A 57,397-nucleotide genomic window follows, 5' to 3' on the forward strand; every position below is an offset into this window, starting at 1 on the left:
GAACGCCCGGGGTTGGCGAAGCGAACTCGACGAACTCGAAGCCCATCAGGCCCATGGGATTGTCAAACAGGTCTGCCATTGTCTCTTCCTTTTATTCGTCCTACGTTGACGGTCATTCCGCGAACACGTCGGCCAGCAAACCGCGCAACCACACATTGCCCGGATCCTGGTTGAAGCGGCGGTGCCAAAAAATATTCGTTTGCAGCGGCGGCAAGTCCAGCGGCGGCGTTGCCCATTCGAGTGCGAACGGCAGGCCGGCCCGTTCGGCCAGTTTTTGCGGCACCGTCACCACCAGGTCGCTCGAACTGACGATGTACGGCACCGCCGTGAAATGCGGTACCCGAAAGCGCGTCGACGGCGCAATCCCGGACCTGGCCAGCACCGCGTTGACCCGGTCATACGGGCTGTCGGCCGCGTCCACCAGCAAGTGCTCGGCCGCGGCGAAGCGCGCCAGCGCCAGTTCACCCTTGCCCAGTGGATGGCCCTTGCGGAACATCGTCACGAACGGCTGGCGAAACAGGTGCCGCTGGTACAGCGCATCGGACACATCCTCGAACGGGCCCACCGCCAGGTCGACCCGCCCGCCTTCCATTTCTTCCTTCAGCGTCGCCGGGCCCACGCGCACCGAGCTGAGCTCCACGTGCGGCGCAAGCTGCCGGCAGCGCTCGATCAGCGTCGGCATGAAGTAGACCTCGCCGACATCGGTCATCGCCAGCACGAAGCGGCGGCTGCTGGTGCCCGGCTCGAACCGGCTGCGCTGGTTCAGCGCCAGCGCCACCTGCGCCATCGCCGCCCCGATCGGTTCAGCCATCTGCGTCGCCAGCGGCGTGGGCTGCATCCCGCTCGCGGTGCGCACAAACAGCTCGTCCCCGAACGCGCGCCGCAGCCGCGCCAGCGCATTGCTCACCGCCGACTGGCTCAGGCCAAGACGGCGGGCGGCGCTGGAAATCTGGCGCTCCCGGTAGACTTCCTGGAACACGGACAGCAAATTCAGGTCGATGGTGCGCGGTTCGATCATGGCGTTCAGTGTCGCTGGCGCATTGTCCACGCGCGATGGCGCTGGAAGCCAGCAGTATTCATGGAATCAATAGTCTACATTTTTCTATTCATCTCGTAAAACTGGGCGGATTATTCTAGAGTGGCGCCATCCACATGCAATCGCACGCCTATATCAGTTTCAGGAGACACAGCATGACCCACCCGTCCGGTTACCTGTCCGGCTTCGGCAACGAATTTGCCACCGAAGCGCTACCCGGCGCCCTGCCTCAGCACCGCAATTCGCCGCAGCAAGTGGCTTACGGGCTGTATGCGGAGCAAATTTCGGGCACCGCGTTCACCGCCCCGCGCAGCCACAACCGGCGCTCGTGGCTGTACCGGATCCGCCCGGCAGCCGTGCATGGCAGCTTCGTGCCGCTGGACGCGCCGCGCCTGGTCAGCCGCTTCGACAATGCCGCGCCGCCGAACCAGTTGCGCTGGAATCCGCTGCCAATGCCGACGGTACCGACCGACTTCATCGATGGCTGGGTGACGATGGCGGGCAATGGCTCGGCCGAGGCGATGACGGGTTGCGCCGTGCACCTGTACGCTGCCAACCAGTCGATGGACGGCCGCTACTTCTACAATGCCGACGCCGAACTGCTGATCGTGCCGCAACTGGGGCGCCTGCGCATCGCCACCGAACTGGGCGTGCTGAACGTCGAGCCGCAGGAAATCGCCGTGATTCCACGCGGCGTGCGCTTCCAGGTGACGCTGCCGGATGGAGAGGCGCGCGGCTATCTGTGCGAGAACTTCGGCGCCCTGCTGCAATTGCCCGACATGGGGCCGATCGGCTCGAACGGCCTGGCCAATCCGCGCGACTTCCTCACGCCGGTGGCGCAGTACCAAGATCTCGAGGGCGATTTCGAGCTGGTCACCAAATTCGGCGGACGGCTCTGGCGCGCACCGATCGGCCATTCGCCGCTGGACGTGGTCGCGTGGCACGGCAACTATGCGCCGTACAAATACGACCTGCGCCATTTCAATGCCATCGGGTCGATCAGCTACGACCATCCCGATCCGTCGATCTTCCTCGTGCTGCAAGCGCCGTCAGACACGCCGGGCGTCGATACGCTCGACTTCGTGATCTTCCCGCCGCGCTGGCTGGTGGCCGAGGACACATTCCGGCCGCCCTGGTTCCACCGCAACGTGGCCAGCGAGTTCATGGGCCTGATTCATGGCGCCTACGATGCCAAGGCGGACGGCTTCGTGCCGGGTGGTTCGAGCGTGCACAACTGCATGAGCGGACACGGGCCGGATGCGGCAACGTTCGACAAGGCCAGCAGCGCGGACACGCGCCAGCCGCACAAGGTGAGCGACACGATGGCGTTCATGTTCGAGACGCGCAATGTGCTGGTGCCCACCGAGCAGGCGCTGGCGTCACCGCAATTGCAGGGCGATTATCAGGCGTGCTGGGCCGGCATCGCCAAGCGCTTTCGCACGACGCCTTGACAAGCGCCCTTGCGCCTGTCAGGGAATGGTCCAGTCCAGGCCGAGCTTACGGACCAGTAACAGCGTCAGGTAGCCCAGCACCGCGAGCAGGACCACGAAGATGAGGACGACCTTGGCCACGCCGATCACCAGCGTGCGGCGGTCCATGCCGTTCTTTTTCTTGCCCTGGTCGTAGTGCCACTTGATGGCGAAGAACATGCCCGTGCCGAGCACGAGCGCTTTGAACGTAAAGAAGACGATCGGGAACCATTCCATTGTTGTGCGTATTTCCAGGCTGTTGCCGGACACGATCGAAGAAATAACGACAGCGCCGGCGGGGAGAGTTTTCAAGCATACTACTTGAAAGCAATTTCCATACATCGAGACAAAATGTCCCAGGCAAGGCCCGTACCAGACCAGGAGGTTCCCGTCTGGTCGCCCCGGTTGACCGCGAATGGCGGCCCCCGTTTTCTGCAGATTGCGGATGCGCTGCAAGCGGCCATCGTGGCAGGAGCGCTGGCGCCGGGTGACCGTCTGCCGCCGCAGCGCCAGTTGGCAGTACAACTGGACATCGACCTCACCACCGTCACGCGCGCCTACGATGAAGCCAGGCGCCGCAACCTGCTGGAGGGGCGTGGCGCGCGCGGCACCTACGTCGCGGCCCCGAAAGTCGCATTGTCGGCGGTGATCGACCTGAGCATGAACACACCGCCGCCGCCCGCGGGGGTGGACGTTGACGACATGCTGAAACAGGGCCTGTCCCAGGTGCTGCTGAGCGCAGACAGTCAACTGTTGATGACCTACCATCTGGGCGGGGGCAGCGACGCCGATCGCCAGGCCGGCGCCACCTGGCTCGAGCCGGTCTGCGGACGGTTGGATCCCGCGCACATCGTGGTCTGCCCGGGCGCGCAGGCCGCCATCGCCGCCGCCATCCTTGCCATGACGGCGCCAGGCGACACGATTCTGGTTGAGCCGATGAGCTACCCCGGCCTGCGCGACGCTGCGACCCATCTGGGCCGGCGCCTCGTTACCGTAGAAGCCGACGAACACGGGATGGTCCCCGAGCGGCTCGAAGAAGCCTGCCGCCGCGACAAGCCCGCGCTCATCTATCTGAATCCCACCCTGCAGAACCCGACTGCCGTCACGATGCCCGAGCGCCGGCGCCTGGCGCTTGCCGGCATCGTGCAGCGCTACGATGTGCGTATTCTCGAAGACGATCCCTACTGGCTGCTGGCGGACGCCCCGCCGCCGCCAATGATGACGCTCGCCCCAAACCACGTGCTGTACGTCTCGACCTTTTCGAAATGCCTGGCGCCCGGTTTGCGTGTCGCGTTCGTGGTCCTGCCCGACGCGGACCAGCGCGCCCGCTTCCTTGCCGCGCTGCGCTCGCTTGCACTGATGGCCACGCCACTGTCGGTCGCGCTTGCCACCCAGTGGATCGTCGACGGGTCGGCCGCCAGGCTTATGCAAGGCATACGCGACGAAGCGCGCCTGCGCCAGCAGATGGCGCGCTCTGCCCTGGCCGGGCAGTACAGCGGCCCTGGCGATGGCCTGCATGGTTGGCTGACGTTGCCGGCCTGCTGGAATGCCGCGCAGTTGGCGGCCGCTGCGGCGACCGAAGGCATCGTGGTCACGCCGGCGGATGCATTCGCCGCAGGGAGCGAGTCAGTCAATGCGATCCGGCTCTCTCTGGGCAACATCAAGGACCGTCAACAGTTACAGGCCGGGCTTCAACGGCTGTCCGATCTGATCGCCCGGCGACCCGCTTCGTTGGGCGCCGGTCTAACTCGCTAGCACTGTTCCCAGGCGAGCTCCGGTTTTGATGCCGGTGCGCGTCTGGAGGTCTGTGCGCGAGCCGCCGACACGGCAGCGTTCGAAACCTGCTTTTGGGGTCGATCCGGTACGCGCGGTGCAGCGCTTGCGGCATCTGTGTCTGCGAGCTGGAAGATGCTGACAACCCGGGCCAATTGCGCAGCCTGCTCCTGCAGTGAGGTGCTCGCAGCCGCCGCCTGCTCGACCAGCGCAGCGTTCTGTTGCGTGACCGCGTCCATTTCGGTGACCGCCTGGTTGATCTGCTCGATGCCGGCATCCTGCTCCTGTCCGGCAGCCGCGATATCGCCCATGATCGTGGTGACGCGCTCGATGCTGCCGACCACTTGCGTCATGGTTGCACCCGCCTTGGACACAAGCTCGTTGCCGATATTGACTTTGTCCAGCGAGTCGCTGATCAGGAGTTTGATTTCCTTGGCCGCTGCAGCCGAACGTTGGGCCAGGTTACGCACTTCGGACGCCACCACGGCAAATCCGCGCCCCTGTTCGCCCGCGCGCGCCGCTTCCACGGCCGCATTCAATGCCAGGATATTGGTCTGGAAGGCGATGCCGTCGATGACGCCGATAATGTCGACGATCTTGTTTGACGTGGCGCTGATCACGCCCATCGTCGTGACGACTTCAGCGACCACCGCGCCGCCCTCGCGGGCAATCTCCGACGCCGATCGTGCCAGCGCATTGGCCTGATGCACATTCTCGCTGTTTTGTTTGACGGTCGAGTTCAACTCTTCCATCGACGATGCGGTTTCCTCCAGCGCGCTGGCCTGCTGTTCCGTCCGCGCAGACAAGTCGTTGTTTCCGACCGAAATTTCCTTGCTGGCCGTGGCAATCTCGTTGGCGCCTGAACGGACCTGACCGACGATGTCCAGCAGATTCGCATTCATGTTCCTCAACGCCGTCAGCAGCGTGCCGATTTCATCGGTACTGGTTTCGTCGATTCGTTGACGCAGGTCGCCGCTGGCCACTGCCTGTGCGAGGGTGAGCGCGCGATTGACAGGCACGGTGATCGAGCGGGTTATCAGCACGGCGACGATCGTCGCAGCAATCAGCGCGCCGGTGGTGAGCGCAACGGCGATCCAGACTGCCGATTGCGTGTCGGCCCGCACCTTCGCGCCTTCGGTTTCCATCAGCGACGCCTGGAAGGCCGACATGGCATCCAGGGCGGCCGAGAATTCTGCCTGTGGTGCCGTGACTTCCTTCAGCAAATACGCACCCGCTTCGGTGGTGTTCCCTTCTCGCAGCAATGCCATCGTCGCTGTCCGTGTCACACCGTATTTCGCACGCGCCTGGCTCAGCGATTCGAACAGGGCCTCGCCTTTCGGCGTATTGATCATGCTTTTCAGTTTGGTCATGAATCCGTCGGTCCTCTGCACGGACTCGGCGATCCTGTCGATGATCGCCGCGATCTGCGCTTTTTCGCCCGCGCCGAGGATGATGGCATTGCGCAAGTCGCGCGCCTGCACATTGATCTCGGTTTCGATGGACTGGGTCAGCACGACCTTGACGTAACGGTCTTCCAGGATGAAGCCGATAGCCTGATTCGACGCGTTGATGCGCGTAATCGTCACCGCGGCCAGTATGATCAGGAAGACCATCAGCAGGCCAAATCCCATCCTCAAACGCGTGGCCAGTTTCCAGTTAGTCAGTCTCACAATATTCCTTCCAAATGAGTTGAGCGATCGTCCGGCGAGTTCGGGCGTGCATGAGGCGACGAGGTTGAACCTGCGTTCTCCAACGGATCAAATTTAATCGCAGTATTTGTTTAAATCAATATTTTTGGAGCAATATTCGTTCGAAGTGATTATTTGTTGTTTTTTCTTTTTATTTGATTGTCAACGTTCGGGCTGGCATTGTTGAGACACCGCGTCGGCGCGCTGCGGCGACATGCGGCAGCCAAGCGGTATTCCACGTTTTTGTCATTTATGCCATGATTCCGCCGTGCGCCATGGTGGCGTACCCGGCCACGGCCCGGTATGCCCGGCCATAGGCCTTCTGCTTGTCATGTCAGATATATTGATCATCCTCGTTCTGATCCTCTTGAACGGGGTGTTCGCGATGAGCGAACTGGCGCTCGTCTCCGCAAAACGCATGCGCCTCGAACGGCGCGCGCAGGAAGGCAGCCGTGGCGCCCGCAGCGCCATCGCACTGGCCGACAACCCGAGTCACTTCCTGTCGACCGTCCAGGTCGGCATCACGCTGATCGGCATCTTTACCGGTGCTTTCGGTGAAGCTTCGCTCGTCACACGCCTGCAGCCGCAGATCGAAATGGTGGGCTTCCTGGCGCCGTACGCCTACGAAATCGCGCTCTTCATCGTGGTGCTGGCCATCACATTCGTGTCGATCGTGCTGGGCGAACTGGTCCCGAAACGCATCGCGATGCGCCATCCCGAGACGATGGCGACGCTGATTGCCCCGCCGCTGTCAGCCCTGTCGCTGATCATGTCGCCGTTCGTCAAGGTGTTGTCGCTGACGACCGAGGCGATCGTGCGCCTGTTCGGCATCCATGACGCCAAGGAAGAAGCGCCGACCGAAGAAGACATCGCCGGCATGTTCAAGGAAGGCACCGACGCCGGTCTGTTCGAAAAGACCGAGTACGACATCGTCTCGCGCGCGCTGCGCCTGGACGACCGGCACCTTAAAGCGTTGATGACGCCGCGCGTCGACCTGATCATGATCGACCTGGATGCCGAACGGCGCGACACGCTCGAACTGATCGCCTGCCACACCTACAGCCGCTTCCCGGTCTACCGTGGCGACCGCGCCCAGATCCTGGGCTTCGTGAAGGTGCGCGACCTGCTGGCCCAGTCGGTACGCCATGGCTCGCTCGAGGCGGTCAATATCGAGCATGCCGTGCAGGACGTACTGTTCGTGCCCGAGACCGTGGGCGCGATGGTGCTGCTCGAGCTGTTCAAGAAAAACCGGGCCGAGCTGGCGCTGATCGTCGACGAATACGGCGACATCCAGGGCATGGTCACGTTGTCGGATGTCATGAGCGCACTGGTGGGCGACGTCACCGTGAACGGCGAAGAGACCGATCCCGACGCCGTGCAGCGCCAAGATGGCAGCTGGCTGCTCGATGGCGGCGTGGATCTCGACCGCTTCCGCGACGTCTTCAACACCACCGAACGGTTCCCGGACGAAGAACTGGGTGCGTACCACACGCTGGCCGGCTTCGTGCTGTACCAGTTCGGGTATATCCCGAAAGCGTCCGAGTCGTTCGACTGGAATGGCTACCGCATCGAAGTGGTCGACATGGACGGCAACCGGATCGACAAGCTGCTGATCGAACAGCTCGCGCTACCAGACCCGGCGCCGGCCGAAGAATGAGCCGGGCGCGCTGAAGCCAATGGATGCCATCCGGCTCGGCCCGCTGTACCTGCCGATCGCTGTCGCTCTGTCATTGGCGGCCGTGCTGGCAGCCACGCTGGTCGCTGAATGGTTCCGGCGCCGGCGCGGCATCGATCCGGGCGGCGCGCTGTGGAACATGATCGTGGCGGGCTTCGTCTCGGCCCGTCTGGTGTTCGTCCTGAAGCACCATGCGATCTACCTGGCCGCGCCGCCCAGCGTGTTCGACATCCGTGATGGCGGCTTTGAATCGGTCGCCGGCCTGATCGCGGCCTGCGTGGTCGGGGCCGAGCTGACGCGCCGCCAGGCAGCGCTGCGGCGGCCCGTGCTGGCCTGCATGCTGGCCGGCTGCGCCGTCTGGTTCGGCGGCACGCTGCTGAACCAGGCATTCACGCCGCCCCATACCCCGCTGCCGGCCGTGATGGTGCGCCAGCTCGACGGCCGGGAAGTCGCGCTGCGCAGCTTCGCCAATCGTCCTGTCGTGCTGAACCTGTGGGCCACCTGGTGCCCGCCCTGCCGGCGCGAAATGCCGGCCTTGCTGGCGGCGCAGGCGCAGCATCCCGACATTGCGTTTGTGCTGGTCAACCAGGGCCAATCCGCTGACACCGTTGCCGCTTACGTCGAGCGCGAGCGTCTGCGCTTGCCAGTACAGTCAGCGACGATCGTGCTGGATCCGGGCAGCCAGGTCGCCGCGCGGCTTGGTGCGGCCGGCATGCCGACGACGCTGTTCTACGATGCGGCAGGCCGTCTGCGCACGCGCCATGTCGGTGAACTCTCGCCGGCGACACTGGCCGACAAGCTGGCCGCGATCCGGCCCTGAGCCACGTATGTGGTACAACATGGGCGCTACCGAGGAACCCATCATGCAACTGAACCCGATCCAGCTGTTCGACGCCGAGTCGTCCACCTTCACGTATATCCTGGCCGCGCCCGGCGCCTTTGACGCGGCGATTATCGACCCGGTCGACCGCCACTTCGACCGCGATCTGGCGCACCTCGAGCGGCTTGGCCTGCGCCTGACACACGTGTTCGAAACGCACGCGCACGCCGATCACGTCACGTCCGCCGGGCGCCTGCGCGCGCACACGGGCGCCAAGGCGTGCGCGCCGGGCGGCTGCGGCATCGCGCCGGCCGAAATCCAGCTGCAGGACGGCGACCGCATCGGGTTCGCTGACGGCGAAGAACTTGCCGTGATCCACACGCCGGGCCACACGGCCGGCAGCATGTGCTACCTGTGGCGCGGCAATCTGTTCAGTGGCGACACGCTGCTGATCGGCGGATGCGGCCGCACCGATTTCCAGGGCGGCAGCGCGGGCGACCTGTACGATAGCGTCACCGGCAAATTGTTCACGCTCGACGGGGCGACGCGGGTCTGGCCCGGCCATGACTACAAGGGCCAGTCGGTTTCGACCATCGGTTGGGAACGCGCGCACAATGCCCGCCTCGCCGGCCGCGAGCGCGCTGACTTCATCGCGCTGATGGCGGCGCTCGACCTGCCACTGCCCGGCCTGATGGATGTTGCCGTGCCGGCCAACCGCAATCTGGGACTGGCGCACGGCGTGTAATTGCCACCAGCGAAAAAAAAGCGCGGCCGAAGCCGCGCTGTTCCAACCGTCACCCGATGAGTGACAGTTCTTGGTTCGGTACTCAGTAACGCCAGGTCTTCTTTTGGGCGACCGGGCGCTTCATGACCTTGGTCTGAAATTGTTTCCACAGCAGGCCCGCCAGGGCCATCATGATCATCTTGCGCATGCTTGTCTCCAGTGAGTGTCGGCGAATTGCCATCACCACCAGCATAGCGTGACAAGCGAAACCGTGGCGCGAGTTTGCCGCGCCCCGCCAATGCAGTAGAATCCCTGTCTTTATAGCAAGATCAAGAAACCGACGATGGACGACGGGCATCACCAACTCAAGCGCGGGCTCAAGAACCGCCACATCCAGCTGATCGCCCTGGGCGGCGCCATCGGCACCGGCCTGTTCCTCGGCATCGCCTCGACCATCCAGATGGCTGGCCCCTCGGTGCTGCTCGGGTATGCAATTGCCGGCGCGGTCGCCTTCCTGATCATGCGCCAGCTGGGCGAGATGATCGTCGATGAACCGGTGGCCGGCTCGTTCAGCCACTTCGCCGACAAGTATTGCGGGCGCCGCGCCGGCTTCGTCTCGGGCTGGAATTACTGGGTCATGTACATCCTCGTCAGCCTCGCGGAACTGACGGCGCTCGGTATCTATATGCAGTACTGGTTTCCGGAGCTGCCAACGTGGGTCTCGGCGCTCGGCTTCTTCGTGCTCGTCAACCTGCTCAGCCTGTTGAACGTGAAGGCCTTTGGCGAACTGGAATTCTGGTTTGCCGTCATCAAGGTGGCGGCCGTGGTCGGCATGATCGTGTTCGGCCTGTACCTGTTGATCGGTGGTGGCGCCGGCCCCGAGGCGGGCGTGTCCAATCTGTGGCGCCATGGCGGCTTTTTCCCCAACGGCGTGGGCGGTCTGGCCATGGCCATGGCGGTGATCATGTTTTCGTTCGGCGGGCTGGAGCTGATCGGCATCACCGCCGCCGAAGCGGACGACCCGTCGCGCACAATTCCGCGCGCGACCAATAACGCGCTGTACCGCATCCTGATCTTCTACATCGGCGCGCTGGCCGTGCTCCTGATGCTGTTCCCGTGGCAGAAAGTCGTCACCGGCGGCAGCCCGTTCGTGCTGATCTTCGCCGCGCTCGACAACGGCTGGGTCGCCAACGTCCTGAACCTGGTCGTGCTGACCGCCGCCCTGTCGGTCTACAACGGCTGCGTGTATGCCAACAGCCGCATGCTGTTCGGCCTGGCCGCGCAAGGCAACGCACCGCGCGCGCTGATGCGTACCAATGCGCGCGGCGTGCCGCTCAATGCACTGGCCGTGTCGGCCGTGGCCACCGGTTCGGCCATCCTGATCAATTACTTTCTGCCGGAAGAGGCGCTGGGCATGGTGATGAGCCTGGCCGTCGCCGCGCTCGTGATCAACTGGGCGATGATTTCGTGGAGCCACCTGCGCTTCCGGCGCAGCAAGGACCACGCGGGCGAAGCCACGCTGTTCCGCAGCCCGTGGTTCCCGCTGTCGAATTACGTGTGCCTGGCGTTCGTTGCCATCCTTCTCGTGATCATGGCGATCACACCAGGGCTGCGCATCTCGGTCGTCCTCATCCCGATCTGGCTGGCGCTGCTGGCCTTCGGGTTCTGGCTGCGCGAGCGGCGCGCCGCTGTGCAGTAAGCAGGGTTTTGCTGTGCTCTCATAGGTGCAGCACGCTTGTTGTGCGGGCGCAGTACGCGTTTCGGATGTCCGGGTCTGTGGCGAAAGCGGTATTTACAGCGCGCAGAAAAACGGTACAGTGATTGGCTGTTCTACTCTGTAGTTCCATTGCCAAAGGACTGCCATGAACCAGCCTTTCAAGACGCGCTACGTCACGTTTCTCGCCGCAGTTTTGCTGCTCGCTTCGTTGGCAGCCGCCGCCCAGGACGAGGCAGGCTTCTACGCCAGCGCTCACGGGGGCGTCCCCGTCGCGCCATCCACAAGCTTCTCAGAGTTTCGCCCTGTCGGTCCTGGTGTAGGGGGCACCGCCAAATTTGGTGGCGGTCTTGGCTTCGGTGCTGCCGTGGGCCGTCGCTTCGGCAACGGTTGGGCCGTCGAGCTGGCGTGGGACGAGCGCGGCAACTACCTCAGGCGCGTCGGTGGCGTCTCAGTCGATGGCAATATCTTTTCCGAACTCGTCCTGTTGAACGGCTATTACCGGTTCCCGGCCAGAGGCGCGCTATGTCCATTCATCGGCGCTGGCCTGGGCTACGTGGTCGGCCTGGATATTGACGTTGACCGCAACGGGTCGGAGCAGGAGTATTCGCGCAAAGGCGGCGTGGCGGTACAAGCCATCGTGGGCGCCGAGTACATCCTCGCGCCCCGCTGGCGCCTGAGCGGCGATGCGCGCTGGACGAGCGTCGACAGTGGCACGTTCAAGGCCTCTGATGCTGGCAATGTGTTAATCGGCAAGCCGAAATATCGACCTGCGTCGCTCAATGTCGGCGTCACCTATCTGTTCTAAGCGACCCGAGGCAAGTCCAGCCGCGTTTCAGCGGCCTTGCTGTATAGCATTCAAGCACCTCCTTCCCACGTCAGCAGGTGGGCGCACCAGGGCCTGGGGTTCTGGCTGCGGCAGCGTCACGCCGGTGGCCGGTCCCCGATAAGCACCAGCAGGTCGGTCACGCCGATGTCGGCGCCGGCCTGCGTCAGCAAGGTGCTGGCCTGGCCACGGTGATGGGTCTGGTGATTGAAGAAGTGCAGCAGCAAGCTGCCGAATGGCTTGCAGAACGAAGCGCCACGCGTGTTGCGGTAAGCCAGCACGTGGGCCAGATCGGCTGCCATTACCTCGGCCGCCAGCGCCATGATGATCCCGTCGATCAGCTCGCGCTGCACGCGCAGCAGCGGCAGGCTGTCCCCGTACGACTGGCGCAAGTCGACCGGGATCGCCGCGCCGCGCAGCGTCGCGAGCGCGCGAAAGATCGTCGCATGGCCAGCAAAGCGTGACAGCCAGATGCTGTCGGCGGCGACCAGGTGGTTCAGCGTTCCCAGCAATGATCCAAAGAACGCGCGCCGGTCGGCAACGATTGCCTCATGCGGCAGGGTCGCGGCCGCGTCGTACAGCTGGCGGTTCATCGTCGCGTTGTAGCGTGCCAGCAGAAGGATGTCGTCACAGGTCGGCATGATGCCTCCGGTCATGGGGGAAGCTCGATTCTCTCACCCGCGCATCTTTCCTTCGAAAATTAAATTGCTGCATCGCGTTGCCCGCGCTGTCTGGCCGCAAACACAGCATGACGCTGCACAAGCTCGCCGATTCGTCTGCGCATGCCGCTCCCGTATGGTGCATAGCAATATGAAAATAGTTCGCTGCAGTTGACGTAAACGTCAACCAGCACGCTATGATCTTCGTGCTGCACACCACCTCACAAGGGAAAGCACATATATGAGCCAGAGCAATCCTCTGTCGCTGCACGTACCGGAGCCTACCGGCCGTCCGGGCTGCAAGACCGATTTCACGTACCTCCAGTTGACCCCAGCCGGCGCTGTCCGGCGCCCGCCTATCGATGTGGCCCCGCTCGAGACGAGCGACATGGCCCAGCAACTCATCCGCGTGCTCGACGAGCACGGCAACGCCGTCGGCCCGTGGGCCGAAGCGCCCGACCGCGACCTGCTGCGCTTTGGCCTGCGCACGATGATGAAGACCCGAATTTTCGATGCACGCATGGTCATCGCCCAGCGCCAGAAGAAAATGTCGTTCTACATGATCAGCCTTGGCGAAGAAGCGATCGGCACCGCGCACGCGCTCGCGTTGCAGGACGGCGACATGAATTTCCCGACCTACCGCCAGCAAAGCCTGTTGATGGCGCGTGAAGTGCCGCTGGTCGACATGATCTGCCAGCTGCTGTCGAACGAGCGAGATCCCCTCAAGGGCCGCCAGTTGCCGGTGATGTATTCGGTGCGCAGCGCCGGCTTCTTCACGATCTCGGGCAACCTCGCGACGCAGTACCCGCAAGCGGTCGGCTGGGCCATGGCCTCGGCGATCAAGGGCGACACCAAGATCGCGTCGGCCTGGATCGGCGACGGCGCCACTGCCGAATCCGACTTCTCCACCGCCCTCACCTTTGCCCATGTGTACCGCGCGCCGGTCATCCTCAACGTCGTCAACAACCAGTGGGCGATCTCGAGTTTCCAGGCGATTGCCGGTGGCGAGAGCGTGACCTTCGCCACGCGTGGCGTGGGCAGTGGCATCGCGTCGCTGCGCGTCGATGGCAATGATTTTCTGGCCGTGCTGGCCGCCTCGCGCTGGGCCGCCGAACGCGCGCGCAGCAACCTGGGCCCGACGCTGATCGAATGGGTCACCTACCGCGCCGGCCCGCACTCGACGTCGGACGATCCGGCACGTTACCGCCCGGCTGACGATTACGCCCGCTTCCCGCTGGGCGACCCGATTGCCCGCCTGCGCCAGTACCTGACCAACCTGGGCTGGTGGTCGGACGAAGAGCACGACGCGACGCACACGGCGCTCGAAGCCGAGATTCTGGCCGCGCAAAAAGAAGCGGAAAGTTTCGGCATCCTGGGCGACGAGCGCGCACCGAGCGCCGCGACGATGTTCGAGGACGTTTATAAAGACATGCCGGAGCACTTGCGCCGTCAGCGTCAACAGCTGGGGGTATGAGCATGGCACGCGACGATTTACCAAAAGATGCGGCCACCGTGCCGATGACCATGATCCAGGCGCTGCGCTCGGCCATGGACGTGATGATGGAACGCGACGACAACGTCGTGGTGTATGGCCAGGACGTCGGCTACTTCGGCGGCGTGTTCCGTGTTACCGATGGCTTGCAGGCCAAATACGGCAAATCGCGCGCGTTCGACGCGCCGATTTCCGAAGGCGGCATCGTCGGCACCGCGGTCGGCATGGCCGCCTACGGCCTGCGCCCCGTGGTCGAGATCCAGTTTGCCGATTATTTCTATCCGGCGACCGACCAGATCGTGTCCGAAGCGGCGCGCCTGCGCTACCGCTCGGCCGGCGAATTCACGGCCTCGATGGTGATCCGCATGCCTTGCGGCGGCGGCATCTATGGCGGCCAGACCCACAGCCAGAGCCCGGAAGCATTCTTCACCCACGTCTGCGGCCTGCGCACCGTGATGCCGTCGAATCCGTACGACGCCAAGGGCCTGCTCATTGCGTCGATCGAGAACGACGATCCGGTGATCTTCCTGGAACCCAAGCGCCTGTACAACGGCCCGTTCGACGGCCACCACGACCGGCCGGTCGTGCCATGGTCGGGCCACCCGAAAGGCGACGTTCCGACCGGCTACTACACGGTGGAGCTGGACAAGGCGGCCATCGTCCGCCCTGGCAACGACGTCACCGTCATCGCCTACGGCACCATGGTCTGGGTGGCTGAAGCGGCGGCGCGTGAATCGGGCGTCGATGCCGAAGTGATCGACCTGCGCAGCATCTGGCCGCTGGACCTGGACACGCTCGTCAAGTCGGTGCAAAAGACAGGCCGCTGCGTCATCGTGCACGAGGCCACGCAGACGAGCGGCTTCGGCGCCGAACTGGCCGCGCTCATTCAGGAGCACTGTTTCTACCAGCTGGAAGCGCCGATCGGGCGCGTGGCCGGCTGGGACACCCCGTATCCGCATGCGCAGGAATGGGCTTACTTTCCAGGGCCCGACCGTGTCGGCGCGGCCCTGAAACGCGTGATGGAGGGTTGATCATGGGGATTCATGTCATCAAGATGCCGGACCTGGGCGAAGGCATCGCCGAAGTGGAAGTCGTCGCCTGGCACGTGCAGCCGGGCGACACGGTGCGCGAAGACCAGGTGCTGGCCGACGTCATGACCGACAAGGCGACGGTGGAGATCCCATCGCCTGTTGCGGGCACGATCACGAGCCTGGGCGGCGCGATCGGCCAGTCACTGGCCGTGGGCGCGGAACTGATTCGCCTCGAAGTTGCCGGCGCCGGCAACATCAGCGCCGACAAGGCACGCAAGGAACCGGTGCAATCGGGCGCCGCGACGGCGCCAGCCGAAGAAGTCGCTGAGCCGCAGCTCGAGGCCGTGGCGGCGCATGCCGCAGAAACATCAGCGCCGGCCGCTGCACCAGCCAAGCCGGCACCCGCTCCGGCAGCCAAGCCTGCGCCAGCCAGGGCCGGGTCCGGGTCCGGAGCCGGTGCACCATTGCGCGCCGATGGCGAAAAACCGCTGGCCCCGCCGGCCGTGCGCCAGCGCGCGTGGGACCTCGGCGTCGAGCTGCAGTTCGTGCTCGGCAGCGGGCCTGCGGGCCGAATCACGCACGCCGACCTCGATGCGCACGTGGCCGGACGCCGCGGCGCCGCGGCCAATGGCGCGATGGACGAGCGCTATGCCGAGCAGCACGGCGAGCACGCCACGCAGATCATCGGTCTGCGCCGCAAGATCGCCGAGAAGATGCAGGAAGCCAAGCGCAACATCCCGCACTTCACCTACGTCGAAGAAGTCGACGTGACCGAACTCGAAGCGCTGCGCCTGCAACTCAATGCCCGTTACGGGCAAGAGCGCGGCAAGCTCACGCTGCTGCCGCTCCTGATGCGCGCCGTCGTGCTGGCGCTGCGCAGCTATCCGATGATGAGCGCGCGCTACGACGACGAGGCCAACACCCTGACGACCTACGACGCGGCCCACATCGGCATCGCGGCGCAGACCGAATCGGGCCTGATGGTGCCGGTCGTGCGTCACGCCGAGTCGCGCGACCCATGGTCGAGCGCCGCCGAGATCGCGCGCCTGGCCGAAGCCGCGCGCAGCGGCAAGGCCACGCGTGACGAGCTGACCGGCTCGACGATCACGATCACGAGCCTGGGCGCGCTGGGCGGCATCGTCACGACGCCTGTCATCAACCGGCCCGAAGTCGCCATCGTCGGCGTGAACCGCATCGTCGACCGTCCCGTCATCCGTGACGGCGCGATGGTGGCGCGCAAGATGATGAACCTGTCATCGTCGTTCGACCACCGCGTCATCGACGGTATGGTGGCCGCCCAGTTCGTGCAGTCGATCCGGGGCTACCTCGAATTTCCTGCCACCCTGTTCGTGGAGTAAGCGATGGAGACAATCAACACGACACTCCTGATCATCGGCGGCGGTCCGGCCGGCTATGTGGCGGGCATCCGCGCCGGCCAGCTGGGCATCCCCACCGTCCTCGTCGAAGGCGCGCAGCCGGGCGGCACCTGCCTGAACATCGGCTGCATTCCATCGAAGGCGCTGATCCACGCGGCCGACGAGTACGCCAAGACCGTGCATTACGCGGCGCAAACCTCGCCACTCGGGATCAGGGTCGACGCGCCCAGCATCGATCTCGAAAAAACGGTGGCCTGGAAGGACGGCATTGTCAAACGCCTGACCGGCGGCGTCGGCGCCCTGCTCAAGAAACAGGGCGTACGCGTGGTCCGCGGCTGGGCCCGCGTCCTCGACGGCAAGACCGTCGAAGTGCAGCCGCACGAAGGCAGCGGGCAGGAACCGGTGCGCATCCGCTGCGAACACCTGCTGCTGGCCAGCGGCTCGCATGCGGTCGAATTGCCGTTCATGCCGTTCGGCGGCCCGGTGATTTCGTCGACCGAGGCGCTGTCACTAAGCGAGGTGCCGCGCCGCATGGTGGTGGTTGGCGCCGGTTACATCGGACTGGAACTGGGTACGGCGTTTCGCAAGCTGGGCAGCCAGGTCACGGTCGTCGAGGCGGCCGAGCGCATCCTGCCGGCCTACGATGCAGACCTCGTCAAACCGGTCGCCAGTTCGCTCGAGCGGCTTGGTGTCGAGGTCCGCCTGGCCACGTCAGTCCTGGGCATGGAGGGCGAGCGGGTCAAGGTGCGCGACGCGTCCGGCGTGGAAGCCTATCTCGAGGCTGACCGCGTGCTGGTGGCCGTGGGCCGCAAGCCGGCAACCACCGGCTGGGGCCTCGAACACCTGATGCTCGACATGAACGGGCGCGCCGTGAAAGTCGACGAGCAATGCCGCACGTCGATGCGCAATGTCTGGGCGATTGGCGACCTGACCGGGGAGCCGATGCTGGCGCACCGCGCGATGGCGCAGGGCGAGATGGTGGCAGAGATCATCGCCGGCAAGCGGCGCTGGTTCCATCCGGCGGCGATTCCGGCCGTGTGCTACACGGATCCCGAGATCGTCGTGGCCGGCATGTCCCCTGGCGAAGCGGCAGCGGCCGGCATCGACGCCATCAGCGCGAGCTTCCCGTTCAGCGCCAACGGGCGGGCGATGACGATCGAGAGCACCGACGGTTTTGTGCGCGTCGTCGCGCGCAAGGACAATCACCTGATCCTGGGCTGGCAGGCGGTGGGCGTCGGCGTGGCGGAACTGGCGGCGGGTTTCACGCAGTCGATCGAGCTGGGCGCGCAACTGGAAGACGTGGCACGCACGATCCACGCCCATCCAACCCTCGGTGAAGCGGTGCAGGAAGCAGCTCTACGCGCGTTGGGCCACGCACTGCATATCTGAAGCAGGTGCCGTCCCTCACCGGGACGGCGCGACGCGACGCGACGCGCTGACGATGCCTGGCCGGCGAGGCCGGCACTCCTGGCGCTGGCCGCTGAGCCCGGGTTCAGTCCACCACGGGCGCAGCAGCGGGACGCCGGTTGACCAGCACGGTGCCAAGGCGCAGCGCCGTGGCCACCGCCTGGTCGATCGGCGGCTGATAACCACAGGCGATCCAGCGCATTGCTATATGGATCACGCCACCGACGACCCCTGCCTGCAGTAATTCGTCGTCCAGCGCTTCCGGCGCCAGCAGATGGGCCACTGCCTTGCCGATCTGGCGCAGCGAATCGTCGAAGGTACGGTCCACGGCAATGCTGACGCCACGTATTTCCACGAGGAAGACGCGGGCCGAGCGCGGCTCAGTCTGCAGCAAAGAGAAATAAGCGTAGAGCATGGCTCGCGCGCGTGCAACCTTGCCGCCGCGTGTCGCATCGCCCGCATGCAGAATTTGTTTCAATACGGAATCGGTCACGAAATTGTAGCAATCGATCAAGAGCGCTTCACTGTTCGCGAACGATTCGTAGAAGTACCGTTCGGTAAGACCAGCGGCGTCGCAAACAGCCTTGACGGTCGCATTATGATAGCCGCGCTCGCCATATACGCTGATCGCGCCCGCAATCAGTCGGCTGCGTCGATCGGCGCGACGTTGCTCCGGCGTCTGTCCGCGATAGGAGCGGGTGTTGGATAGCTCTTGAGTCATTGCAACATTCTGACACATTATCACTAATAATGATGACAATCGGTTATGTCAGTACCGTGGCAGTCCAGGCTTGCATCGGTGTCGGCACACGCGCAGCTTATCAAACAAGGGCCTTGGTGGCGTTGCCATGACAGTGAAACGACGTTTCGGTCGGCTCTACAGCCGCTGCCGGCGGTGATGTGCGGTGAATGATGAACGGACGTTCCAGCGGCGTGAGTTGGCAGGTTGCCATGTACTCTGCTGGAAGAAGGTTGTCGATAAACCAATCGTACGCTGGTGACAGCGACAGATTGAAAAGCAGCAGGCTCAATGCGCCAGGTGGCGCATTGAGCCTGCTGACTAGTTACTTCGTCTCGTTACCGGTACCGGCTGCCGACTGGCTGCCCTGGTTACGATTGGCATCGGTCTTACCCTGGAAGCCTTCATCGCCCTGCTCTTCGCTCGACCCGCCGGCCAGCAAATCGTCGGTACGACCGGCCTGCCCGTTTGCCTGCATCGCATCCATACCGGCCTTTTTATCGTCCGGGTCGGTTGCCGACTGCTTGCCGCCACTGCCGGCGACGTCGCCGGTGGAACCGGCGCCCATCGTCGCCACGCTCGTCGTGCCGGTGGTGAGCTGGTCCCAGTTGCGGCCCTTGATGTCCTGATCCTTGTTGTCGTTATCGATTGGCATGCTGCGCTCCTGATGAGGTTAAGTGCAACCATCTTAATCCCGTCATCGCCTGCCGCAATAGGCGCGTGCGCCCGTCCCTTGTAGGACTGGGAGCGCACGGGATGCATCATCCGCGAGCGATGGCAATCAGCACCACTACCGAGTTGCATATTTGCCTCAAAGCAACATTTTCATCGTTCCGGACGCTATACTCCCGGTGAACCGCATGCACGGCGCCGCCCGTATCGATGCGGCTGCAGCATCGTGCTGTCCGCAGCGCCGTCGTACCGCGCTGCACTACCCCACCGTCAGGACCATCCCCATGAAGAATCTCACCATCGGCGCCCGCCTCGCGCTGGGCTTTGCCATCGTGCTCGTGCTGCTCGCCGCACTGAGCGCGACCGCGCTCACGCGCATGGATCAGGCCGGCAGCAAGACGCACCGGCTCGTCAACACCAGCATGAAAAACCAGCGCAACATCGCCGAATGGCGCCGCAACATCGAGGTCAACACGACCATCAACGAGACCGTGTACCACGCGCCCGACGCGGGCATCCTGGACGAGATTGCCCCAAGGCGTGCTGCCATTACCGCACGTTCGAACGTGCTGCAGCAGGAAATCGACGCCGCACTTGCCAACCCGGGCGTACGCGAACAGTTCAAGGCCGTCCAGCAGGAGCGGATCGCCTACATGGCCGCGCGCGACGCGCTGTTCGACGCCAAGCGCAGCGGCGACCGCGCCCAGGTTGAGCAGATCTACCGCGATCGCATGCTGCCCCGGACGCGTTCGTACCTGGCAGTGGTCGGCAAGTTCGCCGACATGCAGAGCGCGGCCACCAGCGTCATCGCCACCACGATTCTCGATTCGTACGCCAATACCCGAATCGTCCTGTTTACGTTGTCCGGGGCTGCGCTGCTGCTGGGCGGCGCCTGCGCCTGGTTCATCACCCGCTCGATCACGCTGCCGCTGCGCAGCGCGGTCGCAGTGGCCGAGCGCGTTGCTGCCGGCGACCTGACCAGCCGCATCGAAAGAGACCGGCGCGACGAAGTCGGCCAATTAATGGATGCGCTGGGCCGCATGAACACGAATCTGGCGGGCATCGTCGGCCAGGTGCGCGACGGCACGGCGACCATCGCGCAGGTGTCGGGCGAGATCGCCAGCGGCAACCAGGACTTGTCGGCACGCACCGAGCAGCAAGCGGGTTCGCTCGAAGAAACGGCCGCCTCGATGGAAGAATTAACCTCGACCGTGCGGCAGAATACCGAACATGCCCATCGCGCCAACAGTCTGGCGGCCACCGCCGCCGGCGTGGCCGGCGAAGGTGGGCGCATGGTGGCCGACGTGGTCGGCACCATGGGCCGCATCGACGCGTCGTCGCAGCGCATCGTGGACATCATCGGCGTGATCGATGGCATCGCGTTTCAGACCAACATCCTGGCCCTTAATGCCGCGGTCGAAGCGGCCCGCGCCGGCGAGCAGGGCCGTGGCTTTGCGGTCGTTGCCGGCGAGGTGCGCACACTGGCCCATCGATCGGCTGCCGCGGCGAAGGAAATCAAGGGCCTGATCGATCATTCGGTGACCCAGGTACGCGAAGGCACGCGCCAGGTGGATCTGGCCGGCACGACCATGCAGCAGATCGTGCGCAGCATCGACGAGGTCACGCTGATCATGAACGAGATCACGGCTGCCAGCGAGGAGCAGACGGCCGGCATCGAGCAGGTCAACACCGCCATCGTCGAGATGGACCGCGTCACCCAGCAGAACGCCGCGCTGGTCGAAGAAGCGGCAGCGGCCGCCGACGCAATGCGCGAACAGGCCGGGCAGCTCCACGCCGTGGTGGCTACCTTCCGCCTCGATGCAGGCGCAGCACGGGGCACGCGCCTGGCGCGGCCGGTATCCCGCATCGCCTTGGCAGCCTGAGCCGCTGCTAGAATGCCCGCCTGACGCGATCACGGGAAAGAACGGCATGGGTATCGGTGTATTGTGCGGCCTGCTGGCCGGGGCCCTGTGGGGCATCGTGTTTCTCGCGCCTGCCTACTTGGCGGCGTTCACGCCCCTGCAACTGACCGCCGGCCGCTATCTGGCCTATGGCGCCCTCTCCCTCATGCTCGCGGGCCCGCGCCTGCGCGCGCTGCTCGCCCGGCTGAGCCGGGCCGACCTGTGGGCACTGGTGCGCCACGCGCTGGCAGGCAACCTCGTGTATTACGTGCTACTGGCGTATGGCGTGCAGTATGCCGGGATCGCGCCCACTTCGCTGATCGTCGGCATGGTGCCGCTGGTGGTCACGCTGCTCGGGCGCCACGACCACGGCGCCGTACCACTGCGCCGCATGCTGGCGCCGCTGCTGCTGGTGGCGGCCGGTATTGCCTGTATCAATCTCGACACCTTCGCGCATGCCCCGGTCGACGCCTCCGCCATCGCCATCGCCGGTGGGGTGCTGTGCGCTGCGGGCGCCTTGCTGTGCTGGAGCTGGTACGCACTCGACAATGCGCGCTACCTGAAAACGAACCCGCACTTCAGCAGCGCAGAGTGGTCGGCGTTGTACGGCCTGGCCACGGGTGCGCTGTCCCTGCTGCTGGTGCCGCTCGCATTCTGGCATGCGGGCGGGCTGGACACCGGCGCCCGCGACTGGACGGCGTTCTGGGCCTGTAACGCCCTGCTGGCGCTGGGCGCCTCCGTCATCGGCAACCATTTCTGGAACGTGGCCAGCCGACGCGTGCCCGTGACACTGGGAGGTCAGCTGATTCTGTTCGAGACACTCTTCGCACTGTTATATGGGTGCATCTACCGGGGCGCTGCGCCCCGTCCGCTCGAACTGGCAGCGATCGCGCTGCTGATCGCAGGCGTGGCCTGGTCCGTGCGGCTGCATGGGGGCGTGGAAGATGACCAAATCTTCACACCGCCGCGTGAGCACCATTGACAAGCTGGCCACGAACAGCTGTCCACCGTTGCGTGTAAGTACCATTTTTGTTCAATTAACCTGGCGAGACTTTTTCCCGTAGTAATGTACTGCTAGACTCTCGGGCGTGGAATTGCGCAGCGCAATAAAATTTGCCACAAAGAACAATATTGGACCTGCCCTGCTCATGACGGGCACGCATCGGTCCTATCGGGAGTCGTCTACATGAAAGCAACACCAGTCCGCCTGGCGCGCACACTGCTGGCCGCGGCCGTATCGGGTATCGTCTGCAACATCGCCGCCGCGCAAACTGCCCCCGTCGAGCAACACGACATTGCCGTACCAGAAGTCGTCATTACCGCCCTGCGCACCGAATCGCTGGCGTCGCGCACCCCGCTCGCCATCAACGTGCTGTCGGGCGAACAGCTGCGCGACCTGGGCGCCGACAGTGCCGGCACGCTTGGCCCACGGCTGCCCAATGTGTACATGGAACAGGCCTTTTCCGGCCTGCGCCTTTCGATCCGCGGCATCAGCAACAGCGACACCACCGACAAGGGTGACCCGTCGACCGCCTTCATGCTCGACGGCATCTATATTGCGCGGCCCGCTGGCCAGAGCGGCAACTTCCTCGACATCGACCGCATCGAAGTCTTGCGCGGCCCGCAAGGCACGCTGTACGGGCGCAACACGACCGCCGGTCTGGTCAACGTGATCTCGAATGCACCGACCGACCGCTTCGAGGGCGCACTGGGGTTCGAAACCGGCACCTATCACCGGCGCAAGGTCGACGGCGTCGTCAACGTGCCGGTAGGCGACATGCTGTCGCTGCGCGCTGCCGTGAGCAAATTGCAGCATGATCCCTACCTGAACAATGGCCAGGGCACGCTGCTCCGGCCCGGCATGGACCAGGACGACACCGACGCGCGCCTGAGCGCGAAGCTGCAACTGGGGCGCGACGCGACGCTGGTACTGCGTTACGACCATGGCAAGGCCGAAGGCAATAACGACCGCTTCGTGCCGGACACGAACTTTTTCACCGGTGTGGCCAGTGGCAAGCCGGTCTACCGCGACAGCACCACCGACGCACGCCTGACCAACAGCTTCCGCCCGCCGAACATGACCCCGGTGCAGGGCTGGCAAGACCGCGTGGCCCAGGGCTGGTCCGCCGACCTGCGCTGGAACCTCGGCCCCGCCACGCTGTATTACCTGGGCGGGCACCGCACGCTGGACCAGGAACTGCGGCAGAACTACTATTACCGCGTGACCCCGCGCATTGCGCTTGGCGTCATCAACAACTACGACAGCCATAACGCGCAGGATTCGCACGAACTGCGCCTTGCCACCAACGGCGCCGGAGCGCTCAGTGCTCAGGGCGGCCTGTACTACTTCAGCGAAACGTCCGACACCTCGTATGCGTTTCAGGGCCTGCAAGCGGTCGGCCTGCCGCCGTACTATGCGTTTCCGCTCGTGACCGAAGCGCGCAGCCGCGCCGTGTTCGGCCAGCTGACCTGGCGCGTGGCCGATGGCCTGCGCCTGACCGCCGGCGCGCGCCGCACCGAAGACGACAAGGACCGCGTCGGCTCGACCGATTTCCGCCAGGGCCCCGTATTCAACGCTGCCACCGACCGGCGCCTGCTCAACGCGGCCGAGCTGAACACGGCGCGCACGACCTGGCGACTGGGCCTTGACTACGACCTGCTGCCCACGACACTGCTGTACGGCAGCCTGTCCACCGGCTACAAGGCGGGGGGCTTCAACGATGGCTGCATTGCCGGCAGCACCGCACTGGGCATTGCGTGCCCGGCGGCGGTCGCGGTGTCGGAAAGCGCGCTGTACTACCAGCCGGAAGAACTGCGCGCCTACGAAGCCGGCGTCAAGTCGCGTCTGTGGGGCGGGCGCGTCACCATCAACGCCGCCGCCTTCGTGTACGACTATACGAACCTGCAGCTGAGCGGAACGGCCATCGTCGCGGGCGCCCCGCGCATCCTGACCGGCAATGCCGGCGTCGCCCGCTCGCGCGGTCTGGAACTCGACGGCGAGATCCGCGTCGGCAGCCACGGGCGCCTGAGCTACAGCGCGACCGCGCTCGATGCCCACTACGTGTCGTACAACCCGACCCCTGCCATCTCGTGGGCCGGCCGCAAGCTCGATCGCGCGCCGAGCCATGTCTACACGCTCGGCTACGAACACCGTTTCGGCATGTTCGGCGGCCAGCTGCATGCGGGCGTGTTCGCGCGCCGCAGCGCCGACTATGTGATCACGATCCCGAGCCAGCTGCTCGAGTACCGGATTCCGGCACACACGACCACCGACGCCACGCTGCGCTACGCCCCGCCTGGTAGCGCCTGGAGCCTGCTGGCGCGCGTGCGCAATCTGGAAAACGCGGTGCGTCCGTCGCTCATCGACAGCTTCGGCATGGCCACGCCGACGGCGCCGCGCACGGCCGACCTGCGCCTCGATCTGCGCTTTTGATCAGTGCCAGGGTCGGGCTCCGGCCCGGCCCCCGATCCACTCACGCCACAAGGACACCCATGGACCGCATCGCGCATGACCTGCTTTCTCCCTCACTGCGCGCCGACCCGCCCGCCGACGACACCGTCGCGCGGATGCTGGCCGGCGCCGACGGTCCGGCCGAACTGTCAGAGCGCATCGCGGCGATCAACCGTGAGCTGGCGCGCTGGCAGACCAATCGGGCGCTGGCGTGCTGGCAGCCCGGGCCCGATCTCGATCCCCGCGCAGCCGGTGCGCTGCTTGATTACCTGGCAGCGTGCCAGCAGCTGCCGGCGTGGGCCGACCCGGCCGCCATTGCGCGCGCAGAAACCCTGTTCATGGACATGAGCATGCTCTCCTGCACGCTGCTGTTCTGCGCCAGCCTGCCCGAATGCTATGTGCTGCCCGACCTGTCGGCAGTGCTGCACGCGGCCGGCCAGCTCGAGGCGCATACCGATTACCGGGTCCGCTCCACCGCGGCGATGATCTTCCCCGTCATGCTGGCAGGTGGCCTGACGACGCCCGGGGGCGGCGGCGTGGCCCAGGCGCTCAAGGTGCGCCTGATTCACGCCACCATCCGTCACCTGATCCTGCGCGGCGCGCCGCGTGATGCGCTGGGCGGCGCACCCGTGCCGCCACTGGCGCCTGCCGGCGGCGGCATGTATCACACACTGTATGCGCACGGCTGGGACACCTCCGTGAACGGCCTGCCGTGCAACCAGGAAGAACTGGCCTATACGCTTCTCACGTTCAGTTACGTGTTCGTGCGCGGCCTGCGCACGCTGCGCCTGGCGCTCGCGCCGCAGGATGAAGAAGCCTATCTGCACACGTGGAACGTGCTGGGCCACGTGCTGGGGATCGAGCGCAGCCTGATGGCAGAAACCATGGCGCAGGCGCAGCACGACTTCGAGGCCATGCAGGCACGCGGACGTGCGCTGGTGCGAACGCCCGATCCCCGTCCGCTGCTGGCGGCGGACCTGATGAAGGCCATGGAAAACGAGATCCCGATCCGGCTCCTGAAACCCATCCCGACGCTGCTCACGCGTTTGCTGTGCAAAGGTGACGCTACGCGCGACCTGGGCCTGGATGCGCGCGTGCCGCTGCTGGCGCGGGCGGTGTTCGCGCTTGGCCTCGGGGCCGTGCGCTGCGTCGACGCCGTGGCGCGCGTATTCCTGCCTGGGTTTTCGATCAGCCGCATGCTCACTCGCGCGCTGGGGCAGCGCCTGGTGACGCACTTCCTGCTCGACCAGACACGCCCGCTGCGCCTGCCCGATGCGCTGCTCAATGAGGTGAACGACGCCACGACCACCTGGCGCACGGATCCGGCCGCACCGCGCTGGTTGCGCCGGGTGGAGGCGCGCCTGGCCGGACGTGCTCCGCAACCATGATCTGCCTGGGCGGCGTCATGCGCAGAACATCGGCCGTGCAAAATAGTTACATCGAAGAATCACAATACTGTTGCTTGTAGAAATGACCTGCTAGACTGTCAATATCATAACTTCTGCCTGCCGAATGCATGCGCGCAGACCGCAGTTCTCATAAAAAGTTTGCGACCTGCACCAATGAATTCGATCATGACACCCTCGCCAACCGTGCTGTCCCGCCTTGCTGCAGGTCTGGGCGGCGCCGCGCTGCTGACGCTGTTGCTGCGCGGCTGGAACGCCGAGACCCACTTGCTGGTGATCAGCTCGGTGCTGATGTTCGTGGCCTGCCTGGCCAGCGCGGCGCGCGTGCTTGGCCCCCGCGCCGCGCTGCAACTGGCCGTGATCGCGCTGCCGGTTGGCTGGTTTGCCGAAGAAATGGGTGCAAACTATGGCTGGTTCTTCGGCAGTTACGATTACACGCCAGTCCTCGGCCCGCAACTGGGCAGCGTCCCGATGGTCATTCCGCTGATGTGGTTTGCCCTGTGCTACACGGGCTACGTGATGGCCAACCTGATCGTCTGGCAGGTCCCCGCTGACGGCGCCACATCGGTCCGCCGCAGCATCGTCATGGCGTTCCTCGCGGCGCTGATCGTGACGGCGTACGACCTGGGCGTGGACCCGTACATGGTCTACAAGCTCAAGGCCTGGATCATGGTGGAGCGCGATGGCGGGTGGTTCGGCGAAACCCTGCAGGGCTTTGCGGGCTGGATGCTGGTGGCCTTCAGCATCATTTTCGTGTTTCGCCTGATCGTGCGCCGGTCAGCACCGTCGTCGGCGCCGCCAGCGCGCATGCGCGACGTGCTGGTCCCGCTGGGCCTGTACGGCGCCCTGATGCTGTTCGAAGCCACCCAGGGCGTGCCGGTCGAAACCCGTGCCATTGCCCTGTTCGTGATGGGCACGCCGCTATGTTGCGCCGCGTGCGGGCTGTATCGCTGGCAGCTGGCGGCGAGGGCCGCCGCATGAAGACCGATACAACGAGCGATACAACGGGCGAAACCAAAGGCAGCCTGCGCGCGCGCGTGGCGACGTTTGCGTGCCTGATGGCGCTGCTCGTACTGGGCATGCTGGGCGCAGCGCCTGCCATGGCGCAGACCTTGCAGCTTACGCGCGATGCCGAGGTGGTCGATGCCTGGCCAGCCGTGACGACCCTGGCCGATCCCGCCAACGCGCTCGATGCGCGCGCCGCACTGGCGGCCGGCGCACGCTTTGCACGACCGGCGAGCGCTGACGCGAGCCTGGGCATGCAGCCCGGCACGACCTGGGTCCAAATCCCGATCGCGGTCGCGCCTGACGCCACCAATGGCTGGGTGATGCAGATCGATTTCGCGCTGCTCGACGAGATCGACGTGTGGGTGCGGTTCCCGGATGGCTTGCGCAACATCGGCAGCATCGGACGCATGCAGCCACAATCGGGCGACGCGCTCAAGGGCCGCGTGCCGGGCGTGGTGCTGCGCCTGACTCCGGGCACCAGCTATACCGTGCTGCTGCGCGTGAAGACGGTCGGGCCCAAAATCCTGCCGATCACCTTCATGCAGCCCGATGCCGTACTGCCGGCAGAACTGGGCGAACAACTGATGCAGGGCCTTCTGCTGGGTTTGCGTTGCACGCTGATCCTGTACGCGCTGGGCCAGTGGTATGCGCTGCGCGAGCCGCTGTTCGGCAAGTACGCGCTGCAGGCCACCGGCGTCACGCTGTACTCGGCCGCCTGGTTCGGCACGGCCGGCCAGTATCTGTGGCCCGGCAACGCCTGGCTGCTCGAACACGGCACCGGGCTGGCCTCGATCATGGCCTCGTGCGGCGCCTACCTGTTCGTCGAGCAATCGCTCGCGCGGCCTGGCCAGGACCGCATCTTCAGCCGCATGATGAAGACGCTCGCCGCGCTGTGCCTGGTCACTGCGATCGGCTTCGCCACCGGCATCATCAGCCACCGCTACCTGGTGCTGATCGTCGGCACGCTGGGCATCATGCCGATGCTGCTGGGCCTGCCCGGTGCCTACCGGCGCGCCCGCGCCGGCGACGCGGTCGGGATCTACTTCCTGGTCGGCTGGGCCGTGGCATTCGCGGCCGCCTTGGTCACCGCGCAGCTCATCAATGGCAAGCTCCCGGCGAACTTCTGGACCATGCACGCGCTGGTATTCGGCAGCACGTTCGACATGCTGGTGTTCATGCGCATCCTGGCGCTGCGCACCGAGGCAATGCAGCAGGCGATGCTGCGCGCCGAAGCCAGCACGCGCATGAAGTCGGAGTTTTTGGCGAATATGAGCCATGAAATCCGCACGCCGATGAATGCCATCATCGGCATGAGCCGGCTGGCCATGATGAGCGAGCCGGCGCCCATGCTGCGCAATTACCTGGGCAAGATCCTCGGCGCGAGCGAACACCTGATGGGGATCATCAACGACATCCTCGACTTTTCGCGCATCGAAGCTGGCAAGCTGCACCTGGAAGCGGTGCCGTTCGACCTCGATGACATGCTCGAACATCTGTCGAGCCTGACCGGCGTGAAGACCGATGCCAAGGGGATCGAACTGATCTTCCGGGTCGGCCCTGGCGTGCCGCAACGTCTGGTGGGCGATCCGCTGCGCCTGGGCCAGGTCCTGATCAACCTCACTGGCAACGCCGTCAAGTTCACCGAGCGCGGTGAAATCGTGGTGGCCGTCGAAGCGCGGCACGTCGACGACGGCAAGGTCGTACTGGCGTTTACGGTGAGCGACACCGGCATCGGCATGACGCCCGAGCAGCTGGCGCGCCTGTTCGTCTCGTTCAGCCAGGCCGATAGCTCGACCACCCGCAAGTACGGTGGCACCGGACTGGGATTGTCGATCTCGCGCCAGCTGGTCGAGATGATGGGCGGCGATATTACGGCGCGCAGTACGCCGAACGTCGGCAGCAGCTTCACCTTCACCGTGCAACTGGGGATCGGGGATGGCTATGCCGCCGCCAGTGCGGTGCGCAAGGCGCTGCTGCTGGACGTGCGCGCGCTGGTGGTCGACGACAGCGCCACCGCGCGCAGCGCGCTGGCCGAAATGCTCGAAGGTTTGGGCGTGCAGGCCGATACGGCTGCCTCGGGCGAAGAATGCCTGCTGCTGCTGGAACGCGCCGCGCGCAATGCCACGCCATACCAGATCGTGCTGATGGATTACCTGATGCCGGGCCTGGATGGCATGCAGACGATCCACCGCATCCGCCTGCATGCGGACGAACAGGGCGAGACGACGCCTACGCCGGCAATCCTGATGATCTCGGCCTGCACGCGCGAGACCGTCATGCACGAGCAAGGCCGGGGCGACCTGCCGATCGACGCCTTCCTGCACAAGCCGGTCGGCCCGGCGCTGCTGTACCACAGCCTGCTGCAGGTGCTGCACCCGCAGCTGGGCGCCCCCGACACGATCAACAGCTACCTGCCGGCGCTGGCCGACCTGCCGCGCCTGGACGGCGCGCGTATCCTGCTGGCCGAGGACAACGACAACAACCGCGAAGTTGCCCTCGATTTCATGGCCGCTGCGCGCATGCAGGTCGACGTCGCGTTCAATGGGGTTGAGGCAGTGCGCATGGCGCAGGCCGGCGACTACGATCTGGTCCTGATGGACATCCAGATGCCCGAGATGGACGGCCTGGCGGCAACCCGCGCCATCCGGCTCGACCCGCGCCTGCGCGAGCTGCCGGTCGTGGCCATGACGGCGCACGCGCTGGCCAGCGACCGCGCCCTGAGCCGCCTGGCGGGCATGAACGACCACGTCACCAAGCCGATCGACCCCGACCTGCTGTTCTGCACGCTGCTGAAATGGATCGACCCGGTACGCCTGGCCGGGCGACCGTTGCCACAGGCCGTGCGGCCTGCGGTGGCCGCGGGCGGGCGTCCGGCGGGCGGCCCGCTGCCGGCGGTGCCGGGCATCGACTGGCGCATGGCGCTGGAGAATGTCGATGGCCAGCGCAGCCGCCTGGAAAAGCGCGCCGGCAGTTTCATCCGCGAATATGCGAGCGCCCCGCAGATCCTGCGCGAAGCGCTGCAGGCAGGCGACCACGCGCGTCTGCAGTCGCTGGCGCACAACCTGAAGTCGAGCGCCGCCTACGTGGGCGCCTTTGAGCTCAGCAGCGCCGCCGCACGCCTGGAACAGGATCTGCGCGCCGGCCAGTTCGAGCGCGTCGGCGTCCAGGTGCCGGCCCTCGTGAGCGCGGCCGACACGGTGCTGTCCGGCCTGGCGCAGATGGCGGCGCTGGCGTTGCCGAAAGCCGGCGATCCGGAAGCGTTGTCGATGGTCATCGCGCGCCTGGACGGCTACCTGCGCAGCGACGATGCACGCGCCGAGGATGCCCTGGCGCAGCTCGCGTCGCTGCTGGGCGCAGGCAGATACAGCGATTCGGTCGCCGAATCACTGGACGCCGTGCAGCGCGCGGTCACCGAGATCGAGTACGCTGCCGCGCTGGGGCCGCTGGCAGCCCTGAGCGCGCAACTCGATCTCAGTCTGGAAGGTAGTCAATGAATATCGATCAGTCACAGAAAGTGCTGGTGGCGGACGACGACGCCATCAACCGCGAGGTGCTGGGCGAACTGCTCAAGCCCGATTACACGGTGCTGCTGGCCCGCAACGGCGCCCAGACACTGGAGCGCGCCGCGCGCCACCTGCCCGACCTGATTCTGCTCGACGTGATGATGCCGGACATGGATGGTTACGAAGTGCTGCGCCGGCTGCGCGGCGAACCTCTGACCGCGCATATCGCGATCATCTTCATCTCCGGCCTGGACCGGCCCGAAGACGAGGCCAATGGTCTGAAAATGGGCGCATCGGACTACATCGTCAAACCGTTCAACCAGACGGTCGTGATGGCGCGCGTGGCGCTGCACCTGCAGGTCGTGCGTCAGCGCCGGATGCTCGAGCGTCTCGCGAACATCGACGGCCTGACCGAACTGGCCAACCGGCGCCGCTTCGACGAACTGTATGACCAGGAATGGCAGCGCGCCCGCCAGAGCGGGCAACCGCTGTCGCTGGCGCTGCTCGATATCGATGCGTTCAAACAGTTCAATGACCGCTACGGGCATCCAGCAGGCGACCGCGCACTGCGCGCGGTGGCGCGCGCCGCCGACGCAGCGATGCAACGCCCCGGTGAGCTGGCGGCGCGTTATGGCGGCGAAGAGTTGTTGCTCCTGATGCCCGACACCGATGCCCAGTCGGCGCACGCTGTGGCCGAAGCACTGCGCGCCGCGATTGCTGGCCTGGCAATTGCGCACGAAGCGTCGAGTGTCGCGCCGGTGCTGACGGTGAGCGTCGGCGGCGCCACGCTGGACCCGGCCGGCGCCGAACAGCAGTTCGAGCTGTTCGAAGCGGCCGACGCCCAGCTGTATCGCGCCAAGCAGGCCGGGCGCGATCAGGTGTGGTGGCGCGTCGGCAACTGACCGTCAGGCAATCGCAGAAGCACCCGCCTCAGGTCTTGTTTCCCGATTTGAAGGTCACGACGCGATACAGGTACCAGCCGAGCAGGCCGAACAGTACCGCCTTGGAGACCGGATCGACATACTGCGCGACGCGCTCGTACTGGCTCTCCAGCGCGTAACCGGCACCGGTCAGGATACCGGTCCAGATCAGCGAACCGATCGTCGAGAACAGCAAAAACTGCCCCATCGACATCTTGGCCAGGCCGGCCGGTACCGAAATCAGGGTGCGGATCGCCGGAATCAGGCGCCCCAGCAGCACCACCTTCTTGCCATGCTTTTCGAACGCAGCCATCGCATGTTCGATGTCGCCATGCGTCACCGTCATCCAGCGCGCGTGCTTGTCGGCAAAGGCTTCCAGCCGTTCCTTGCCGTACACCCGGCCCGCGTAATACCACGGCAGCGCACCGGCCACCGAGCCAGCCGTGCCAGCCACCAGCACGCCAATCACGTTCAGGTCACCGCGCGCGGCAACGAAACCGGCAAACGGCATGATCAATTCTGACGGAATCGGGGGGAAGATATTTTCCAGTGCCATCAGGGCGAACACGCCCAGATAGCCGCTTTTCTGCATGAACTCGGTGATGAACTCGAACACGGGACGCACTCCATATGATTTGGCAGCCTCCACGATAACAACTTTCAAAAAACACATCTGTTCTGCTGCGCACGCAGGTCGGCACCAACGGCGGCATGCGATGTTCGCGTCCGGGGGTTGGTGATACCGGCGCTTGTCGCTACCATGTCCGGATACCGATCCCAGGATGCCCACTTGCTCAAACTCAGCCTCGACGCCCTCCAGATCATCGACACCATCGCCCGTCGCGGCTCGTTCGCCGGCGCGGCCAAGGAACTGTTTCGCGTGCCGTCCACCATCTCGTACACCGTCGCCAAGCTGGAAGACGACCTGGGCGTGCGCCTGTTCGACCGCTTTGGGCCGAAGGTCACGCTCACGCCGGCCGGTCAGGCGCTGCTCAAGGAAGGCCGCTACCTGCTGCGCGCCGCCGGCGACCTGGAGTCGCGCGTGCGGCGCGTGGCCTCGGGTTGGGAAACCGACTTCGCCATCGGCATGGATTCGGTGCTGGGCGCGGGTGGCCTGCAACCGGACATTGAAGACTTTTACAAGGTGGCCGACCACACGCGCCTGCGCATCGTGCGCGAGTCGCTGGGTGGCACCTGGGACGCCCTGCTCGACCGCCGCGTCGACCTGCTCGTGGGCGCCGCCGGCGACGGGCCGTCGGGCGGCGGCTATACGGCCGAACCGATCGGCACGAGCAGCTTCGTGTTTGCCGTCGCGCCGCACCATCCGCTGGCCGCCATCGTCCATCCGCTCGACAAGGCCGATCTGCTGCCGTACCGGGCGATCACGGTGTCGGATTCGGCGCGCGTGCTGGGCGCGCGCACGGTGGGCATCCTGTTCGGGCAGGCCACGCTGGCCGTGCCCGACATGCGCACCAAGTACGAGTTCCAGGTGCAGGGGCTGGGCTTTGGCTTCCTGCCCGAGACCTGGGCCCGGCCGGCCATCGCGCGCGGTCAGCTCATCGAAAAACAGGTGGTCGAACCCAAGCCCGATGAAACCTTTTATCTGGCCTGGCGCAGCACCGAGGATGGCGCGGCCCTGACCTGGTGGATCGACCGGATGCGCACGCACTCACCGTTCGCGCGCATGGCCGTCAATCCCTGTCCGGTCGTGTGAACTGAACGGAAAGCCGCCCCCAAGGCGGGGGCGGTTTGCTGTTGTAACGCGTGACAGGATTACTGCGGCAGATCGAAGACCAGTACTTCGGCTGCATCGGCCTGACCCAGCGTCACCGCCGGTTCGCCGGTCACCTTCAGCGCGTCGCCGCCGCTCAGCGCCACGCCGTTGACGGTAATCTGGCCGTGAATCACGTGGACATATGCCTGGCGGCCGGCAGCCAGCGTGTGCGTTGCCGCATCGGCGCCGTTGAAGATCCCGGCGTGGATCGACGCATCCTGACGGATCGACACCGAACCATCGCGGCCATCGTTCGAGGCCACCACGCGCAGCTTGCCGGTCTTCGAGGCCGCGTCGAAATGCTTTTCTTCGTAGCGCGGTTCGGCGCCGATCTCGTTCGGCTCGATCCAGATCTGCAAAAAGTGCACGCCTTCGGTGGTCGAGCCGTTGAATTCACTGTGCACCACGCCCGTACCGGCGCTCATGACCTGCACGTCGCCATAGCGCAGCACCGAGCCGTTGCCCATGCTGTCCTTGTGCGCCAGGGCGCCTTCGAGCACGTACGAAATGATCTCCATATTGCGGTGACCATGCGAATCGAACCCGCGGCCCGCCTCCACATGGTCATCGTTGATGACGCGCAGCGGGCCACAACCCATGTGCTTCGGATCGTGGTAATGGCCGAACGAAAACGAATGCTGCGAATTCAGCCAGCCAAAACTGGCGCCACCGCGCTCATTGCTTTTACGGACGTTCAACATCGTGTGCTCCTTTCGTGATGGGATGATCGAGTTGCTCGAATCTGTCTGCCGTCGCCGGCATCCGTCGATTGTCGCCTTGTTCTCGATACGATGATGTCATTATGCCTGCCCCTGCCAGCGTTGAAAAACGAGTTATCTGCACGCCTATCGTCGATATTTTCGATGATCGCACAGCCGCTTCACGCTGGCCCGCCTGCGCGAGGCCGGCTTGCCGATCCTGGTGGTGTGCAGTTGCGCGGATGGGCGCCGCATGCCGGCCGACTTGCCGGGGCCGTGCGATGCGCTGTTGTGGAAAGCGATGCCGGGCTACGATTTTTCGGCCTGTACGCTGGCGCTGCGCCATCTGCGCCATCTAAGCCACCCCTCGCCGGGCGCCGACGTCATCGTCATGAACGATTCGGTATTCGGGCCGTTCACACCGCTGCGCCCCGTGCTGGAGATCAGCCGCTGGGACCTGACCGGGTTCACGGCGTCGAACGAACTGACCAACCATGTGCAGTCGTATGCGTTTTGCCTGCGCGGCGTCACGCTGGCACGCATGGCGCGCGTGGCTGCCCGCGCAATGATGGTCGGCGCGCTGTGGGTCAGCGACGCCACCCGTGTCCTCAACCCTACCCTCGTGAACCGATAGAACTGCTCGATGCCGGCTTCCCGTTCCTCAAGCGGGCCTTGCTGACCAAGAGCAGCAACTACATCGAGCGCGATGTCGTGCTCGAGGGGCTGGCCCGCCACGGCCACCCGCTCGACGTCCGAGAGCCGCGATCAGAACTTCACGGCTGCGCGCGCGTAGTAGTAACCGCCATTGATCCCGTACGGCGAAAAGCCCGGGTAGATCGTCACTGCACCGTTGTCCAGATTGGCGCGCTGCTCGGCCAGGGTCAACGGATTGACCTTGTCCGGATACTCGTTGAACAGATTGTTCGCGCCCAGCGACACGCTCCATGCCTTGCTGATCTGATAGCTCACTTCCAGGTCGGTCAAGAGGCTCGCCTTGATCCGGTTTTCGCGATACACCGCGCCGTCGGTCGAGAACTGCTCGGACGACTTGCCGAAGTAGTTCTCGCGCAGGTTCACGCTCCAGTCGCCGATGCGCCACAAGCCGCCCAGATTCAACCGCACCTTGGGCGAGGCGGTTTCCAGATGCGAGATCGCGGTGGCGTCGAGCAGTGTCTGCGCGCCCAGCTGCGTCGGCGCCTGGTTGATCTTGATCACCTCGACCTTGTTGTAGTTGGCCGCCGCCGACCAGTCCACGCGGCCGTACGCGCCGTAGTTGCTGCTCAGGGTGGCCACCACTTCAGCGCCGCGGCTGCGGGTATTGACCGCGTTGGTGAAGATATTGATACCGGTTTGCACGACGGTCGGATCGAGCACATTGCCGTTGGCCAGGATCGCAGCCGTGACGGCCGGCGAGTTGATGGCGCTGCCGGAACCGTACAGCGAGCCGCTGCCGACGATGCGGTCGCGGATCGTGATCTGGTAGGCATCAAACGTGACGGCCACGCCGCTGGCAGGATTGAGCACCAGGCCGGCGCTGATATTGGTCGACGCTTCCGGCTTCAGGCCGTCGATGCCCACCAGGCGCGCGCCCGGCGAATTCGGGGCCAGCTGCACGAAGGCGCTGCGCGGCGACACGTTCGTGGCCGAGTAGAACGACTCGGCCAGCGTCGGCGCGCGAAAGCCGTTGCTGTACGTCGCCCGCACGGCCACGTCCGGCGTGAAGTCGTAGCGGCTGGTGAGCTTGCCGACCTTGGCGTTGCCGAAGTCGCTGAAATCCTCGAAACGGCCGGCGATGTCGACCGTCCAGCCGGCGACGGGCTGCACAGCGATATTCGCATAGACCGCCTTGTTGTTGCGGCTGTGTTTTCCAGCATCGGTCAGCGAGAAGCCCGGGAACGACTGCGCACCTTCCTTGTAGCGCGATGCGGCGTCTCCCGCGACGATCGCGTAGGTGTCGCGGCGGTGTTCGAGGCCCAGCGCCAGCGTCAGCGGCGTGGCCATGCCAGTGTCGAACTCGCGCCGCAGGTCGAGGTTGTTGGTCCACTGGCTGGCCTGGAATTGCCCGGCCTTGAAGGACAGCGGCGTCGCGCCCGTATCGGCAAACAGCGAGATATTGGCCGAAGTGGCCACGCCCAGCTTGGCCACGTCCTTGCCGTAGGTGCTGGATAAATCCCAGTTCCAGTTGCCGAACACCTTGCCCTGGATGCCGAACGTGAACGCATAGTCTTCCTCGTCGAACGTCTCCTGCGGGCTGAAACCCAGCGGATAGATGGTGGGCAGGCGGTTGGGCATGCGGTAGTTCTCGAAGGCGCGCGCTTCCTTCTTGCCGTAGGTGGCAAAGCTGTACAACTCCGTGTCGCCGCCCAGGTCGACGCCGAAATTGGCGGCAAAGATGTGCTGGCGGTACTGGGCGTCGCCCTGGATCCGGTTGAGGTATGGGTAGCCCGGCGCATTCACGAGCGATGGCATTGCGGCCATCGTGGCCGGATCGACGACGCGTGGATCGATGCCGCCGCGCTGCGAAAAGCCGTGGTACTTCGTTTCCGCCGTCAGCGACAGAAAAGCGTCGGTGAACGGCGTGAGGCCAAGATTGACCATGCCGTCGCCCGTGTGTCCGCCGCCGTCCATGTAGCCGCCGCCATTCACGTTCGCGCTGCCACCACGGTAATTCGACTTGAGGATGATGTTGATGACGCCGGCAATGGCGTCGGTACCGTACTGCGCGGCCGCGCCATCCTGCAACACTTCGACGCGCTCGATGGCGGCCACCGGAATGAAGTTCAGGTCGGCCGCGGCGCCACCCTGGAACGCGCCGGCCAGCACGGCCAGGTTGGCGGTGCCGTGGCGGCGCTTGCCGTTGACCAGCACCAGCGTATTGTTCGGGGACAGCCCGCGCAGGCGCGCCGACAGCGTCATGGCCGCCATGTCGCTGCCGAAGGCCTGGGCATTAAGGGACGGCAGGTTCTGGGCCAGCGCCTGGATCAGGTCGGGCTGGCCGGTGCGGGCCAGCGACGACGCGTCGAGCACCTGGATCGGCGAGGCGCTGTCCGCAACCGTCAGGCCGGCGGCGCGCGTACCCGTGACGATCACGACGCCGGTACCGGCGACGACGGGCGCATCAGGTGCGATGGCGGCAGCCGGCGTGTCGACAGCTGGCTCGGGCGCCTTGTCGGCGGCGTGGGCAGCCACGCCCCACGACAGCAAGGCAGCTGCGACACTGGTATGAATGATGGTCTTGTACATGGTGGATCCCTGGTTGGCGTAACGCGTTATTGGTATGGATGACGCGGCCGGGCGAGCGCCGCGCCACTTATTTCTTTGCTGCCACGACTTCGATTTCGACGAGCCAGCCGGGATTGCTCAGGCCCGCGACCTGCATCACTGCACGCGCCGGCAGGTTGGGCTGCGCGCCGCCAAAGAACTGGGTGTAGCCGGCCATGAAACCGGTGACGTCGGCCCGCCCCCCGTGCGCCGGATCGCCGACCAAAAACACCTGCATCTTGACGACGTCGCCCATGCCCAGCCCCATGCCGGCCAGGATCTCCCTGATCTTCTGCAGGACACCGACCGTCTGCGTTTTGGTGTCACCAAAGGCTGCGATGGTGTCTGCACCAGCCGCCTTGTCGACGACGGGCGGCACCTGACCGCTGATGAAGTGAATGGTGACGCCGGGCGGCACCGACACCGCCAGGGCGATGGGGAAATCCGAGTTCGGGATCTTGTGGCGCACGATGTCCGTGGCTGCGGCGCTGGCGATGGCGGGCGCCAGCAGCAGCGCGGCGGCCAGGCAGGTGGTGGAACGGAAAGCAGCGAGTGTCATCGGATCGTCTTTCGTGAGCGTGGAAAAAGAAAACTGCATCAGTGCTTGTTGCCGAAGCGGTTGTCGCCCGCCGGCGCGACCTGCAGCAGCGCGCGGCGCGTTGCGATGTCGGCGCCCGCGATCGGTGACGCGTGGTTGCCCCAACTGCTGCGCGCGTAAGTCAGCACGGCGGCGATATCGGCGTCGTCCAGGCTGGCGCTGAAATCGGGCATGCCACCGCGGCCCTTGAGCAGCACGTCGGCCACCTCGTCGGGTGCGCCGGTAACGACCACGCTGGCGACGAGTGCCGGAAACGCGCCGGGAATGCCGCGGCCATTCACCTGGTGGCAAGCGGCGCAGTTCCTGGCAAACAGGGTCTTGCCGTCTGCCGGCGCGGCGGTCTGGGCCTGGGCTGCGCCGCCCCAGAGGCAGGCGCTGGCCAGAACAAGGATCGCGGTCTTCATGCGCTGGCCCTCCGGTGCAGCGCGTCCACCTGCTGCCACGCCGATTCGATGGCGCCGGCTTGCCAGCCAGTGAGGTAGCTCAGGTGTTCGCCGGCGAGCAGCACCCTGCGCTCGCCCTCCAGCAGGACCGGATACGCGCTCTTGCGCGCAGCCTCGGTCCATTCGGCCCAGCCGCCCAGGCTGTACTGCACGCGGTGCCAGGCAACCGAGAAGCTGCTTTCAAAGTTTGTGCGGTAGGCGGGGAAGATCTTTTCGCCGGCCGCGAGCGCGAACTCGGTCCGCTCGGCGGGCGTCATGCCGCTCACTTCAATGGCATCCAGCGCGTAGTGGTAGTAGCCCAGCACCACCCCCTTTTTCTGCTGCCAGCCGCCGGACGGCAACGAGATCGTGTTGATCCCTTTCAGGTCGGTGAGCACGTGGCCGCCGTAGATGTGGTCGTCTTCTTCCCAGAAGCGGCGCCCCATCTGCAGGCCGATCTTGCCGACCGGCGCATACGGGACGGCCTTGATTGCCGCCTTGAAACCGTCGGAAAAATCGGTGTCGATCATGCGCAGCACCGACAGCGGCACCGTGCACAGGCAATAGTCGGCCGTGACGCGCGAGAGCGCGCCGCTGGCCGTGTCGCGCACGTCGATCGTGACCTTGTCGTCAGCCTGGCGGATGCGCTGGACTTCGGCGTGGTAGCGGATCACACCACCCAGCCGCCGGGCGAATGCGCGCGGGATCGCGTCCATGCCGCCGACCGGCTGGAACATCGTGGCGTGCATCGGGAACTCCTGCACCGCGCTGTAGACCTTGCCGACCCGGGCGGCCAGCAGATCGTGAAACGCCAGCGGATCGGACGCCGTGCCGGCGCCCGGCACCAGGCCGGCGCCGGGGTTGGTGGCAAAGCCACGGCCGCTGCGGCCCTTGTAGGCCAGGTCGCCCGCGTCCAGCGCCCCTTCGTGCTTGAGGTAATCGAGCAGCAGGCGCTGGTCGTCGCCTGTCAGTTGCGTGTCGAGCTGGTGGCCGGTGACGGACTTGGCCATCAGCTCGGCAACGTGGCCCCGCATGTCGGCCTTGATCTGGGCGCCGCGCAGGCGCTGCTGCGACAGCGGCCCGCCATTCTCGAGATACACGTACGCGTGGTCATTCTCGTTGACCATCACTTCGAGCGGCACCTTGAACTGGCGCGCGTAGTAGAGGGTGGACTGGTGGTCCAGCGGAATGCGCCACGGGCCGTGGTTGATGTACTGGCCGGGATCGAAACGGCAGTGCTGCGCCTCGCCGCCCAGTTCGTGCAGCGAGAAGCCCTTGCGCGCCGTCTGGCAGCGCCCGCCCGCAACGGGTCGCGCCTCAAGCACCTGCACGTCGTAGCCAAGCTTGCCCAGTTCGTAGGCCGCTGTCAGGCCGGCCAGGCCCGCGCCCAGCACGACCACTTTCTTGCCCTTGCCGCTGCCCGTGAGCACCGGCGGGGTCGTGGTCCGGGACGCGATCCCCATGCCCCAGGCGTTCATTGAACCCATCAACAGCGCCGAACCGCCAACGGCGGCGGCGCGGTACAAAAACTCACGTCGGGTCAACGACGGTGTCGAACGTTTCATTTCTACCTCCACTTGGTGTCACTGAAAGGCCTTGCAACTGATGGCTTATCAGCAATACGCGTGCCAAGTGGATGTCAACATCGTCAATACGAAAGTTCTTAAAATAAAGTTTATCGGTAGCTTTGCCGAACGTAAGCGCGCTGTAAGACTTCCTGACCGAATAACCGTCAGCTACCACAGCCTGTTATTCGTATTGACAAGCGTGACGTCCGACAATGCGATGCGCGCCCCGTGGCGCGCCCGGACATTATTTGTCGCAACGTAATTGGTACCAGGGTCAGATCGCAGCAAGAGGCTGCGCACGCGCCGGGAGCATGCCAAATCGACACTGCACTGTTGTGGCGTAAATACGCACTTCAATGGGTGTGATCGATGCCGTCGCGCGTGAGCCAGTAATTGAACTGACCGTAACTGGGAATGTCGCCCGGCGCGCTGCCGGCAAAGTGATCGCGCAGCATCTGGCGGTAGGCGGCTGGCCGTGAGAAGCGTCGATGGGTAGCGGCAAAGTGCGCGGCAGCGGCCACGAACAGCGCCCGCAGCGCGGCATCGGTATTCGTGCCTGCACTGGCGCTGCTCGTTGCGGCCTTGCGCGGGCGGCCGCGCTTGACGCCGGCGCTGGCCACGCGCGTCTTGCCGCGAGCACCGGAATTGGCGTAATCGGGCAAGAGCGCATCGATCGTCTGGCCCCGCTCCCAGTAGCGGCGCAGGTAGCGCATGAGGGTGGCAACGGACATTGCATGGGCGTGGCTATAAGCGGCGAGCATGGCCGCGCGCGGTCGCGCGAGATACAACTGCGGCACGTCGCGGTGCAGCGCCGTCACGGCATCCCACGCCTTCATCTGCAGCAGGCGATGCTTGCCGGATGGGGCATCGGCGCGCGGCGCGCGGCACGGATCGGTCAGCAGCAAGCGCGCGCGCCGCGCCGACACGTCCGCCACCAGCACGCGCAGGGGCATGCTGCGCGGCGTGGCGCTCGTGCAGCGAAGGGTGAAGGTGTAGGCGATGGACTGCGCATCGTCGATCCAGAGAATCCGCAGCAGATGGGCGGGAGGATCGAGGTATTCGATGACGTCGTTGTGCAAGAACATCGGCCGCTCCTGGCGTTGAGTTCCTTGCTGGTATGCAAAGAACGCGCCAGGCACGGCCACGGCGGCCTGGATCAGGGCCGCCGGTGGCTCATTTCTGCGCCAGGATCCATTTCGCCAGGACCTTGGCGTCGGCTTCCGTGACCTGCGGATTGGCCGGCATCGGGATCGGGCCCCAGGTGCCGCTGCTGCCTTTCTGGATCTTCTGGACGAGACGCGCTTCGGCGCCAGCATCCTTGGCGTACTTGGCCGCGACATCCTTGTAGGACGGGCCAACCAGCTTGGCGCCGATGGCATGGCACGCCATGCAGGCCTTGGCCTTGGCCAGGTCGGGGTTCGCGTGGGCGGCGGGGATCGCGGCGACGGCGAGGGTCGCCGCCAGGGTCAGGGTCAGGTACGTCTTCATGATGCTCCAGTGGCTGGGTTGATCGCAGGGGCCGGCACTCTTGGCAGGTACCGCCCGACATCATAGCGGGAAACCCCGCTGGCATGGGCAGCGCAGGGGTGCATGACCAGCATCCGACACGCCCATCAAAAAATTTGAATGGGAATGATTCGCATTTGTGATTAGAATGGCGCGGTTTCGCGATCTTTACGTCTTTTAACGTACTGACGCTGAACGTTGCTGACAATGATAAAAAGGATGCCTGAACAATGACCCACCGTTTGCCTGCCCCGCAGTTTGCCCGCACCCTACTGAGCCTGGCCATTGGCGCCATGCCGCTTGCCGGTTTCGCTGCTGACGCGATGCTTGATGACGTGCCCGCGACGATGCCCACCGTGGTCGTGACGGCGTCCGGCTTCGAGCAGACGATTCGCGAAGCCCCCGCATCGATCACGGTGCTGACCCGCGAGCAACTTCAGAAAGAGCGCTTCGGCAACCTGGCGCAGGCGCTCGAGAGCGTGGAAGGCATCGACGTCGGCGCGTCCGGCGACAAGACCGGTGGCATGAACATCAGCATCCGCGGCATGCCGAGCGACTACACGCTGATCCTGATCGACGGCCGGCGTCAGAACGCGGCCGGCAACGTCACGCCGAATGGCTTCGGCGGTACCTCGACCAGCTTCATGCCGCCGGTGAGCGCCATCGAGCGCATCGAGATCATCCGCGGTCCGATGTCGACGCTGTACGGTTCGGACGCGATGGGTGGCGTGATCAACATCATCACGCGCAAGGTCGGCAAGCGCTGGGCCGGCTCGGTGGCGGCCGACTACACGCTGCAGGAAGACGCGCAATTCGGCGACCTCAAGGGCGCCAAGTTCTACCTGAGCGGCCCGCTTGCGGCCGATGTGCTGGGTCTGTCGCTGCGCGGCAGCACGCTGCGCCGTGACGAGGCAAACATTGCGTATGACGAGATCAACCCGGCCCGGCCGCTGACGCAGAACGCCAACCCGGTCAAGCAGCAGATCGACAACCTGGGTGCGCGCCTGGCGTTCACCCCGCACCGCAACCATGAGTTCATGCTCGACGCCGACAGGACGCGCCAGACGTATGACAACACGCGCGGCCAGCTTGGCACGCTGGGCACGGGCGGCTACGGGCCGGAGCAGAACTACAACCGCGACCAGACGACGCTGTCGTACAAGGCGCGCCTGCCGTTCGGCACCTGGGACAGCAGCTATATGGTGAACAATACGGAAACCATCGGCCGCACGATTCCGCCGGGTACGCCGGGCGCGACGCCGGGCACTGCCCGCACGCTGGAAGTCGAGAGCAAGGTGTTCGACACCAAGCTGCTGGTGCCGTGGGGTGAGCACCTGACCACCATCGGCGCCCAGCACTGGGACGCCGAAATGATCGACGGCGTCGCGCCGCAAGCGTTCGCGTTCACGCAGAAAGCACTGTTCGTGGAAGACGAATGGCGCCTGCACGAGCGCCTGTCGCTGACGGTCGGCGCGCGCTACGACGACCACAGCATCTTCGGCGGCCAGACGAGCCCGCGCAGCTACCTGGTCTGGAGCGCCTCGCCCCGCTGGACCGTCAAGGGCGGCGTGAGCAAGGGCTACAAGACCCCGCGCGTCGAGCAGCTCACGCCAGGCATCAACGGCTTCGGTGGTCAGGGCACGATCCCGCTCGTGGGCAGCCCGAACCTGCAGCCCGAAACCAGCGTCACGTCCGAACTGGGTGCCTATTTCGACAATGGCGCCGGCTGGACCGCCAATGCCACGGTCTTCAACAACGATTTCAAGGACAAGATCACCAGCGGTACTGGCCTCATCAACTGCACCTACCGCCCGGCGCCGAACCGGCCGGGCTGCGTCAGCTTCGGCAACTGGCCGAACGTCGATGCCTTCGGCCAGTCGATCAACGTCGACGAGGCCGTCACGCGCGGCATCGAATTTGCCACGCGCTTCCCGCTGGCCGCGGGCTGGGCCGCCAGCGCCAACTACACGTACACCGACAGCGAACAGGAAAGCGGCGAGAATGCCGGCAAGCCGCTGTCCGACACGCCGAAGCACGCGTTCAACGCGCGCCTGACCTGGGACGTGTCGCCGGACTGGAACACGTGGCTGCGCGCCGAATACCGCAGCGAGCGCTTCCGCGATCCGGGGACGTCGGCCGCGACCCGTGCGGCCAGCGAGGCGCTGGGCGACTTCAAGGGCTACACGATGCTGCACCTTGGCACCAGCTACCAGGTCACGCCCGCCATCACACTGAACGCCGCCATCTACAATCTGCTGGACAAGGACTTCATCGACTACCGGCCATATCGCACGGCGCCGGCAGCGGCGCCGACCTACGGCAGCGTGTATGTCAACAATTTCGACGGACGCCGCCTGTGGCTGTCGATGAACGTGGACTTCTAAGCATCGGCTGACCCGGCGCGTGTCGTACGCTAGTCCTGCGCCAGGCGCAGGTCGGGGTCGGCCTCGAACACTCCCGCCAGCCAGGTGGCAAACGCCTGCAGGCGCGGATTGGCGATGCGGCCGCGCGGGTACACCAGGGACACCGGCATCGGTGTCGGGCACAGGGCGGGCAGCACCACGGCCAGCGCGCCTTGCGCCACATGCGTGCGCACCTGGTAGCGTGCCAGTTGCGCCAGGCCCAGTCCCTGCAGCGCGCACAGCAGGTTGGCTTCGGCGTCGTTGACGGCGAGGCCGCCATCGATGGCCACACGCACTACACCCTCCGCGGTATCTTCCCCTGCGAGCGTCCACTCGAAGGCGCGCCCGGTGCGGCCCGAGAAATGCACGATCGCATCGTGCTGGCCCAATTCAGCGACCGTCGCAGGCGTGCCGCGTCCCGCCAGGTAGCCGGGCGTGGCGGCAATCACGAAGCGCATCAGACCGATCCGGCGCGCCACCAGGCTCGAGTCGGGCAAGTCGCCTACCCGCAATGCGCAATCGATGCCTTCGGCGGTCAGGTCGACCAGGCGGTCGCCCATGCTGATGGTCAGGTCGAGCGCCGGATAGGCCTGGCGAAATTCGCCAATGCGCGGCAGCACGATCGCGCGGCCCAGCGAGCCGGGGAGATCGATGCGCAGCCGGCCCTGCATCCGGCCGGCTTGCTCGCCCAGAAAGTCGGCTTCGGCGTCATCGATGGCGGCCAGGATGGCGCTGCAGTGCGCGTAGTAGCGCTCGCCCTCGGGCGTCAGCGACAGCCGGCGTGTGGTGCGCTGCAGGAGTTGGGCGCCCAGATAGCGCTCGAGATTCTGCAGCGTGGCCGTCAGCGACGCACGCGGCAGGTCGAGCGACTCGGCAGCCCGCGTGAAACTGTTCGCCTCGACGATGCGCACGAACGTCTGCATCGCTTTCACCTTGTCCATGATTGTTCATATAAAGTGAATGGTATAAGGGCATTATGCCCTGATTATCTTTGCGCGCACATTGCCTACCATGGCGGCATTACCTCACCAATCCCATGGAGTTCGCCATGAATACCCCCAAATCACCCTCCATCTCGTCCGGCACGGTCATGCTGCTGGCGGCCGCCGCCGGCATCATCGTCGCCAACCTGTATTATGCGCAGCCGCTGGTCGGCCCGATCGGCGCTGCGCTGGGCTTGCCGCCCGCAGCAGCTGGTCTGATTGTCACCCTGACCCAGATCGGCTACACGCTGGGACTCTTGTTCATCGTGCCGCTGGGCGACCTGCTGGAAAACCGGCGCCTGATCGTCACCGGCCTGTTTGTCACGAGCGGCGCACTGGTGGTCGCGGCCACCGCCACCACGGCATGGGCGTTTCTACTGGCCGCGCTGGCCATCGGCCTGGGCGCCGTCGTGGCCCAGGTGCTGGTGCCTTTTGCCGCCCATCTGGCGCCGGAGGCGACACGCGGCCAGGTCGTCGGCAAGGTCGTCAGCGGCCTGCTGCTCGGGATCATGGTGGCGCGCCCGGTCGCGAGCGTGCTCGCCGGGCTGGGTGGCTGGCAAACCGTGTTTGGCATCGCCGCTGCGCTGGTCGCCCTGCTGGCCGTGCTGCTGCATATTAAGTTGCCGCTGCGCCAGCCGACGGCGACGCAACCGTACCGCCGCCTGATCGGCTCGTTGTGGCCGCTGTTGACCACGACCGTGGTGCTGCGCCGGCGCGCGTTGTATCACGCCGGCCTGTTTGGCGCATTCAGCCTGTTCTGGACCGTCGCGCCGCAGGCGCTGGCCGGCCCGGCGTTTGGCCTCACGCAAAATGGCATCGCGCTGTTTGCGCTGGTCGGGATGGCCGGCGCCGTGGCCTCGCCGGTGGCCGGCCGCCTGGCCGATGCCGGCCACACGCTGACAGCCACCGCCGTCGCGCTCGTGGTGGGTGCGCTGAGTTTCCTGCTGCCCCTGTTTGCGCCGTCGTCCAAGCCGGTCGCGCTCGGTTTGCTGGCAGTGGCCGCCATCGCACTGGACGCTGCGGTGGCCGCCAACCTGGTGCTGGGTCAGCGCGCGCTGTTCGCGCTGGGCGCCGACATGCGCAGTCGCCTCAATGGCCTGTACTTCGCGCTGTTCTTTGCCGGCGGCGCGCTGGGTTCTGCGCTGGGCGGCTGGGTGTACGCCGCCCACGGCTGGCACGCGGCGCTGCTGGTCGGGGTGCTGCTGCCGGCGCTGGCGCTGCCAGTCTGGCTCCATGAATCCACCAGGCATGGGGCCGCACGCCAGAGCGTGTAGACCACGCGCCGGATTGAGATATGTTTTAATCAACCTTTATTTCGATCCGGAGCATGCAATGCACACCAACGACCACGAGGCAACGCCGACGAAAGCAGAGCTGGACGAGGCCGCGCTGAACATGGCGCGCAATATGTTCCAGTACGCGCGCTCAGGCGACGCCGATCACCTCGCTGCCTTCCTGTCACGCGGCCTGCCGCCGAACCTGCGCAACGAAAAAGGCGACACCCTGCTGATGCTGGCCAGCTACCACGGCCATCTGGACGCAACACGTGTCTTGCTCGAGCACGGCGCCGATCCGCACACGATCAACGATGCAGGGCAAATGCCGTTGCACGGCGCTGCATTCAAGGGCGACTTGCCCATCACGACGCTGCTCCTCGACAACGGCGCAATGCCGGACGTGACCGGTCCGTCGGGCCGGACCGCGCTGATGTTCGCCGCGATGTTCAACCGGGTCGCCATCGCCGAACTGCTGATGGCGCGCGGCGCCGACCCGGCCGCGCGCGACGCGTCCGGCGTGACGGCCTACGATGCAGCGCTGAAGATGGGCGCCACCGACACCGCCGCCTTGCTGGCGCCGGCCAACTGACGGCGACGCCCGGCTGTCAGGCGTCGCCGCGCGCCGTACGCCGGCGGCGGCGCGCGCACCAGGCTGCAACCAGACCGAGCCCGAGGATGGCGCCCGTGGCCGGCTCCGGCACCTCGGTTACGTTCTGCGCAGCAGATACCAGCATGCCGCTGGCGCCACTGCAGTCGGGGTACTGCAGACCGCAGCCGAACGGCTCGTCACTATTGGCGTCAACCACGGTAAACAATCCGCCCTGGCTCGCCATCCGGAAATCCGAATTGCCATCTGACGCGAAGATGCTGCCGCCCAGCATACCCCCGGGCAGGAACGTCAGATCCATGACGATCCGGTCGTAATAATTGCGCGGCGGGGTCAGGTAACCATAGTCGATCAGGTTGTGCTGGCCGCTGACGGTAGGATGGTCGAACCAGTAGCGCAACGAGAGCAGGCTGGACTGTGGATCGATGCATGGCGGACCAAGATCGCATTCATTGCGGATATTCAGGTACAGCGAGCCGGCGGCGACCGCTTGTTCGGAGAACGCCAGCTCCAGGTTCAGGCCAGTTGGCATCGAGCTGGATGCGCTCACTTGCTGCCAGCTGTACGTGACCGCGGCCTGGGCCGGTAGCGCCAGGGTAGCGGCAAACAATGTGGCAAGCAATGTGGCAAAAAATGTGGCACGAAATGCGGCGATGGGGACAATGCGCGTCATCAGTGATCTCCTCGGAAAGTTCCTACGGTACTTCAGCAAGAATCGCGCCTGTACATTCCACGTCAGCATCCCATTGATTCCAAACAACATTTATGATGGATGCGTAGTCAGGGCAATCCGGGTGTCAAATTCCCCGACAAAGCATGTCACAGTTGCAATGGCCAGTGCCATGGTCACGGCCGCCTTGCACATCCCCTATAATCGTGGGCGCCCCGAAGCCGGGGCGCGATTCCACTTACCCGAAGGACCCCGATGAACGCCCTGCCCCTGCCCGTCCTCATGCTTGCCCTGCTGGTTGCCAGCAGCACCGCGCTTGCCGACGATGCCGCGCTGCTCAAGTGCCGCGCCCTGCCTGATACCGCCACACGCGTGGCCTGCTACGACGCGATTCCCGTCGGCGTCGCTCGGACGGCTGCGGCTGCTGCTCCGGCGCGCACCCCGGAGCAGAATTTCGGCATGGAAGCGGCCAAGGAGCGCGAAGCGCAGCCGGCGTCGATCCGCAGCACGGTCGTGGGCGACTTCGACGGCTGGGGGCCCGGCTCACAGATCCGCCTGGCCAATGGCCAGGTCTGGCGCATCATCGACGGCAGCGACGCCGTCCTCCCGCGCCAGAAGGATGCACCGGTGACGATCGAGCGCAACCTGTTCGGTACGCTGTTCCTGAAAGTCGATGGCGGCAACAGCTCGGCCAAGGTACGCCGGGTGCAATAAAACTAGGCGGGCGTGCGCACCATGTACAGCGCGCCGGGCGGATAGGTGTCCAGGCCGGCATCGTCGGTCGCTGCAGCGCGCCAGCCCAGTGCCTGCCAGAAGCGTGCGCTGTCCTGCACCGACACCAGCGCCGCATGCGCCAGTCCCAGCGTGCGCGCCAGACGCAACGCATCGTCGACCAGCGCGCGCGCCAGGCCGCGCCCCAGTGCGCACGGGTCGATCGCCAGATCGTGCAGGTACAGCGTATCCGGCTGGCGCGCTGGTGTGAACGGTGCATTCAGGTCCGTCACCGGCCCCAGGCGTGACGGATAGGCAAACAGGTAGCCCCGCACACTGCCCTGGTGACTACCGACCAGGCAGGTATCGCACGCCACCGCCATCCGGGCTGCGAGAACCGCTGCCGGCTCCTGCATCGCGGCCGGATAGCACGCAGCCTGGATGCGCAGCACGGCGTCGAGATCGGCAGGCAGCATCGGGCGCACGGAGGTGGACATGGGTGGTATGCGAGCGAAAAAACGCGCATCGTAGCATGCGCTTGACGCCCGTCGTGGCATCGCGCATTCTAGCTGTCTTGACAACATCGACTCATCACCGACAGGAACAAGCATGCGCAGCACCAGCGACGTCACGCCGTCAACCCGCCCCGAATACATCCTCCACGCCAGCTGCCCGGCCGGCATCGGCATCGTCGCGGCGGTCGCGACCTTCCTGGCCGAACGCGACTGCTATATCTGCGCACTCGAACAGTTCGACGACGATTCCACCGCGCGCTTCTTCATGCGCGCCGTGTTTCGCCAGCAAGATCAATCGCCAGCCATCGACGCCATCCGCGCCGAATTCGACAGCATCGTCGCCACGCGACTGGACATGGGCTGGAAAATCTACGATCCGCTCGACCCGGTGCGCACGGTAATCATGGTCTCGAAGACCGATCACTGCCTCGATGACCTGCTGTACCGGCGCCGCACGGGCGAACTCAATCTGTCGATCACGGCCGTGGTGTCGAATCACCTCGACCTGCGCCCGATGGTCGAGCGCGAAGGAATCCGCTTCATCTTTTTACCGGTGACCAGGGACAACAAGGCGCAGCAAGAGGCGCGCCTGCTGGAAATCGTCGATGAAACCGACTCCGAACTCGTGGTCCTGGCGCGTTATATGCAGATCCTGTCCGATGGGCTGGCACGTCGCCTGGCCGGCAAGTGCATCAATATCCACCACTCGTTTTTGCCCGGCTTCAAGGGCGCCAAGCCATACCAGCAGGCGTTCGACCGGGGCGTCAAGCTGATCGGTGCAACGGCCCACTACGCCACGCCCGACCTGGACGAAGGCCCGATCATCGAACAGGTGCTCACGCGCGTCGACCACAACTACCGGGTCGACCAGCTCACCCGCGTGGGGCGTGACAACGAATGCCTGGCACTGGCCACCGCGGTCAAGTTTCACATCGAGCGCCGCGTGTTTGTGGACGGCAACAAGACCGTCGTGTTCCGCGGGCCGTAATGACACTGTCAACAATGTTGACTTATACTTAATGTAGGTGCGTTATCTAACCGTCGCAAATGTAACAGGACGTTATGTTCATACCTTCTCACAGAGGGGAAGAACATGGAACATCAACAGCAGCATCCGGTGCGCCTGCGCATCAACGGCCAGGACCGCGAATTCAACGTCGAATCTTGGGTAACGCTGCTCGACCTGCTGCGCGAGCGCGCAGGCATGACCGGCACCAAGAAGGGTTGCGACCAGGGTCAGTGCGGCGCCTGCACCGTGCTGGTGGACGGCAAGCGCATCAACTCGTGCCTGACGCTGGCCGTCATGCAGGACGGCCGAGAGATCACCACCGTCGAGGGCCTGGCCACCGGTGACGACCTGCATCCGCTGCAGCAGGCGTTCATCGATTGCGACGCGTTCCAGTGCGGCTACTGTACGCCGGGGCAGCTGTGTTCGGCCGTGGGCCTGATCAGCGAAGGCCAGGCCACCACGCGCGATGATGTGCGCGAACTCATGAGCGGCAACCTGTGCCGCTGCGGGGCTTACCCGCAAATCGCCGATGCGGTCGTCAAGATGCTGGACATGCGCGACACCAAAAAGACGACCGAAGGCTTCACGACCGGGGCGGTGCTGTCATGAACCCGTTCGCCTTTACCCAAGCCACGGACATCGATGCGGCGCTGGCCGCCCTGCTCGATCCTGATACCCGCCCGATCGCCGGCGGCACCAATCTGCTCGACCTGATGAAGGAAAGCGTGATGAAGCCGTCACGCGTCGTCGACATCAATAACCTGGGCCTGGACCAGGTGGAAGAGCAGGACGGCGGCCTGATGCTCGGCGCCCTGGCCCGCAACGCAGATACCGCCTACCACCCGCTGGTGCGCGAACGCTATCCGCTGCTGTCGACGGCCATTCTGGCCGGCGCCTCGCCACAACTGCGCAATATGGCGTCCAACGGCGGCAACCTGATGCAACGCACCCGCTGCGTCTACTTCTACGACGTCGGCACCGCCTGCAACAAGCGCGAACCCGGCACCGGCTGCCCGGCGCGCGATGGCCTGAACCGCCAGCTGGCGATCCTCGGCACCAGCGAGAGCTGCATTGCCACCCATCCTTCGGACATGTGCGTGGCCCTGCGCGCGCTCGACGCGACGGTCCACGTGCGCTCGATGAGCGGCGCGCGCGAGATTCCGTTTGCCGACTTCCACCGCCTGCCGGGCGACACGCCCGAGATCGACAACACGCTGCAGCCGGGCGAAATGATCACCCACATCACCGTGCCGGAAGCCGACCGCTTCATCGATCACAGCGCCTACATCAAGGTGCGCGATCGACTGTCGTACGCATTTGCACTGGTGTCGGTCGCTGCTGCGCTCGACCTCGATGCCGACGGCACGATCCGCGCCGCGCGCATCGCGCTTGGCGGCGTGGCCCACAAGCCATGGCGCGTCGAAGCAGCCGAAGAAGCGCTGGTTGGCAAGGCGGTCGGCGAAGCAGCGTTCCTGCAGGCCGCCGAGACCATCCTGCAAGGCGCACAAGGCTTTGGCCAAAACGACTTCAAGCTGCCGCTGGCGCGCAACGCCATCGTGCAAGCCTTGACCACCGCCGCGCGTGGCACCGACCATGCCCGCGGACTCGATGCACAAGGAGAACAAGAATGACCGACCTGATTCCAGAATTGCGCGCCCCGAGCGCGCCGGCCGGCACCGGCCGCGTGAAAAGCGGCATGCCGATCTCGCGCATCGATGGCCGCGCCAAGGTCACCGGCGAAGCACAATACGCCGCCGAATACTTTGCCCCCGACCTGGCCTACGGCGTGGTCGTCAGCGGCACCGTCGCCAAGGGCCGCATCACCAGCATCGACGCGACCGAAGCACTGGCCGTACCGGGCGTGATTTCGGTCATGACGCACGAGAACCGTCCCAAGATGCGCTCGTTCGACCTGGCCTGGAAAGACATGACGGCCCCGGCCGGCTCGCCGTTCCGTCCCCTGTTCTCGGACGAGATCTTCTACAGCGGCCAGCCGGTGGCGCTGGTGCTCGCCGAAACCTTCGAAGCGGCGCGCTACGCCGCCTCGCTGGTGCGCGTGCATTACGATGTCGATCCGCACGAAACGAACCTGCTGAAAAGCCTCGATCAGGCCTATGAACCGCGCAAGATGAAGGCCGGCTTCGTACCGCCAAGCTCGATCGGCGACGGCGAGAAGGCCTTTGATGCGGCCGAGGTGCGGGTCGATTCACAGTACTACAACGGCGTGGAACACCATAATCCGATGGAGATGTTCGCTTCGACCGTGATTCGCGCTGAAAACGGCCACCTGACCGTCTACGACAAGACGCAAAGTTCGCAGAACAGCCGCTGGTATGTGTCGCATGGCTTTGGCCTGTCGAGCGACGAGGTCACGGTGCGCAACCCGTACGTGGGCGGCGCCTTTGGCTCCGGCTTGCGCCCGCAGTACCAGCTGCCGCTGGCCGTGATGGGCGCGCTGCAGCTGGAGCGCTCGGTGCGTGTCGTGCTGACGCGCCAGCAGATGTTCAGCTTTGGCCACCGCCCGGAGACCTGGCACCGGATCCGTCTGGGCGCGGCGCCGGACGGCACGCTCAAGGCAATCTGGCACGAAGCGATCCAGGAAACCTCGCGTCTCGAAGATTACGTCGAAGTGATCGTCAACTGGTCGGGGCAGCTGTATGCGTGCACCGACATCAAGCTCGGTTACCAGGTAGTCGCGAATGACCGCTTCACGCCGCTGGACATGCGCGCCCCCGGCGCCGCCCATGGTGTGCACGCCATGGAAGTGGCGATGGACGAGCTGGCCTACGAACTGAAGATGGATCCGCTGGCACTGCGCCTGAAGAACTACACGGACACCTCGCCGATCGAGGACAAGCCGTTCTCGAGCAAGGAACTGCGCGAGTGCTACCGTCAGGGCGCCGAGCGTTTTGGCTGGGAAAAGCGTCCGATCGAACCACGTTCGATGCCTGACGGTGACGAGCTGGTGGGCTGGGGCATGGCGACCGGCATCTGGGATGCGATGGTGATGGTGGCGCGCGTCAGTGCCGTCATGCACAGCAACGGCCGCCTGGTCGTGAGCAGCGCGGCCACCGATATCGGCACCGGCACCTACACCGTCATGTCGATGATCGCCGCCGAAGCCATGGGCTTGCCGATGGAACTGGTGACGTTCCAGCTGGGTGATTCGACGCTGCCGATGGCGCCGATCGAGGGCGGATCGTCGCACGTGACGACCGTGGGCTCGGGCGTGCATGGCGCCTGCGAAAAGCTCAAGAAGTCACTGCTGAAAATGGCGCTGAAGATGGACAATTCGCCATTGGCCAAGGCGCGCATGCGCGACGTGGAGTTTGGCGATGGCGCCGTGTTCCTGAAAACCGATCCGTCGCGTCGCGTGGAACTGACCCAGGTGCTGGCCAATGCGGGCGTGGATCAGGTGGAAGAGAAATACTTCATGACGCCGCAGATGCTCAAGCAGCGCAAGTACGCACGCGCTGTGCACTCGGCCGTGTTCTGCGAAGTGCGCGTGAACGAAAAGCTGGGCATGGTACGCGTGTCGCGCGTGGTCAGCGCGATCGCCGCCGGGCGCATCATCAGTGCCAAGACCGCGGCCAGCCAGATCAGCGGCGCCGTGGTCTGGGGCATCAGTCAGGCCCTGCATGAAGAAACCCATACCGACCACAAGTACGGGCGCTTCATGAACCACAACTTCGCCGAGTACCACGTGGCGGTCAATGCCGACATCCACGACATCGACGTCATCTTCGTGGAAGAAGACGACCGCATCGTGAGCAAGCAGCTGGGCGCCAAGGGCGTGGGCGAGATCGGCATCGTGGGCGTGGCGGCCGCGATCTCGAATGCCATCTTCCACGCCACCGGCACGCGCCTGCGCACCACGCCGATGACGCCGGCAAAGCTGCTGATGGGCGACGAGGAACTCCCCGTTCAACCGCCGGTCTGACAGTACGGCGCTGCAGTCACCAAGGACGCCATCTTCGGATGGCGTTTTTACGTCCGGAACGTCGTTTTTTTGTGGTTTCGTTTTTACCGGAAACAGCGTCATGCATACCACATACGTATTTCCACGTAGTTGCACATCAATATGTTTGCTGGTAAAACATCTGGTGCGTAAGACAACGCCGCACGACAGCACGGCACAGAAATAGTGCCGGCTGCAAAACCACACCAAGAACGAGATACGAGGACGACACCATGAAGCTCAAGATGCTGTGCGCAGCCGCCTGCCTGACCGCTTTCGGCACGGGCCTGGCCCATGCCCAGGCTTATCCGACCAAGACCATCACCATGATCGTGCCGTTTGCAGCCGGCGGCCCGACCGACACCGTGGCACGCCTCGTCGCGCAATCGATGGGCACCACGCTCAAGCAGCAGATCATCGTCGAGAACGTCGGCGGTGCCGGCGGCACCATCGGTGCGGCACGCGCCGCCAAGTCCGCACCCGACGGCTACACGCTGTTCCTGCACCACATCGGCCAGTCGACCGCGCCAGCGCTGTACCGCAAGCTGCCGTACGACGCCATCACCAGCTTCGAGCCGATCGGCCTGATCACCGATGTGCCGATGACGGTCGTCGCCAAGGCGAACTTCCCGGCCAAGGACATGAAAGAGCTGATCACGTACGTGAAAGCCAACAAGGACAAGGTCACCTACGCGCACGCGGGCCTGGGTTCGGCATCGCACCTGTGCGGCATGCTGCTGCAGACCGCAATGGGCGTCGAGCTGACTACCGTGCCGTACAAGGGCACCGGTCCGGCGATGAACGACCTGCTGGGCGGCCAGGTGGACTTCATGTGCGACCAGACCACCAACACCACCAGCCAGATCAAGGGCGGCAAGATCAAGGCCTACGGCGTGACGACCAAGACCCCGGTCGCGTCGCTGCCGAACCTGCCGACGCTGGACAAGGCTGGCCTGCCAGGCTTCGAAGTCGGTGTCTGGCACGGCCTGTACGCGCCGAAAGGCACGCCGAAGCCAACCGTCGACGCCCTGTCGAACGCACTGCGCGCCGCGCTGCGTGATCCGAACGTGGTCAAGCGCTTTGCCGATCTGGGCACCGAGCCGGTCCCGGCCAATCAAGCGACGCCGGAAGCCCTGCGCACGCACCTGAAACAGCAGATCGACCTGTGGGGTCCGATCATCAAGAAAGCCGGCGCCTTCGCCGACTGATGCCTCATTGACGAGCTCGCGCCGCGCCGGCCTGTCCGGCTGCGGTGCGGCGTCGTCGCATCTGCAGCCCGGCCGACGCGGTTGTCATCGTCGTTGCGCGGGGCCGCATCAGTGAGCTGCATTCACGCTTTTCGAACCACTGCATCTGCATCACCGCATCTGCAACACAATAAAGGGGACCACCACCGTGCCAGCATTTATACGCCATCCGAAAGACTTCTGGAGCGGCATTGTCTTTCTATTCTTCGGTCTGAGCGCCGTGATCATCGGCCAGGAATATGAAATGGGCAGTGCCGGCCGCATGGGTCCGGCCTACTTCCCGATCGTATTGGGCGCCCTGCTTTCGCTGATCGGCGTTGCCTCGTTCGTGCGCTCGTTCTTCCGTCCTGGCGAAGCGATCGGCCGCATCTACTATCGCGAACTGACGATCGTGCTGGCCGCCGTGCTGCTGTTCGGCTTCCTGGTGCGCAATGCGGGCCTGGTGCCTGCAGGCTTCCTGCTGATCCTGATCAGCGCGTACGCCAGCGATAAATTCGATCTGAAGAAGTCACTCGCGCTGGCCGTGGGCATGACGTTGTTTGCAGTCGGTCTGTTCGTCAAGCTGCTTGGCTTGCCGATGCCGATCATTGGCCCTTGGCTCGGTGGGAACTAAATAATTATGGAACTTTTCAGTAACCTCGCACTGGGCCTCGAGACGGCCCTGTCCATGCAAAACCTGTTCTACTGCCTGGTCGGCGTGTTCGTCGGCACCGCAGTGGGCGTCCTGCCGGGCCTCGGCCCGATCGCCACCATCGCCATGCTGCTGCCGGCCACGTTCGGCCTGCCACCGGAGTCGGCGCTGATCATGCTGGCCGGTATCTACTACGGCGCACAATACGGTGGCTCGACCACCGCCATCCTGGTCAACCTGCCCGGTGAATCCTCGTCGGTGGTGACGGCACTGGACGGCTACCAGATGGCCCGCAACGGTCAGGCCGGCAAGGCGCTGGCGACTGCGGCGATCTCGTCGTTCTTCGCCGGTACCGTCGCCACGATCCTGCTGGCCGTGGCAGCGCCGCCCCTGGCAGACCTGGCGCTTGAATTCGGCCCTGCCGAATACTTCTCGCTGATGGTGCTGGGTCTGGTCGCTTCGGTCGTTCTGGCCAGTGGCTCGCTGCTCAAGGCCATCGGCATGGTGCTGCTCGGTCTGCTGCTGGGCGTGGTCGGCACCGACGTCAATTCGGGTTCAGCGCGCTACACCTTCGACATGCCGGAACTGGCTGACGGCATCAACTTCGTCATCGTCGCAATGGGCATGTTCGGTATTGGCGAAATCATCCGCAATCTCGAGCACAACGAAGACCGCAATCTGGTGATGAAGAAAGTCACCGGGCTGATGCTCGACAAGGAAGACTTCAAGCGCATCATGTGGCCGGTCATCCGCGGCACGGGCCTGGGCTCGCTGCTGGGCATCCTGCCGGGCGGCGGCGCCATGCTGGCCTCGTTCGCGTCGTACTCGCTCGAAAAGAAAGTGTCGAAAAACGCTGCCAACTTCGGCAAGGGCGCCATCGAAGGCGTTGCGGCGCCGGAAGCGGCGAACAATGCGGGTGCACAGACCTCGTTCATCCCGATGCTAACGCTGGGCATTCCGTCGAATCCGGTGATGGCACTGATGATCGGCGCAATGATCATCCAGGGCATCCAGCCTGGGCCTGCCGTCATGACCGAGCAGCCTGGCCTGTTCTGGGGTCTGATCGTCTCGATGTGGGTCGGTAACCTGTTCCTCGTCGTGCTGAACCTGCCGATGATCGGTATCTGGGTGCGCATGATCATGGTGCCGTACCAGATGCTGTATCCGGCCATCCTGATGTTCTGCGCGATCGGTGTGTTCAGCCTGAACAACAGCACCTTCGACGTCTACCTGATGGCGCTGTTCGGCCTGCTCGGCTACCTGTGCGCGAAGCTCGAACTGGAGCCCGCGCCGATGCTGCTCGGTTTCATCATCGGCCCGATGATGGAAGAATACCTGCGTCGCGCGCTGCTGCTTTCGCGCGCCGATCCAATGGTCTTCATCGAGCGTCCGATCTCGGGCGTCATGCTCGGCCTGGCCGCTGCTGCCATGATCGTCGTCCTGCTGCCTTCATTGCGCAAGAAACGCGAAGAAGCCTTCCAGGAAGATTGATGCACTAATCCAGCATCGACCCGTACCACCCGCGCCGCCCGGCGCCGGCCCCAAGGCCGGCCCGGGCGGCTTCCGTATACGCCCTAACAAAACCAACCCTAGCCTACAGATACTGAACACTTAGGTTGAACAATTAGGGTCAGAGTCGACTTATTGGGCAATTCCTCAATGTTGTCAAACAATCTGACTCCGACCCCAATTGGAAAGCAATGGCTGCGCGGAATGCTGCCTGACGGCATTGCAAACCGGCCATGTAGGGAGATTTATTGCTCAACAATTCGACTCTGACCCTAATTGGGTCTGGCGTCGGGGCTGTGGCCAAGCGATGGGGTTATGCGCGGCGGTCGGTGTGCAGGGGCAGGAGGAGGGTGAAGGTACTGCCCTGGTTGTCACCTGGGCTGACGGCGGTGACGGTACCGTCGTGGGCTTCGACCAGGTTCTTGACCAGGGCCAGCCCCAGGCCGAGGCCGCCGCCGGTGCGGTCGGCTGAACGTTCGGCCTGGACGTAGAGGTCGAACAGGCGCGGCATCAGCTCGGGGGCGATGCCCATGCCATTGTCGGTGACGCGCAGCGCTGCCATCAGGCCACGTCTTTCGAGCGCGACCTGAATCGCGCCGCCACTGTCCGTATAGCGGATCGCGTTGGTCAGCAGATTGCTCACTACCTGGATCAGGCGCGTGCGGTCGCCCAGCACCAGCAGGCTGGACGCGCCTGATGCCAGTTCGATGCGATGCCGCTTCTGGTTTGCTGCCGACTGCACCTGCTCGAGCGCCGCAGCG

The 57,397-nt window shown here is 65.1% G+C and carries 51 protein-coding genes (2 of these 51 only partly in view); 31 read left to right on the forward strand and 20 right to left on the reverse strand.

The window, feature by feature from the left end; genetic code table 11:
- Together hppD and AC56LH_RS08325 are read right to left on the reverse strand one after the other, a co-directional pair.
- Positions 1–79 carry the beginning of a 4-hydroxyphenylpyruvate dioxygenase gene (gene hppD / locus AC56LH_RS08320; RefSeq protein ID WP_499645508.1) on the reverse strand. It extends 1,031 nt beyond the left edge of the window, so only the first 79 of its 1,110 coding nucleotides appear in the window; the start codon lies at positions 77–79; its stop codon lies off the left edge, out of view.
- A gap of 33 nt (positions 80–112) precedes the next feature.
- Entirely contained in the window at positions 113–1,018 is a 906-nt protein-coding gene (locus tag AC56LH_RS08325) for a LysR family transcriptional regulator (protein WP_499645509.1), read from the reverse strand.
- A gap of 173 nt (positions 1,019–1,191) precedes the next feature.
- Here AC56LH_RS08325 and hmgA point away from each other — a divergent pair, with 173 nt between their 5' ends.
- Positions 1,192–2,487, forward strand: coding sequence for a homogentisate 1,2-dioxygenase (gene hmgA, locus AC56LH_RS08330; RefSeq protein ID WP_499645510.1), 1,296 nt, complete (start codon positions 1,192–1,194; stop codon positions 2,485–2,487).
- 18 nt (positions 2,488–2,505) lie between these two features.
- On the opposite strand, the gene AC56LH_RS08335 is transcribed toward hmgA, so the two are convergent.
- Entirely contained in the window at positions 2,506–2,817 is a 312-nt protein-coding gene (locus AC56LH_RS08335; protein WP_499645511.1) for a hypothetical protein, read from the reverse strand.
- 39 nt (positions 2,818–2,856) lie between these two features.
- Here AC56LH_RS08335 and AC56LH_RS08340 point away from each other — a divergent pair, with 39 nt between their 5' ends.
- On the forward strand, positions 2,857–4,260 hold the full coding sequence (locus AC56LH_RS08340; RefSeq protein ID WP_499645512.1) for an aminotransferase-like domain-containing protein: 1,404 nt from the start codon (positions 2,857–2,859) through the stop codon (positions 4,258–4,260).
- Here the strand turns inward: AC56LH_RS08340 and AC56LH_RS08345 are convergent.
- Positions 4,257–5,948 (reverse strand): methyl-accepting chemotaxis protein, encoded by a 1,692-nt coding sequence (locus AC56LH_RS08345; RefSeq protein ID WP_499645513.1) that lies wholly within the window; start codon positions 5,946–5,948, stop codon positions 4,257–4,259. The two genes, AC56LH_RS08340 and AC56LH_RS08345, sit on opposite strands and share 4 nt — an antisense overlap.
- A 349-nt stretch (positions 5,949–6,297) precedes the next feature.
- Between AC56LH_RS08345 and AC56LH_RS08350 the strand changes: the two genes are divergently transcribed.
- From AC56LH_RS08350 to AC56LH_RS08370, 5 genes are all read left to right on the forward strand, one after another.
- Positions 6,298–7,623, forward strand: a complete 1,326-nt coding sequence (locus AC56LH_RS08350) for a hemolysin family protein (protein ID WP_499645514.1) — start codon at positions 6,298–6,300, stop codon at positions 7,621–7,623.
- 19 nt (positions 7,624–7,642) lie between these two features.
- Positions 7,643–8,461 (forward strand): TlpA family protein disulfide reductase, encoded by an 819-nt coding sequence (locus AC56LH_RS08355; RefSeq protein WP_499645515.1) that lies wholly within the window; start codon positions 7,643–7,645, stop codon positions 8,459–8,461.
- A 43-nt stretch (positions 8,462–8,504) separates the two neighbouring features.
- A complete protein-coding gene (locus AC56LH_RS08360; RefSeq protein WP_499645516.1) occupies positions 8,505–9,206 on the forward strand; it encodes an MBL fold metallo-hydrolase in 702 nt (233 codons plus the stop codon).
- A 322-nt stretch (positions 9,207–9,528) separates the two neighbouring features.
- Positions 9,529–10,884, forward strand: a complete 1,356-nt coding sequence (locus tag AC56LH_RS08365) for an amino acid permease (RefSeq protein ID WP_499645517.1) — start codon at positions 9,529–9,531, stop codon at positions 10,882–10,884.
- 163 nt (positions 10,885–11,047) lie between these two features.
- Positions 11,048–11,707 carry an outer membrane beta-barrel protein gene (locus tag AC56LH_RS08370; RefSeq protein WP_499645518.1) on the forward strand — a complete coding sequence of 220 codons (660 nt, stop codon included), beginning with the start codon at positions 11,048–11,050 and terminating at the stop codon, positions 11,705–11,707.
- Positions 11,708–11,823: 116 nt separating this feature from the next.
- Here AC56LH_RS08370 and AC56LH_RS08375 read toward each other — a convergent pair whose 3' ends face one another.
- Positions 11,824–12,381 (reverse strand): DinB family protein, encoded by a 558-nt coding sequence (locus AC56LH_RS08375; RefSeq protein WP_499645519.1) that lies wholly within the window; start codon positions 12,379–12,381, stop codon positions 11,824–11,826.
- Positions 12,382–12,625: 244 nt separating this feature from the next.
- Between AC56LH_RS08375 and AC56LH_RS08380 the strand changes: the two genes are divergently transcribed.
- From AC56LH_RS08380 to lpdA, 4 genes are read left to right on the forward strand one after another with little or no spacing between them, the layout of a single operon-like run.
- Positions 12,626–13,858, forward strand: a complete 1,233-nt coding sequence (locus tag AC56LH_RS08380) for a 3-methyl-2-oxobutanoate dehydrogenase (2-methylpropanoyl-transferring) subunit alpha (RefSeq protein ID WP_332532000.1) — start codon at positions 12,626–12,628, stop codon at positions 13,856–13,858.
- A 2-nt stretch (positions 13,859–13,860) separates the two neighbouring features.
- The gene (locus tag AC56LH_RS08385) at positions 13,861–14,907 is read left to right on the forward strand and encodes an alpha-ketoacid dehydrogenase subunit beta (protein WP_229424618.1); all 1,047 of its coding nucleotides are present in this window, start codon (positions 13,861–13,863) and stop codon (positions 14,905–14,907) included.
- Between the two features lie 2 nt (positions 14,908–14,909).
- The gene (locus AC56LH_RS08390) at positions 14,910–16,265 is read left to right on the forward strand and encodes a dihydrolipoamide acetyltransferase family protein (protein ID WP_499645520.1); all 1,356 of its coding nucleotides are present in this window, start codon (positions 14,910–14,912) and stop codon (positions 16,263–16,265) included.
- Positions 16,266–16,268: 3 nt separating this feature from the next.
- Positions 16,269–17,672: a dihydrolipoyl dehydrogenase gene (gene lpdA / locus AC56LH_RS08395; RefSeq protein ID WP_499645521.1), complete on the forward strand. Its 1,404-nt coding sequence runs from the start codon at positions 16,269–16,271 to the stop codon at positions 17,670–17,672.
- A gap of 103 nt (positions 17,673–17,775) precedes the next feature.
- On the opposite strand, the gene AC56LH_RS08400 is transcribed toward lpdA, so the two are convergent.
- The 3 genes from AC56LH_RS08400 to AC56LH_RS08410 form a co-directional block, all read right to left on the reverse strand.
- The gene (locus AC56LH_RS08400) at positions 17,776–18,411 is read right to left on the reverse strand and encodes a TetR/AcrR family transcriptional regulator (RefSeq protein WP_499645522.1); all 636 of its coding nucleotides are present in this window, start codon (positions 18,409–18,411) and stop codon (positions 17,776–17,778) included.
- A 100-nt stretch (positions 18,412–18,511) separates the two neighbouring features.
- Positions 18,512–18,721, reverse strand: coding sequence for a hypothetical protein (locus tag AC56LH_RS08405; RefSeq protein ID WP_499645523.1), 210 nt, complete (start codon positions 18,719–18,721; stop codon positions 18,512–18,514).
- A gap of 33 nt (positions 18,722–18,754) precedes the next feature.
- The gene (locus tag AC56LH_RS08410) at positions 18,755–19,084 is read right to left on the reverse strand and encodes a hypothetical protein (protein ID WP_499645524.1); all 330 of its coding nucleotides are present in this window, start codon (positions 19,082–19,084) and stop codon (positions 18,755–18,757) included.
- A gap of 301 nt (positions 19,085–19,385) precedes the next feature.
- Between AC56LH_RS08410 and AC56LH_RS08415 the strand changes: the two genes are divergently transcribed.
- The 7 genes from AC56LH_RS08415 to AC56LH_RS08445 all read left to right on the forward strand — a co-directional run bounded on the left by AC56LH_RS08415 (position 19,386) and on the right by AC56LH_RS08445 (position 31,272).
- Positions 19,386–20,984 (forward strand): methyl-accepting chemotaxis protein, encoded by a 1,599-nt coding sequence (locus AC56LH_RS08415; protein ID WP_499645525.1) that lies wholly within the window; start codon positions 19,386–19,388, stop codon positions 20,982–20,984.
- Between the two features lie 46 nt (positions 20,985–21,030).
- On the forward strand, positions 21,031–21,984 hold the full coding sequence (locus tag AC56LH_RS08420) for a DMT family transporter (RefSeq protein ID WP_499645526.1): 954 nt from the start codon (positions 21,031–21,033) through the stop codon (positions 21,982–21,984).
- A gap of 204 nt (positions 21,985–22,188) precedes the next feature.
- The gene (locus AC56LH_RS08425) at positions 22,189–24,435 is read left to right on the forward strand and encodes a TonB-dependent receptor (RefSeq protein WP_499645527.1); all 2,247 of its coding nucleotides are present in this window, start codon (positions 22,189–22,191) and stop codon (positions 24,433–24,435) included.
- Positions 24,436–24,494: 59 nt separating this feature from the next.
- Positions 24,495–25,841 (forward strand): oxygenase MpaB family protein, encoded by a 1,347-nt coding sequence (locus AC56LH_RS08430; RefSeq protein WP_499645528.1) that lies wholly within the window; start codon positions 24,495–24,497, stop codon positions 25,839–25,841.
- A gap of 186 nt (positions 25,842–26,027) precedes the next feature.
- Entirely contained in the window at positions 26,028–26,840 is an 813-nt protein-coding gene (locus tag AC56LH_RS08435) for a carotenoid biosynthesis protein (protein WP_499645529.1), read from the forward strand.
- Positions 26,837–30,361 (forward strand): hybrid sensor histidine kinase/response regulator, encoded by a 3,525-nt coding sequence (locus AC56LH_RS08440; protein ID WP_499645530.1) that lies wholly within the window; start codon positions 26,837–26,839, stop codon positions 30,359–30,361. Before AC56LH_RS08435 ends, AC56LH_RS08440 begins: the two co-directional genes overlap by 4 nt.
- Positions 30,358–31,272 (forward strand): diguanylate cyclase domain-containing protein, encoded by a 915-nt coding sequence (locus AC56LH_RS08445; protein ID WP_499645531.1) that lies wholly within the window; start codon positions 30,358–30,360, stop codon positions 31,270–31,272. Before AC56LH_RS08440 ends, AC56LH_RS08445 begins: the two co-directional genes overlap by 4 nt.
- Before the next feature lie 28 nt (positions 31,273–31,300).
- Here AC56LH_RS08445 and AC56LH_RS08450 read toward each other — a convergent pair whose 3' ends face one another.
- Complete coding sequence (locus AC56LH_RS08450) at positions 31,301–31,906, reverse strand: DedA family protein (RefSeq protein WP_499645532.1); 606 nt, start codon at positions 31,904–31,906, stop codon at positions 31,301–31,303.
- Positions 31,907–32,080: 174 nt separating this feature from the next.
- Here AC56LH_RS08450 and AC56LH_RS08455 point away from each other — a divergent pair, with 174 nt between their 5' ends.
- Entirely contained in the window at positions 32,081–33,004 is a 924-nt protein-coding gene (locus tag AC56LH_RS08455; protein WP_499645533.1) for a LysR substrate-binding domain-containing protein, read from the forward strand.
- 59 nt (positions 33,005–33,063) lie between these two features.
- On the opposite strand, the gene AC56LH_RS08460 is transcribed toward AC56LH_RS08455, so the two are convergent.
- Positions 33,064–33,765: a pirin family protein gene (locus AC56LH_RS08460; RefSeq protein ID WP_499645534.1), complete on the reverse strand. Its 702-nt coding sequence runs from the start codon at positions 33,763–33,765 to the stop codon at positions 33,064–33,066.
- 250 nt (positions 33,766–34,015) lie between these two features.
- Between AC56LH_RS08460 and AC56LH_RS08465 the strand changes: the two genes are divergently transcribed.
- Positions 34,016–34,396, forward strand: a complete 381-nt coding sequence (locus AC56LH_RS08465) for a hypothetical protein (RefSeq protein ID WP_499645535.1) — start codon at positions 34,016–34,018, stop codon at positions 34,394–34,396.
- Between the two features lie 131 nt (positions 34,397–34,527).
- Here the strand turns inward: AC56LH_RS08465 and AC56LH_RS08470 are convergent, their stop codons facing one another.
- From AC56LH_RS08470 to AC56LH_RS08495, 6 genes are all read right to left on the reverse strand, one after another.
- Positions 34,528–37,005 (reverse strand): TonB-dependent receptor plug domain-containing protein, encoded by a 2,478-nt coding sequence (locus tag AC56LH_RS08470; RefSeq protein ID WP_499645536.1) that lies wholly within the window; start codon positions 37,003–37,005, stop codon positions 34,528–34,530.
- Positions 37,006–37,072: 67 nt separating this feature from the next.
- Complete coding sequence (locus tag AC56LH_RS08475) at positions 37,073–37,582, reverse strand: RidA family protein (protein WP_499648432.1); 510 nt, start codon at positions 37,580–37,582, stop codon at positions 37,073–37,075.
- 38 nt (positions 37,583–37,620) lie between these two features.
- Positions 37,621–38,025 (reverse strand): c-type cytochrome, encoded by a 405-nt coding sequence (locus AC56LH_RS08480; RefSeq protein WP_499645537.1) that lies wholly within the window; start codon positions 38,023–38,025, stop codon positions 37,621–37,623.
- Positions 38,022–39,608, reverse strand: a complete 1,587-nt coding sequence (locus AC56LH_RS08485; RefSeq protein WP_499645538.1) for a flavin monoamine oxidase family protein — start codon at positions 39,606–39,608, stop codon at positions 38,022–38,024. The genes AC56LH_RS08480 and AC56LH_RS08485 overlap by 4 nt, the downstream gene beginning before the upstream one ends.
- A gap of 356 nt (positions 39,609–39,964) precedes the next feature.
- Positions 39,965–40,696 (reverse strand): hypothetical protein, encoded by a 732-nt coding sequence (locus tag AC56LH_RS08490; RefSeq protein ID WP_499645539.1) that lies wholly within the window; start codon positions 40,694–40,696, stop codon positions 39,965–39,967.
- 88 nt (positions 40,697–40,784) lie between these two features.
- The gene (locus AC56LH_RS08495; protein WP_499645540.1) at positions 40,785–41,099 is read right to left on the reverse strand and encodes a c-type cytochrome; all 315 of its coding nucleotides are present in this window, start codon (positions 41,097–41,099) and stop codon (positions 40,785–40,787) included.
- 248 nt (positions 41,100–41,347) lie between these two features.
- Here AC56LH_RS08495 and AC56LH_RS08500 point away from each other — a divergent pair, with 248 nt between their 5' ends.
- Positions 41,348–43,501 (forward strand): TonB-dependent receptor domain-containing protein, encoded by a 2,154-nt coding sequence (locus tag AC56LH_RS08500; RefSeq protein WP_499645541.1) that lies wholly within the window; start codon positions 41,348–41,350, stop codon positions 43,499–43,501.
- A 29-nt stretch (positions 43,502–43,530) separates the two neighbouring features.
- Here AC56LH_RS08500 and AC56LH_RS08505 read toward each other — a convergent pair whose 3' ends face one another.
- On the reverse strand, positions 43,531–44,460 hold the full coding sequence (locus AC56LH_RS08505) for a LysR family transcriptional regulator (RefSeq protein WP_499645542.1): 930 nt from the start codon (positions 44,458–44,460) through the stop codon (positions 43,531–43,533).
- A gap of 107 nt (positions 44,461–44,567) precedes the next feature.
- Between AC56LH_RS08505 and AC56LH_RS08510 the strand changes: the two genes are divergently transcribed.
- Positions 44,568–45,776: an MFS transporter gene (locus AC56LH_RS08510; protein ID WP_499645543.1), complete on the forward strand. Its 1,209-nt coding sequence runs from the start codon at positions 44,568–44,570 to the stop codon at positions 45,774–45,776.
- Between the two features lie 58 nt (positions 45,777–45,834).
- Positions 45,835–46,368, forward strand: coding sequence for an ankyrin repeat domain-containing protein (locus AC56LH_RS08515; protein WP_499645544.1), 534 nt, complete (start codon positions 45,835–45,837; stop codon positions 46,366–46,368).
- 16 nt (positions 46,369–46,384) lie between these two features.
- Here the strand turns inward: AC56LH_RS08515 and AC56LH_RS08520 are convergent, their stop codons facing one another.
- Positions 46,385–47,059: a PEP-CTERM sorting domain-containing protein gene (locus AC56LH_RS08520; RefSeq protein WP_499645545.1), complete on the reverse strand. Its 675-nt coding sequence runs from the start codon at positions 47,057–47,059 to the stop codon at positions 46,385–46,387.
- Between the two features lie 252 nt (positions 47,060–47,311).
- On the opposite strand from AC56LH_RS08520, the gene AC56LH_RS08525 reads away from it, so the two are divergent.
- The gene (locus tag AC56LH_RS08525; RefSeq protein ID WP_499645546.1) at positions 47,312–47,770 is read left to right on the forward strand and encodes a hypothetical protein; all 459 of its coding nucleotides are present in this window, start codon (positions 47,312–47,314) and stop codon (positions 47,768–47,770) included.
- Positions 47,771–47,772: 2 nt separating this feature from the next.
- Here the strand turns inward: AC56LH_RS08525 and AC56LH_RS08530 are convergent, their stop codons facing one another.
- The gene (locus AC56LH_RS08530; protein ID WP_499645547.1) at positions 47,773–48,264 is read right to left on the reverse strand and encodes a GNAT family N-acetyltransferase; all 492 of its coding nucleotides are present in this window, start codon (positions 48,262–48,264) and stop codon (positions 47,773–47,775) included.
- Positions 48,265–48,376: 112 nt separating this feature from the next.
- Here AC56LH_RS08530 and purU point away from each other — a divergent pair, with 112 nt between their 5' ends.
- From purU to AC56LH_RS08565, 7 genes are all read left to right on the forward strand, one after another.
- Positions 48,377–49,270 (forward strand): formyltetrahydrofolate deformylase, encoded by an 894-nt coding sequence (purU, locus tag AC56LH_RS08535; protein ID WP_499645548.1) that lies wholly within the window; start codon positions 48,377–48,379, stop codon positions 49,268–49,270.
- A 105-nt stretch (positions 49,271–49,375) separates the two neighbouring features.
- Positions 49,376–49,900, forward strand: coding sequence for a (2Fe-2S)-binding protein (locus tag AC56LH_RS08540; protein WP_499645549.1), 525 nt, complete (start codon positions 49,376–49,378; stop codon positions 49,898–49,900).
- Positions 49,897–50,922 (forward strand): FAD binding domain-containing protein, encoded by a 1,026-nt coding sequence (locus AC56LH_RS08545; RefSeq protein ID WP_499645550.1) that lies wholly within the window; start codon positions 49,897–49,899, stop codon positions 50,920–50,922. Before AC56LH_RS08540 ends, AC56LH_RS08545 begins: the two co-directional genes overlap by 4 nt.
- The gene (locus AC56LH_RS08550; RefSeq protein WP_499645551.1) at positions 50,919–53,231 is read left to right on the forward strand and encodes a xanthine dehydrogenase family protein molybdopterin-binding subunit; all 2,313 of its coding nucleotides are present in this window, start codon (positions 50,919–50,921) and stop codon (positions 53,229–53,231) included. The genes AC56LH_RS08545 and AC56LH_RS08550 overlap by 4 nt, the downstream gene beginning before the upstream one ends.
- A gap of 251 nt (positions 53,232–53,482) precedes the next feature.
- Positions 53,483–54,457, forward strand: coding sequence for a tripartite tricarboxylate transporter substrate binding protein BugD (locus tag AC56LH_RS08555; RefSeq protein ID WP_482898865.1), 975 nt, complete (start codon positions 53,483–53,485; stop codon positions 54,455–54,457).
- Positions 54,458–54,644: 187 nt separating this feature from the next.
- On the forward strand, positions 54,645–55,109 hold the full coding sequence (locus AC56LH_RS08560) for a tripartite tricarboxylate transporter TctB family protein (RefSeq protein WP_499578441.1): 465 nt from the start codon (positions 54,645–54,647) through the stop codon (positions 55,107–55,109).
- 6 nt (positions 55,110–55,115) lie between these two features.
- Positions 55,116–56,618 (forward strand): tripartite tricarboxylate transporter permease, encoded by a 1,503-nt coding sequence (locus AC56LH_RS08565; protein ID WP_499578443.1) that lies wholly within the window; start codon positions 55,116–55,118, stop codon positions 56,616–56,618.
- 331 nt (positions 56,619–56,949) lie between these two features.
- On the opposite strand, the gene AC56LH_RS08570 is transcribed toward AC56LH_RS08565, so the two are convergent.
- Positions 56,950–57,397 carry the final stretch of an ATP-binding protein gene (locus AC56LH_RS08570; RefSeq protein ID WP_499645552.1) on the reverse strand. Its footprint extends 896 nt past the window's final position, so 448 of the gene's 1,344 nt are visible here — the last part of the coding sequence; its start codon lies off the right edge, out of view — the gene reads right to left on this strand; the stop codon is at positions 56,950–56,952.

The sequence above is a fragment of the Telluria sp. LT1R51-2 genome (genome assembly GCF_059685775.1).

Coding starts and splice junctions, on each gene's coding strand:
- AC56LH_RS08325 (WP_499645509.1), bottom strand. CDS start 1,018: ATGATCGAACCGCGCACCATCGACCTGAATTTGCTGTCCGTGTTCCAG.
- hmgA (WP_499645510.1), top strand. CDS start 1,192: ATGACCCACCCGTCCGGTTACCTGTCCGGCTTCGGCAACGAATTTGCC.
- AC56LH_RS08340 (WP_499645512.1), top strand. CDS start 2,857: ATGTCCCAGGCAAGGCCCGTACCAGACCAGGAGGTTCCCGTCTGGTCG.
- AC56LH_RS08350 (WP_499645514.1), top strand. CDS start 6,298: ATGTCAGATATATTGATCATCCTCGTTCTGATCCTCTTGAACGGGGTG.
- AC56LH_RS08355 (WP_499645515.1), top strand. CDS start 7,643: ATGGATGCCATCCGGCTCGGCCCGCTGTACCTGCCGATCGCTGTCGCT.
- AC56LH_RS08360 (WP_499645516.1), top strand. CDS start 8,505: ATGCAACTGAACCCGATCCAGCTGTTCGACGCCGAGTCGTCCACCTTC.
- AC56LH_RS08365 (WP_499645517.1), top strand. CDS start 9,529: ATGGACGACGGGCATCACCAACTCAAGCGCGGGCTCAAGAACCGCCAC.
- AC56LH_RS08370 (WP_499645518.1), top strand. CDS start 11,048: ATGAACCAGCCTTTCAAGACGCGCTACGTCACGTTTCTCGCCGCAGTT.
- AC56LH_RS08375 (WP_499645519.1), bottom strand. CDS start 12,381: ATGACCGGAGGCATCATGCCGACCTGTGACGACATCCTTCTGCTGGCA.
- AC56LH_RS08380 (WP_332532000.1), top strand. CDS start 12,626: ATGAGCCAGAGCAATCCTCTGTCGCTGCACGTACCGGAGCCTACCGGC.
- AC56LH_RS08385 (WP_229424618.1), top strand. CDS start 13,861: ATGGCACGCGACGATTTACCAAAAGATGCGGCCACCGTGCCGATGACC.
- AC56LH_RS08390 (WP_499645520.1), top strand. CDS start 14,910: ATGGGGATTCATGTCATCAAGATGCCGGACCTGGGCGAAGGCATCGCC.
- lpdA (WP_499645521.1), top strand. CDS start 16,269: ATGGAGACAATCAACACGACACTCCTGATCATCGGCGGCGGTCCGGCC.
- AC56LH_RS08400 (WP_499645522.1), bottom strand. CDS start 18,411: ATGACTCAAGAGCTATCCAACACCCGCTCCTATCGCGGACAGACGCCG.
- AC56LH_RS08410 (WP_499645524.1), bottom strand. CDS start 19,084: ATGCCAATCGATAACGACAACAAGGATCAGGACATCAAGGGCCGCAAC.
- AC56LH_RS08415 (WP_499645525.1), top strand. CDS start 19,386: ATGAAGAATCTCACCATCGGCGCCCGCCTCGCGCTGGGCTTTGCCATC.
- AC56LH_RS08420 (WP_499645526.1), top strand. CDS start 21,031: ATGGGTATCGGTGTATTGTGCGGCCTGCTGGCCGGGGCCCTGTGGGGC.
- AC56LH_RS08425 (WP_499645527.1), top strand. CDS start 22,189: ATGAAAGCAACACCAGTCCGCCTGGCGCGCACACTGCTGGCCGCGGCC.
- AC56LH_RS08430 (WP_499645528.1), top strand. CDS start 24,495: ATGGACCGCATCGCGCATGACCTGCTTTCTCCCTCACTGCGCGCCGAC.
- AC56LH_RS08435 (WP_499645529.1), top strand. CDS start 26,028: ATGACACCCTCGCCAACCGTGCTGTCCCGCCTTGCTGCAGGTCTGGGC.
- AC56LH_RS08440 (WP_499645530.1), top strand. CDS start 26,837: ATGAAGACCGATACAACGAGCGATACAACGGGCGAAACCAAAGGCAGC.
- AC56LH_RS08445 (WP_499645531.1), top strand. CDS start 30,358: ATGAATATCGATCAGTCACAGAAAGTGCTGGTGGCGGACGACGACGCC.
- AC56LH_RS08460 (WP_499645534.1), bottom strand. CDS start 33,765: ATGTTGAACGTCCGTAAAAGCAATGAGCGCGGTGGCGCCAGTTTTGGC.
- AC56LH_RS08465 (WP_499645535.1), top strand. CDS start 34,016: ATGCCGGCCGACTTGCCGGGGCCGTGCGATGCGCTGTTGTGGAAAGCG.
- AC56LH_RS08470 (WP_499645536.1), bottom strand. CDS start 37,005: ATGTACAAGACCATCATTCATACCAGTGTCGCAGCTGCCTTGCTGTCG.
- AC56LH_RS08475 (WP_499648432.1), bottom strand. CDS start 37,582: ATGACACTCGCTGCTTTCCGTTCCACCACCTGCCTGGCCGCCGCGCTG.
- AC56LH_RS08480 (WP_499645537.1), bottom strand. CDS start 38,025: ATGAAGACCGCGATCCTTGTTCTGGCCAGCGCCTGCCTCTGGGGCGGC.
- AC56LH_RS08485 (WP_499645538.1), bottom strand. CDS start 39,608: ATGAAACGTTCGACACCGTCGTTGACCCGACGTGAGTTTTTGTACCGC.
- AC56LH_RS08490 (WP_499645539.1), bottom strand. CDS start 40,696: ATGTTCTTGCACAACGACGTCATCGAATACCTCGATCCTCCCGCCCAT.
- AC56LH_RS08495 (WP_499645540.1), bottom strand. CDS start 41,099: ATGAAGACGTACCTGACCCTGACCCTGGCGGCGACCCTCGCCGTCGCC.
- AC56LH_RS08500 (WP_499645541.1), top strand. CDS start 41,348: ATGACCCACCGTTTGCCTGCCCCGCAGTTTGCCCGCACCCTACTGAGC.
- AC56LH_RS08505 (WP_499645542.1), bottom strand. CDS start 44,460: ATGGACAAGGTGAAAGCGATGCAGACGTTCGTGCGCATCGTCGAGGCG.
- AC56LH_RS08510 (WP_499645543.1), top strand. CDS start 44,568: ATGAATACCCCCAAATCACCCTCCATCTCGTCCGGCACGGTCATGCTG.
- AC56LH_RS08515 (WP_499645544.1), top strand. CDS start 45,835: ATGCACACCAACGACCACGAGGCAACGCCGACGAAAGCAGAGCTGGAC.
- AC56LH_RS08520 (WP_499645545.1), bottom strand. CDS start 47,059: ATGACGCGCATTGTCCCCATCGCCGCATTTCGTGCCACATTTTTTGCC.
- AC56LH_RS08525 (WP_499645546.1), top strand. CDS start 47,312: ATGAACGCCCTGCCCCTGCCCGTCCTCATGCTTGCCCTGCTGGTTGCC.
- AC56LH_RS08530 (WP_499645547.1), bottom strand. CDS start 48,264: ATGTCCACCTCCGTGCGCCCGATGCTGCCTGCCGATCTCGACGCCGTG.
- purU (WP_499645548.1), top strand. CDS start 48,377: ATGCGCAGCACCAGCGACGTCACGCCGTCAACCCGCCCCGAATACATC.
- AC56LH_RS08540 (WP_499645549.1), top strand. CDS start 49,376: ATGGAACATCAACAGCAGCATCCGGTGCGCCTGCGCATCAACGGCCAG.
- AC56LH_RS08545 (WP_499645550.1), top strand. CDS start 49,897: ATGAACCCGTTCGCCTTTACCCAAGCCACGGACATCGATGCGGCGCTG.
- AC56LH_RS08550 (WP_499645551.1), top strand. CDS start 50,919: ATGACCGACCTGATTCCAGAATTGCGCGCCCCGAGCGCGCCGGCCGGC.
- AC56LH_RS08555 (WP_482898865.1), top strand. CDS start 53,483: ATGAAGCTCAAGATGCTGTGCGCAGCCGCCTGCCTGACCGCTTTCGGC.
- AC56LH_RS08565 (WP_499578443.1), top strand. CDS start 55,116: ATGGAACTTTTCAGTAACCTCGCACTGGGCCTCGAGACGGCCCTGTCC.